Annotated in this window: 51 protein-coding genes (2 of these 51 cut by a window edge); 22 read left to right on the top strand and 29 right to left on the bottom strand. The window is 58.6% G+C overall.

All coding sequences use genetic code 11. The features are described from left to right. Positions 1 to 146, top strand: partial view of a hypothetical protein gene (locus tag ATO10_RS06875; RefSeq protein WP_035249720.1) — the end only. 337 nt of this gene lie to the left of the window's left edge; 146 of the gene's 483 nt are visible here — the last part of the coding sequence; its start codon lies beyond the left edge, outside the window; its stop codon occupies positions 144 to 146. Here ATO10_RS06875 and ATO10_RS06870 read toward each other — a convergent pair. The 4 genes from ATO10_RS06870 to dapE form a co-directional block, all read right to left on the bottom strand. After that, entirely contained in the window at positions 143 to 1,453 is a 1,311-nt protein-coding gene (locus tag ATO10_RS06870; protein ID WP_035249718.1) for a lytic murein transglycosylase, read from the bottom strand. The genes ATO10_RS06875 and ATO10_RS06870 overlap by 4 nt on opposite strands. 88 nt (positions 1,454 to 1,541) lie before the next feature. Then, entirely contained in the window at positions 1,542 to 3,797 is a 2,256-nt protein-coding gene (gene rnr / locus ATO10_RS06865; protein ID WP_035249716.1) for a ribonuclease R, read from the bottom strand. Positions 3,798 to 3,833: 36 nt separating this feature from the next. After that, a complete protein-coding gene (locus ATO10_RS06860; protein WP_035249714.1) occupies positions 3,834 to 4,256 on the bottom strand; it encodes a GNAT family N-acetyltransferase in 423 nt (140 codons plus the stop codon). Continuing rightward, a complete protein-coding gene (dapE, locus tag ATO10_RS06855; protein ID WP_202898648.1) occupies positions 4,253 to 5,404 on the bottom strand; it encodes a succinyl-diaminopimelate desuccinylase in 1,152 nt (383 codons plus the stop codon). The genes ATO10_RS06860 and dapE overlap by 4 nt, the downstream gene beginning before the upstream one ends. 226 nt (positions 5,405 to 5,630) lie before the next feature. Here dapE and ATO10_RS06850 point away from each other — a divergent pair, with 226 nt between their 5' ends. Genes ATO10_RS06850 through ATO10_RS06840 form a run of 3 tightly spaced genes read left to right on the top strand, consistent with a single transcriptional unit; the run spans position 5,631 to position 8,164 of the window. Continuing rightward, a complete protein-coding gene (locus ATO10_RS06850) occupies positions 5,631 to 5,963 on the top strand; it encodes a hypothetical protein (protein ID WP_035249710.1) in 333 nt (110 codons plus the stop codon). Next, a complete protein-coding gene (locus ATO10_RS15930) occupies positions 5,963 to 7,069 on the top strand; it encodes a Hint domain-containing protein (protein ID WP_051597991.1) in 1,107 nt (368 codons plus the stop codon). The genes ATO10_RS06850 and ATO10_RS15930 overlap by 1 nt, the downstream gene beginning before the upstream one ends. A gap of 36 nt (positions 7,070 to 7,105) precedes the next feature. Next, entirely contained in the window at positions 7,106 to 8,164 is a 1,059-nt protein-coding gene (locus ATO10_RS06840; protein ID WP_035249708.1) for a transporter substrate-binding domain-containing protein, read from the top strand. A gap of 1 nt (position 8,165) precedes the next feature. Here the strand turns inward: ATO10_RS06840 and ATO10_RS06835 are convergent, their stop codons facing one another. Together ATO10_RS06835 and ATO10_RS06830 are read right to left on the bottom strand one after the other, a co-directional pair. Then, on the bottom strand, positions 8,166 to 8,798 hold the full coding sequence (locus ATO10_RS06835) for an HAD hydrolase-like protein (protein WP_162174084.1): 633 nt from the start codon (positions 8,796 to 8,798) through the stop codon (positions 8,166 to 8,168). Then, a complete protein-coding gene (locus ATO10_RS06830; protein WP_035249704.1) occupies positions 8,785 to 9,141 on the bottom strand; it encodes a hypothetical protein in 357 nt (118 codons plus the stop codon). The genes ATO10_RS06835 and ATO10_RS06830 overlap by 14 nt, the downstream gene beginning before the upstream one ends. A gap of 214 nt (positions 9,142 to 9,355) precedes the next feature. Here ATO10_RS06830 and ATO10_RS06825 point away from each other — a divergent pair, with 214 nt between their 5' ends. Next, positions 9,356 to 10,927, top strand: coding sequence for a choice-of-anchor L domain-containing protein (locus ATO10_RS06825; protein ID WP_035249894.1), 1,572 nt, complete (start codon positions 9,356 to 9,358; stop codon positions 10,925 to 10,927). Here ATO10_RS06825 and ATO10_RS16385 read toward each other — a convergent pair. Both ATO10_RS16385 and dapD read right to left on the bottom strand, forming a co-directional pair. Continuing rightward, positions 10,916 to 11,515, bottom strand: coding sequence for an AbiU2 domain-containing protein (locus ATO10_RS16385; RefSeq protein WP_155886707.1), 600 nt, complete (start codon positions 11,513 to 11,515; stop codon positions 10,916 to 10,918). The genes ATO10_RS06825 and ATO10_RS16385 overlap by 12 nt on opposite strands. After that, a complete protein-coding gene (gene dapD / locus ATO10_RS06815; protein ID WP_035249700.1) occupies positions 11,508 to 12,335 on the bottom strand; it encodes a 2,3,4,5-tetrahydropyridine-2,6-dicarboxylate N-succinyltransferase in 828 nt (275 codons plus the stop codon). The genes ATO10_RS16385 and dapD overlap by 8 nt, the downstream gene beginning before the upstream one ends. A gap of 99 nt (positions 12,336 to 12,434) precedes the next feature. Between dapD and ATO10_RS06810 the strand changes: the two genes are divergently transcribed. Further along, complete coding sequence (locus tag ATO10_RS06810; RefSeq protein WP_035249698.1) at positions 12,435 to 13,247, top strand: LOG family protein; 813 nt, start codon at positions 12,435 to 12,437, stop codon at positions 13,245 to 13,247. Here the strand turns inward: ATO10_RS06810 and ATO10_RS06805 are convergent. The 3 genes from ATO10_RS06805 to ATO10_RS06795 all read right to left on the bottom strand — a co-directional run bounded on the left by ATO10_RS06805 (position 13,244) and on the right by ATO10_RS06795 (position 15,647). Further along, positions 13,244 to 13,843, bottom strand: a complete 600-nt coding sequence (locus ATO10_RS06805) for a GntR family transcriptional regulator (protein WP_035249697.1) — start codon at positions 13,841 to 13,843, stop codon at positions 13,244 to 13,246. The genes ATO10_RS06810 and ATO10_RS06805 overlap by 4 nt on opposite strands. A 40-nt stretch (positions 13,844 to 13,883) precedes the next feature. Next, positions 13,884 to 15,047, bottom strand: a complete 1,164-nt coding sequence (rlmN, locus tag ATO10_RS06800) for a dual-specificity RNA methyltransferase RlmN (protein ID WP_035249696.1) — start codon at positions 15,045 to 15,047, stop codon at positions 13,884 to 13,886. Between the two features lie 63 nt (positions 15,048 to 15,110). Continuing rightward, positions 15,111 to 15,647 carry an invasion associated locus B family protein gene (locus ATO10_RS06795; RefSeq protein WP_035249695.1) on the bottom strand — a complete coding sequence of 179 codons (537 nt, stop codon included), beginning with the start codon at positions 15,645 to 15,647 and terminating at the stop codon, positions 15,111 to 15,113. A 172-nt stretch (positions 15,648 to 15,819) separates the two neighbouring features. Between ATO10_RS06795 and ATO10_RS06790 the strand changes: the two genes are divergently transcribed. Then, positions 15,820 to 16,806 carry an asparaginase gene (locus ATO10_RS06790; RefSeq protein WP_035249694.1) on the top strand — a complete coding sequence of 329 codons (987 nt, stop codon included), beginning with the start codon at positions 15,820 to 15,822 and terminating at the stop codon, positions 16,804 to 16,806. On the opposite strand, the gene ATO10_RS06785 is transcribed toward ATO10_RS06790, so the two are convergent. The 6 genes from ATO10_RS06785 to ATO10_RS06760 all read right to left on the bottom strand — a co-directional run bounded on the left by ATO10_RS06785 (position 16,807) and on the right by ATO10_RS06760 (position 20,002). Next, on the bottom strand, positions 16,807 to 17,121 hold the full coding sequence (locus ATO10_RS06785; RefSeq protein ID WP_035249693.1) for a YciI family protein: 315 nt from the start codon (positions 17,119 to 17,121) through the stop codon (positions 16,807 to 16,809). A gap of 24 nt (positions 17,122 to 17,145) precedes the next feature. Continuing rightward, entirely contained in the window at positions 17,146 to 17,577 is a 432-nt protein-coding gene (locus ATO10_RS06780) for an SRPBCC family protein (RefSeq protein WP_035249692.1), read from the bottom strand. Further along, complete coding sequence (locus ATO10_RS06775; RefSeq protein ID WP_035249690.1) at positions 17,570 to 17,899, bottom strand: ArsR/SmtB family transcription factor; 330 nt, start codon at positions 17,897 to 17,899, stop codon at positions 17,570 to 17,572. The genes ATO10_RS06780 and ATO10_RS06775 overlap by 8 nt, the downstream gene beginning before the upstream one ends. Positions 17,900 to 17,957: 58 nt before the next feature. Then, positions 17,958 to 18,833, bottom strand: a complete 876-nt coding sequence (serB, locus tag ATO10_RS06770; protein ID WP_035249687.1) for a phosphoserine phosphatase SerB — start codon at positions 18,831 to 18,833, stop codon at positions 17,958 to 17,960. A gap of 102 nt (positions 18,834 to 18,935) precedes the next feature. Beyond that, entirely contained in the window at positions 18,936 to 19,409 is a 474-nt protein-coding gene (locus ATO10_RS06765; protein WP_035249684.1) for a phosphoribosyl-AMP cyclohydrolase, read from the bottom strand. A 137-nt stretch (positions 19,410 to 19,546) separates the two neighbouring features. Continuing rightward, on the bottom strand, positions 19,547 to 20,002 hold the full coding sequence (locus ATO10_RS06760) for an Lrp/AsnC ligand binding domain-containing protein (protein WP_035249682.1): 456 nt from the start codon (positions 20,000 to 20,002) through the stop codon (positions 19,547 to 19,549). 179 nt (positions 20,003 to 20,181) lie between these two features. Here ATO10_RS06760 and ATO10_RS06755 point away from each other — a divergent pair, with 179 nt between their 5' ends. Both ATO10_RS06755 and ATO10_RS06750 read left to right on the top strand, forming a co-directional pair. Continuing rightward, on the top strand, positions 20,182 to 21,786 hold the full coding sequence (locus tag ATO10_RS06755; RefSeq protein ID WP_035249680.1) for an FMN-binding glutamate synthase family protein: 1,605 nt from the start codon (positions 20,182 to 20,184) through the stop codon (positions 21,784 to 21,786). A 40-nt stretch (positions 21,787 to 21,826) separates the two neighbouring features. After that, complete coding sequence (locus ATO10_RS06750) at positions 21,827 to 22,078, top strand: DUF6552 family protein (RefSeq protein ID WP_035249678.1); 252 nt, start codon at positions 21,827 to 21,829, stop codon at positions 22,076 to 22,078. A 666-nt stretch (positions 22,079 to 22,744) separates the two neighbouring features. Here ATO10_RS06750 and ATO10_RS06745 read toward each other — a convergent pair. From ATO10_RS06745 to putA, 4 genes are all read right to left on the bottom strand, one after another. Continuing rightward, positions 22,745 to 24,034 (bottom strand): TRAP transporter large permease, encoded by a 1,290-nt coding sequence (locus ATO10_RS06745; RefSeq protein WP_035249675.1) that lies wholly within the window; start codon positions 24,032 to 24,034, stop codon positions 22,745 to 22,747. Then, positions 24,031 to 24,603, bottom strand: coding sequence for a TRAP transporter small permease (locus ATO10_RS06740; protein ID WP_035249673.1), 573 nt, complete (start codon positions 24,601 to 24,603; stop codon positions 24,031 to 24,033). The genes ATO10_RS06745 and ATO10_RS06740 overlap by 4 nt, the downstream gene beginning before the upstream one ends. A gap of 76 nt (positions 24,604 to 24,679) precedes the next feature. Next, positions 24,680 to 25,684: a TRAP transporter substrate-binding protein DctP gene (gene dctP, locus ATO10_RS06735; RefSeq protein ID WP_051597990.1), complete on the bottom strand. Its 1,005-nt coding sequence runs from the start codon at positions 25,682 to 25,684 to the stop codon at positions 24,680 to 24,682. Positions 25,685 to 26,111: 427 nt separating this feature from the next. Then, a complete protein-coding gene (putA, locus tag ATO10_RS06730; RefSeq protein ID WP_035249671.1) occupies positions 26,112 to 29,588 on the bottom strand; it encodes a bifunctional proline dehydrogenase/L-glutamate gamma-semialdehyde dehydrogenase PutA in 3,477 nt (1,158 codons plus the stop codon). A 125-nt stretch (positions 29,589 to 29,713) separates the two neighbouring features. Here putA and ATO10_RS06725 point away from each other — a divergent pair, with 125 nt between their 5' ends. The 6 genes from ATO10_RS06725 to ATO10_RS06700 all read left to right on the top strand — a co-directional run bounded on the left by ATO10_RS06725 (position 29,714) and on the right by ATO10_RS06700 (position 35,999). Next, entirely contained in the window at positions 29,714 to 30,178 is a 465-nt protein-coding gene (locus ATO10_RS06725) for an Lrp/AsnC family transcriptional regulator (protein WP_035249669.1), read from the top strand. A 103-nt stretch (positions 30,179 to 30,281) separates the two neighbouring features. Beyond that, positions 30,282 to 30,968 (top strand): D-lyxose/D-mannose family sugar isomerase, encoded by a 687-nt coding sequence (locus tag ATO10_RS06720; protein WP_035249667.1) that lies wholly within the window; start codon positions 30,282 to 30,284, stop codon positions 30,966 to 30,968. A 165-nt stretch (positions 30,969 to 31,133) separates the two neighbouring features. Then, positions 31,134 to 32,279: a phosphoserine transaminase gene (locus tag ATO10_RS06715; protein WP_035249664.1), complete on the top strand. Its 1,146-nt coding sequence runs from the start codon at positions 31,134 to 31,136 to the stop codon at positions 32,277 to 32,279. Positions 32,280 to 32,363: 84 nt separating this feature from the next. Further along, positions 32,364 to 33,956, top strand: coding sequence for a phosphoglycerate dehydrogenase (gene serA / locus ATO10_RS06710; protein WP_035249662.1), 1,593 nt, complete (start codon positions 32,364 to 32,366; stop codon positions 33,954 to 33,956). A 74-nt stretch (positions 33,957 to 34,030) separates the two neighbouring features. Next, the gene (locus ATO10_RS06705; protein ID WP_035249661.1) at positions 34,031 to 34,756 is read left to right on the top strand and encodes a metallophosphoesterase family protein; all 726 of its coding nucleotides are present in this window, start codon (positions 34,031 to 34,033) and stop codon (positions 34,754 to 34,756) included. A gap of 67 nt (positions 34,757 to 34,823) precedes the next feature. Then, entirely contained in the window at positions 34,824 to 35,999 is a 1,176-nt protein-coding gene (locus tag ATO10_RS06700; RefSeq protein WP_035249659.1) for an acetyl-CoA C-acyltransferase family protein, read from the top strand. Between the two features lie 46 nt (positions 36,000 to 36,045). Here ATO10_RS06700 and pbpC read toward each other — a convergent pair whose 3' ends face one another. After that, on the bottom strand, positions 36,046 to 38,070 hold the full coding sequence (pbpC, locus tag ATO10_RS06695) for a penicillin-binding protein 1C (protein WP_035249657.1): 2,025 nt from the start codon (positions 38,068 to 38,070) through the stop codon (positions 36,046 to 36,048). Beyond that, positions 38,067 to 43,496: an alpha-2-macroglobulin family protein gene (locus tag ATO10_RS06690; protein ID WP_051597989.1), complete on the bottom strand. Its 5,430-nt coding sequence runs from the start codon at positions 43,494 to 43,496 to the stop codon at positions 38,067 to 38,069. Before ATO10_RS06690 ends, pbpC begins: the two co-directional genes overlap by 4 nt. 140 nt (positions 43,497 to 43,636) lie before the next feature. On the opposite strand from ATO10_RS06690, the gene ATO10_RS06685 reads away from it, so the two are divergent. After that, positions 43,637 to 46,018: a response regulator gene (locus ATO10_RS06685; protein ID WP_051597988.1), complete on the top strand. Its 2,382-nt coding sequence runs from the start codon at positions 43,637 to 43,639 to the stop codon at positions 46,016 to 46,018. Here the strand turns inward: ATO10_RS06685 and yaaA are convergent. From yaaA to ATO10_RS06670, 3 genes are all read right to left on the bottom strand, one after another. Next, positions 46,015 to 46,785, bottom strand: a complete 771-nt coding sequence (yaaA, locus tag ATO10_RS06680; RefSeq protein WP_035249655.1) for a peroxide stress protein YaaA — start codon at positions 46,783 to 46,785, stop codon at positions 46,015 to 46,017. The two genes, ATO10_RS06685 and yaaA, sit on opposite strands and share 4 nt — an antisense overlap. Before the next feature lies 1 nt (position 46,786). After that, entirely contained in the window at positions 46,787 to 48,826 is a 2,040-nt protein-coding gene (gene recQ / locus ATO10_RS06675) for a DNA helicase RecQ (protein WP_035249653.1), read from the bottom strand. Between the two features lie 64 nt (positions 48,827 to 48,890). Then, complete coding sequence (locus ATO10_RS06670; RefSeq protein WP_035249650.1) at positions 48,891 to 49,178, bottom strand: YggT family protein; 288 nt, start codon at positions 49,176 to 49,178, stop codon at positions 48,891 to 48,893. A 130-nt stretch (positions 49,179 to 49,308) separates the two neighbouring features. On the opposite strand from ATO10_RS06670, the gene ATO10_RS06665 reads away from it, so the two are divergent. The 6 genes from ATO10_RS06665 to arfB all read left to right on the top strand — a co-directional run bounded on the left by ATO10_RS06665 (position 49,309) and on the right by arfB (position 54,445). Further along, positions 49,309 to 49,839, top strand: a complete 531-nt coding sequence (locus ATO10_RS06665; protein ID WP_035249648.1) for an acyl-CoA thioesterase — start codon at positions 49,309 to 49,311, stop codon at positions 49,837 to 49,839. Between the two features lie 70 nt (positions 49,840 to 49,909). Then, entirely contained in the window at positions 49,910 to 51,280 is a 1,371-nt protein-coding gene (locus tag ATO10_RS06660; RefSeq protein ID WP_035249645.1) for an MFS transporter, read from the top strand. Further along, positions 51,244 to 52,149: a penicillin-insensitive murein endopeptidase gene (gene mepA / locus ATO10_RS06655; RefSeq protein ID WP_155886706.1), complete on the top strand. Its 906-nt coding sequence runs from the start codon at positions 51,244 to 51,246 to the stop codon at positions 52,147 to 52,149. The genes ATO10_RS06660 and mepA overlap by 37 nt, the downstream gene beginning before the upstream one ends. After that, positions 52,122 to 53,045: an esterase-like activity of phytase family protein gene (locus ATO10_RS06650; RefSeq protein ID WP_035249643.1), complete on the top strand. Its 924-nt coding sequence runs from the start codon at positions 52,122 to 52,124 to the stop codon at positions 53,043 to 53,045. The genes mepA and ATO10_RS06650 overlap by 28 nt, the downstream gene beginning before the upstream one ends. Before the next feature lie 63 nt (positions 53,046 to 53,108). After that, entirely contained in the window at positions 53,109 to 53,732 is a 624-nt protein-coding gene (locus ATO10_RS06645; RefSeq protein ID WP_035249641.1) for a queuosine precursor transporter, read from the top strand. A gap of 293 nt (positions 53,733 to 54,025) precedes the next feature. Then, positions 54,026 to 54,445, top strand: a complete 420-nt coding sequence (gene arfB, locus ATO10_RS06640) for an alternative ribosome rescue aminoacyl-tRNA hydrolase ArfB (RefSeq protein ID WP_035249639.1) — start codon at positions 54,026 to 54,028, stop codon at positions 54,443 to 54,445. 33 nt (positions 54,446 to 54,478) lie between these two features. Here the strand turns inward: arfB and ATO10_RS06635 are convergent, their stop codons facing one another. The 3 genes in view from ATO10_RS06635 to pncA are tightly spaced (at most 24 nt apart) and all read right to left on the bottom strand, a layout consistent with a single transcriptional unit that may run on beyond the window. Next, on the bottom strand, positions 54,479 to 55,810 hold the full coding sequence (locus ATO10_RS06635; RefSeq protein ID WP_035249636.1) for a HEPN domain-containing protein: 1,332 nt from the start codon (positions 55,808 to 55,810) through the stop codon (positions 54,479 to 54,481). Continuing rightward, entirely contained in the window at positions 55,807 to 57,099 is a 1,293-nt protein-coding gene (gene pncB, locus ATO10_RS06630; RefSeq protein ID WP_035249628.1) for a nicotinate phosphoribosyltransferase, read from the bottom strand. The genes ATO10_RS06635 and pncB overlap by 4 nt, the downstream gene beginning before the upstream one ends. Before the next feature lie 24 nt (positions 57,100 to 57,123). Beyond that, positions 57,124 to 57,530: the 3' portion of a bifunctional nicotinamidase/pyrazinamidase gene (gene pncA, locus ATO10_RS06625; protein WP_035249626.1), read on the bottom strand. 202 nt of this gene lie beyond the right edge of the window; 407 of the gene's 609 nt are visible here — the last part of the coding sequence; its start codon lies off the right edge, out of view; its stop codon occupies positions 57,124 to 57,126.

Here is a 57,530-nt window from a genome sequence, read left to right as displayed (position 1 = left end):
TGCGTCAGACAGAAACGCCGGCAGGGTGGGCGCTGATCGAAGGCCCCTGTGGTGGAAACGTGTTTTCAAACCCCTCGGATGAGATGATCAAAGACCTGACCCGCTGTGCCCGGGGCGGGCCTTGCGAGCCGGAATTCCGTCGCTAACTTTTCAGCAGTTTCAACAGCTCTTGCGAGGGGTAGCCATCGGGCGTTACGCCCTTGGATTTCTGAAACTCGCGAATTGCGCTGATCGTATTGGGGCCAATGATGCCGTCGATCTTGTCATCCAGAAATCCGGCGCGGGTCAGTCGACGCTGCATCTCTTTTTTCTGTTTGAACGACAGGGGCGCATAGCCGCGTGGCCAACTGGCCTGAATCTCAGGCCCGCCGCCAATGCGATCCGCCAGATGCCCGACGCCAATCACATAGGCATCGGCAACATTATAGCGTTCAATCACCGCGAAGTTCTTGAAGATCATGAAGGCCGCGCCTTGCGATCCGGCGGGCAGCAGGATCGAGGCCGCGCCGTAATTGCGCACCGTACGCCCGTTCATATCGCGCACGCCCAGCGCGCCCCAATCCGAGGGCATCTTTTGAATCTTGCGGCTGGCCAAACCATAGTTGAAGCCCTTGGGTAGTTTAACCTCAACCCCCCAAGGTTGCCCCGTAACCCAACCGTGACGGGCCAGATAAGCGGCAGTCGAGGCCAGTGCATCAGTGGGATTGTTGCTCCAGATATCGCGCTTACCGTCACCGGTGAAATCAACGGCATAGGCCAGATAGCTGGAGGGGATGAACTGCGTATGCCCCATCGCCCCTGCCCAGCTGCCCTTCATCTTGCGCACGGGCACGTCGCCCGCCTGAAGGATTTTCAAAGCGTCAATCAGCTGTGCTTCAAAGAACTTGCCGCGCCGCCCATCAAAAGCCAGCGTCGCCAGGGCCTCGATGGTGGGGATGTCACCCTTGAACTCTCCATAGGCGCTCTCAAGCCCCCAAACGGCCGCAACGACTTCTTTGTCTACCCCGTATTTGGCTTCGATCTTTTCAAGCGTTCGGCCATGGTCGCGCAGGGCTTTTTGGCCGTTTTTCACCCGCGTCGGCGAGGCGGCAGAATCCAGATAATCCCAAATTTGCTTGGTGTATTCAGATTGATGCCGGTCTTTGGCGATGACATCTGTGTTGTACCTGATGTTGGCAAAAGCAGTGTCGAACACACGCGGGGAAATACCCTTGGCCAGCGCACGACCCCGAAAGCCATCAATCCAACGCTGAAAGGCACTGTTTGAGGTGCTGGTTTCAACCACTGCGGCGCCTCCGGTGGTGGGGCGCGGCGGTGGAACGGCACTTGCCAGACGCGCGACCTGCACGCCTTCGGGGCGCGGTTTCGGTATCGGAGAACTATCCATCCCCGCCAAGGCCACGCCCGGTATCATCAATGTAACAAGGCCCAAGGCCTTTACCCACTTCACCATGAAATCGACCTGTTTGCCCGTTTATTGTTGGGGTGATTGTAGCGCGGTGCGAAACAATCTCAAAGCCGATCCTTTGAATTTGAGCGATTCAGCGCCGGGTGCGTTTGACCTTGCGCTTGGTCTTGGCCGCTTTGGCCTTGCCACGGGCCACCTTGCGGCGGGGTGCGGTGCCCGGGCGGCGGCGGTTGCCGCGCGGCGGCGCTTTGCCATCAATCTCAAGCAGTTCCAGCAGCAGACCACCCGTTACCGGCACCGCTTCGGACAGGCGCACTTTGGCCCGTTGCCCGATGCTGATTTCAAACCCGGTGTCGGCCCCCCGAAGGCTTTGGCTCTCCTGATCGTAATGGAAATATTCATTGCCCAGCTCGCGGATCGGCACCAAGCCATCCGCGCCGGTTTCGTCCAGTTTCACGAACACCCCGAACCGCGCGATACCGGCGATCCGACCGGCAAATTCATTGCCGACCCGATCCGCCATATAGGACGCCAGATAGCGGTCGGTCGTGTCGCGCTCGGCGGTCATGGAGCGGCGCTCCGTATCAGAAATATGGGTGGCGGTTTCTTCCAACTGCTCCACTTCTTCGTGGCTCAGCCCGTCTTTGCCCCAATCATGGCCTGAAATAAGCGCGCGGTGCACAACCAGATCAGAGTAGCGTCGGATGGGCGAGGTGAAATGCGCGTAAGAACGCAGCGCCAACCCAAAGTGGCCATAGTTTTCCGGCGTGTAATAGGCCTGCGTCATCGAGCGCAGGGTGCTGATGTTAATCAGCTCGGAAAACTCGGACCCCATCGCCGCGTCCAGCAGCTGGTTCAGATGCTGGGTTTTCAGCACCTGCCCTTTGGCCAGATTAAAGCCGCTGGCCTGCGCGACCTCGCGCAGCGCGTCCAGCTTTTCGGGGCTGGGTTCTTCGTGCACGCGGAACAGCAGCGGGCGGCGCAGTTTGGTCAGCTCTTCGGCGGCGGCGACATTGGCCAGAATCATGAACTCTTCGATCAGCCGGTGCGCATCCAGCCGGTCCTTGAACGCGACCGAGGCCACCTGCCCGTCATCATCCAGAATGATGCGGCGTTCAGGCAGGTCCAGATCCAGCGGCTGACGCGCAGCGCGGGCTTTCTTGGTGGCCTCGTAGGCGCCATAGAGCGGCTTAAGAACATCGTTCAGGAAAGGTTCGGTTTTTTCGTTAGGCTTGCCGTCAACCGCCGCCTGAACTTCTTCGTAATTCAACGAGGCCGCAGATTGCATCAAGCCGCGCACAAAGCGGTGGCGCAGCTTCTGGCCTTTGCTGTCCAGCACCATGCGCACAGCGATACAGGCGCGTGGCACACCTTCGTGTAGCGAACACAGATCGCCCGACAAACGGTCGGGCAGCATCGGCACAACGCGATCGGGGAAATAGGTCGAATTGCCCCGCTTGCGTGCCTCGCGGTCCAGCGCCGAGCCGGGGGTGACGTAATGGGCCACATCGGCGATGGCGACCCAAACGACCCAGCCACCCTCGTTCTTGGGGTCGTCGTCGGCATGGGCGTAACAGGCATCATCGTGGTCGCGCGCATCGGACGGATCAATCGTGATCAATGGCATGTCGCGCAGGTCTTCGCGGCCTTTCATGCCTGCCGGTTTGGCGGCGTCCGCTTCGGCGATCACCGCATCGGGGAAGGCATCGGGGATGCCATGCTGATGAATGGCGATCAGCGACACCGCCTTTGGCGCTGAGGGGTCGCCCAGCCGTTCGACAATCCGCGCCTTTTGCAGGCCCAGACGATTGCGCGGCCCGGCCTGTTCGGCCTCGACCAGCTCGCCATCTTTGGCGTCCAGCGTCGCACCGGGGGCGACCTGCCATTCCTTGTCCGAGCCTTTGTCGACAGGCACGATCCGCCCGCCTTCGGCCCCTTTGCGAAAGACGCCAAGAATGCGCTGCGGGTTGGTGCCGATGCGACGGATCAGGCGGGCCTCGTATTGATGATCCTCGCCCTTCACCTCGGTCAGGCGGCCAAGGATACGGTCGCCCTTGCCCAGCGCCGGATCGCTGGCTTTGGCGACGAACAACACGCGGGGGCGTTCGCCCTCGCCATGCCATTCCAGCGGCCGCGCCATGATATCGCCGTCGCCATCCGGCCCTTCGATCTGCAGCACCGACACGGGCGGCAGTTTATCGGGGTCACGATAGGTCTTGCGACGCTTTTGCAGATGCCCCTCGGCCTCCAGCTCTTTGAGCACGCGCTTTAGGTCAATCCGCGCCGCCCCCTTGATGCCAAAGGCTTTGGCGATATCGCGTTTCGAAGTCAGGGTGGGATTGTCCGAGATCCATTCAAGGATCTGGTCTTTGGTCGGGATCTGGCTCATGCGTTTTGGGTAACACGCGACGGCGGCGGCGTCTTGCTAAAACCGCAGCTCCATATCGCGGTGGGGGATGCCAGCGTCGGGGTATTCTTCGCCGTAAGCCAAAAAGCCCAGGCTTTCGTAAAATCCCAGCGCGTGGGTCTGCGCTGAAAGATACGCGCGGGTGATACCCGGCGTGGCGCGGAAATGATCAACAGAGGCCTGCATCAACCGCGCGCCCAACCCGGTGCCGCGCGCCGATTTCACCACGCAGACGCGGCCGATCTTGCCGGTCTCTCCCTTACGGATCAGCCGCGCGGTGCCCACAGGCACACCATCAACCGTGGCCAAAAGATGGATCGCCTGATCATCCAGATCGTCCATCTCGTCGGCCTCGGACACGCCCTGTTCTTCAATGAACACAAGGCGCCGCAGGGCGTGGCAGGCCGCCAGATCATCGGTTATGCCGATCCATTCGCTCATGCGAAATAGTCCTGCAGAATGCGGGTATAGATCGCCTTGAGCTGTTCGATCTGCGCGACTTCAACACGTTCATCGACTTGGTGCATGGTTTTGCCAACAAGGCCGAATTCAACAACCGGGCAATGGTTTTTCATGAAGCGCGCATCCGAGGTCCCGCCCGAGGTGGACAGTTCCGGCACGCGCCCGGTTTCAGCCTGCACGGCGTTGGCGACCAGATCGACAAAAGCCCCCGGTGGGGTAACAAAACTGTCGCCTGAAACGCTGATTTCTGTCGTGATCTGTACGCCCATTTCGGCGCTGATCTGATCCACCTGCTGCTGCAACCACGCGGTCAGGCTGTCTGGCGTATGCGCATCGTTGAAGCGGATGTTCACCGTAGCGCGGCAATCTGCCGGGATCACGTTAGTGGCAGGGTTGCCGGTGTCAAAGGTGGTCACCGCCAAGGTCGACGGGTCAAAGTGATCGGTGCCTTCGTCCAGTACATGGCTGGACAGGCGATCCATCAGCCGAGCCAACGCCGGAACCGGGTTCAGGGCGCGGTGCGGATAGGCCACATGCCCCTGCACCCCTGTCGCGGTAAAGTAAGCTGTCAAAGAGCCACGCCGACCGATCTTCATCATCTCGCCCATTTCATTGGGGCAGGTGGGTTCGCCGACAAGGCAAACGCTCATGGCTTCTTGCTGGTCGGCCATCCAATCCAGCAAGGCAACGGTGCCGTCGGTGGCGGGGCCTTCTTCGTCACCGGTGATGGCCAGAATGATCGCGCCCTCTGGTGGGGTGTCACGTACGAAATCCACCGCGGCAGCAGCAAAGGCCGCAACGCCTGATTTCATGTCGGTGGTGCCGCGCCCATACATGACGCCATCAACCACATTGGCACTGAAGGGCGGTTGGCTCCATGCGGCGGCGTCGCCGACAGGCACTACATCGGTGTGACCGTTGAACCCAAAACTGCGCGCCTCTCCCTTGGCCCCCCAGCGGGCATACAGGTTGGCCGTTTCGCCGCGATCGACGCGGGTGCAGTCAAACCCAGCCTGCGTCAGCACATCCTGCAACAACACCAACGCCCCGCCCTCATCAGGCGTGACCGAAGGGCAGCGGATCAATTCGGCGGTCAGTTGGACAGGGTCGGTCAAGTTTGGCTCCATTCGCTTACTACGTCAGCGTTATCCCCACCTCCCCGCGGGTGCAACGTTGCCAAGGGGTAACATTTCAGGGGCGGCTTCGAAATCACCAGTTAACAGATCGGGGTTTTTCGTGCATTTTCAGGAACAAATATAAAAAAGTCCCGAGGCAGGGCACCGAGCAGTATAAAACAGGACCTCCGCACAAATGCGGAGAGCTGCGCGTTGCTTCCCCGGGCTGGGGCAAACGATGGCGGAAGCATACAAACTCCAGATTGATACCAAGGCCTCGACTGAGGATACGGCAGACGTCACCTTTGGTGGCGGTGTTGAGGGCATTGATGCACCCCATACCGGGCCGTGTACAGCGTCGGGCATCTATCGTGATGGGGATTACATTGCGGCGGACCTGACCCCGGCGGGTGATGGCGTGATTCTGTCCACGGGCAAGGCCAAGGATGCCGCCAACATGAACCGTGCTCCTTATCGGGGCACCGATACCGCAGACGGCGATGGCCCCGCCGCACATGGCCCCCCGCGCCGGCTCGAAACCCAGGCGCTTATGGGCAGGGTGGTGGGCTGATGGCCTGGATCACGCTCACCGATGTCCCGACCATGGGCGACGACACAGCGCCCATCGTGGCGCGGTTGCTGGCCCCGTTTGACAAAGGTTTGGCGGCAGATCAGCTGTTGATGTCAGGCAGCCTGTATCTGGAGGCCGAGATCGGGCGCTCTGACGATACGGAACACACGTTGTTCGTGCTGCATCGCAAAGCCGATGTGACCAGCCATATTTCGGTTCAGATGTGCGAGGACGGCACCTTGGTCTTTGCACGGCGTCTGGGGGAACAACATCAGCAGGTCAGCCTGCGCCCCACCGCGGGGCGCCCGCAGGATGGCTGCATGCGGTTTACCATTTCATGGGATTGCGCTGCGCGTATCGGGGTTTTCTCGGTAGAGTTCAGCAGCTGCGGGACCATCCATCAAAAAGAGTTTTCCGATCCGCTGCCATGGTTGCACGCGGATATCGAGGCGTTGAACCGGCGCAGCGCTCAGGTTGCGTTTGGCCCTGCCCTGCGCTGTCTGGGCCTGTCAGATCAACAAGAGCCCGTCGCGATCATGCCCAGTTTCGCCGCTGGAACGCCCGTGCTTACGCCTGACGGGTTCAAACCTGTTGAATCACTGGCGCCGGGCGACACGGTTCTTACCGGCGATGATCTGGACCCCATGACCATCGGGTCCGTCTGCACACGCGACGTTCCGGCGCGCGGTCGCTTTCAGCCAATTCGACTGAACGCCCCTTATCTTGGGCTGTGGCAGGATGTGCTGGTTGCCCCGGAACAGCGCATCTTGATCACCGGCGCAGAAGTCGAGTTCCTGTTCGGTCAGGAGGCCGTTCTGGTGCAGGCCTATGACCTGCTGCACACCGGGTTCGCGATCACGGCCCCGGTCGGCTCGACGTTCCGGTATCATCAGATCATTCTGGACCAACATGCTATGTTGCATGTCGCGGGCGCGCAGATGGAAAGCCTGTTTATTGGCCACTTGCGCGATTCACCCGAGCTTTTGGCGACGACAGTGCTGAAATCTATCCCGCCTGACGTGCTGCCAAGCCATAACAAACTGGCTTTTCCGTCGCTGCGCGATTATGAGGCTATAATGCTGCGCGCGGCTTTGCTGAGCCGATAAGCTTCTTAACAGACGGACCCACACTCTGGTCACGCCATGAAAAAACTGCTGCCCGCGCTCTGTGCGCTCTTTTTCTCGCTGATGCCGCAGGTTTCCTCGGCCGAAGAACTTACCGTTGTTACGGTTGAGCGGCCGCCGTTCTCGACCATCGAAAGCGGCCTCCAGTCCGGCTTTAGCATCGAGCTGTGGGAGGCCGTCGCGAAAGAGCTGGACCACACAACGACCTATCAGGTGATGGACAGTTTCTCGGGCATGCTGAACGCGGTTCAGGCTGAGGATGGCGCCGATTTGGCCGTGGCCAACATCTCGATCACCGCACAACGTGAACAGGTCATGGATTTCAGCCACGCCATCTTTGAAAGTGGCCTTCAGATCATGGTGCCACGCGGCGGCGAAGACGTGGTGATCTGGGATGCCCTGTTTTCACGTGATCTGCTGTTGGCGATCGCCATCGCTTTCCTGTTGCTGTTTGGCGGCGGTATGCTGATGTGGCAATTCGAGCGCGACAAGCAGCCTTACTTTGAACTGCCGGCGCGTCAGGCCTTGTTTCCATCGTTCTGGTGGGCACTGAACCTTGTGGTGAATGGCGGCTTCGAAGAACGCCAACCGCGCAGTTTCTTTGGCCGCATCTTCGGCGTGATCCTAGTGGTGTCGTCCTTGTTTGTCGTGTCGGTCTTCGTTGCGAAAATTACCGCTGTAATGACCGTGGATGCGATTCAGGGGTCGGTGAATTCCGTCAACGACCTGTATGGCAAACGGGTCGGAACCATCGGAGGGTCGACCAGCGCGGCCTATCTGGAAGATCGCGATCTGGATTTCGCCAGCTTTGAAGACCTTGATGCCCTTGTCATCGCCTTTGAAGAGGGCAAAATGGACGCCGCCGTTTTTGATGCGCCGGTTCTGGCGTTCTATGCCTCGCATGAAGGGCGCGACGTGGCGCAGATGGTCGGCGCACCATTCCGGCGTGAAAGCTATGGCTTTGCGTTGCCATCAGGCAGCCCGCTGGTCGAGCCCATCAACCGGGTGCTGTTGCGGTTGCGCGAAGACGGTACCTATGACCGTTTGCATCGCAAGTATTTCGGACGGGCGATGTAAGTTATCCCTTGAGGACCGACTGGATGGCCATCAGCAGTTCGCTTGGCTGCGTACAGGTCACATCAGCGCGCGCATATTCGGCTTCCGTCCCATATCCCCAGGTCACGGCCACTGAGGGCAGGCCCAGCTCTTTTGCGGCGTCAAAATCGTGGTGCCGGTCGCCGACCATCACCGAAGTTTCAGCTGTCGCACCGGTCAGGTTCAGGGCGTGTCGCAGAACCGCGGTTTTGGAGTTCCGGCTGCGATCCAGCGACGCGCCGCACGTTTCATTCAGATAGGTATCCAGCCCGAAATGCGCCGTGATCCGGCGCGCGAAAACCTCGGGCTTAGAAGTCGCAAGGCACATGCCATGCCCGGCGTTCTGCATCTGATCGAGCGCCGCAGGGATGCCGGCATAAACGGTATTTTCGAACAGGCCCACGGTTGCGAACCTTTCGCGGTAGTAAGTCACCGCCTGATCGGGGTCGGCAACGCCCAGTTGGCTAAAGCTGTCCACCAAGGGGGGGCCAATCATCCATGTCATCCCGGTCGGGTCGGGTACAGGAAGGCCCAGCTTTTGCAACGCATAGATCGCTGATTGAATGATCCCTTCCTGCGGGTCAGTCAGCGTACCATCCAGATCAAGGAAGATCATTTCCAGCGCTTTCTTCCCCATCAAAGAACGGCGTGAACTGCGCCACGATCACGGCGTTTTCTTCCAAGGCGCGTTGCATCAGCGCGTCTTCTTCGGGGTCGATTTCATGACCTTGTTCAATACGGTCCTGACGTGTGCCGTAACCGGTTACATCCAGCGGCGAAAGATCGGCCTGCTTTAACACGGCGACGGTTTCGCGCACGGCTTCGGCCTCGTCTACACCGGTGGCGAAACACATCAGCGCGCCGCCCGTGGCATCATCTGGCAGGCCATCGTCCTTGTGGCGACCAACCTGAACAACCAAGGTGAACACCTGTTGCGGTTTTTTCTTCTTCTTTTCCATAACCCGGGCCTTATCGCGCCCGGTTGGCGAAGGTCAAGTCAGCCGGTCAGACCGACAGGCAATTCCCTCAGAAATAATTTGATTCAAATGCCATTCATCCGTGCATTTCACGGCAAGGAATTGGAAGGAACTTCCGAGCTAAAAAATCGGTGTCCCGTTGGCTTTCGCCAGTCTTGCGCGGGGCGCTCTGGTTATCGGTATTCGGGATTGTGGCATGGCAACTGCTTCGGAACTAGCAATCAACACTTCTGCCAACGCGGATCAGATGGCCGAGGCCATATTTGGCAACGGCGTCACCGTTGTCAGCGCGACCTATTCCGGGGATGACAGCTCCTCTGGTATTTATACTGGCGCTGAGACCACCATGCCGGGCGTCGCACCTTCGGACGACGGGGTTATTCTGTCGACCGGTCATGCCAGTTCGGTCACCAACGCGTCGGGGGATGTAAACACCTCTTCTGGGACCAGCACCAATACCACCGGTGCGAACAATGACGCCGATCTGAACAGCGTTGCAGGGTTCACCACCTATGATGCCTCGATACTTGAGGCGACCTTCGTCCCCGATGGGGACGTTCTGACCATGCAGATTGTGTTTTCTTCGGAAGAGTATCTGGAATACGTCGGTTCGGGCTTCAACGATGCTGTTGGCATCTGGGTCAATGGCGTGCAGGCCGAACTGATTGTGGGGGACGGGTCGGTCTCGATCAACAATATCAACGACGCCAGCAATTCCGATCTTTATGTCGACAACGCCTCAAGCGATGACAACTACAACACCGAAATGGATGGGTTCACCGTCACCTTGTCGCTAAAAGCGCCGGTCACCCCCGGTGCCGAGAATACCATCAAGATTGGCATCGCCGATGCAGGGGATTCGTCTTATGACAGCAACCTCTTCATCGCCGGGAACAGCCTTCAAACCGTCGTCATCGCCGAGGATGACGAATACGACATTTGGGCCAACGGCCAAATGACCATCGACGTGCTTGAGAATGACAATCATGACACGGGCGGTACGCTTAGCATTACCCATATCAACGGTCAGGCGGTCGCTGCGGGCGATACGGTGGTTTTGTCGACCGGGGTCGAGCTGACGCTGACAGCAGATGGTGAAATCCAAGTGCTGGGCGATGATCAGGCCTCGGAGTCGATCTTCACCTATACCGTCACCGACGGGCTTGGAAATTCGGACGTGGGCTATACCACAATCAACACTGTGCCGTGTTTCCTGGCTGGAACAGTCATCGACACGGCGCGCGGCCCCTTGCGGATTGATGATATTGCGCCCGGGGATCTGGTGCTGACCCGCGACCATGGCTATCAGCCGGTGCGCTGGGCAGGCCGAAAAAGTCACGAATGCTCTGATCGCACCGCACCGGTTCAGATTGAATCCGGCACTTTCGGGCTGCACGGCAAGCTGGTGGTTTCACCCCAGCACCGAATCCTGATCGAAGGCCCAAAAACCGAACTTTTGTTCGCCACCCCCGAGGTTCTAGTCAGCGCCATTCATTTGATCGGGCACGCTGGTGTGCGCCGATGGCCAAAGGACCGCACGGTAACCTATGTGCATCTGCTGTTTGACCAGCATGAGGTACTGCGCTCCAACGGTATCTGGAGCGAAAGCTACCTGCCGGGCCCGCAAACCATGCCCGGGTTTTCATCCGAGGTGCAGTCGGAACTCTGCGAAATCTTTCCGCAGCTCGATCCGTTGACGGGTGAAGGCTATGGCAAGGCAGCCCGAATGTGCCTGAAACGGTTCGAAGCAATGGCTTTAGTCGCTTGAATTTGAGCCGATTTCTGAAGCTCTCTTGCTTCGGAGTAGCTTTATTAAATCCAGCGCATCGCCTTTCGCCGGTGTTGCGGAGAAGTCGAGAGGCTCCATCCCAATCTGATTTGCAACCGCATCACAGAATGCGTTTAAATCTGAGAAAAAATTGTACACTTCTGCACTCGGCCACGTCCTTGGCTGCCGGGGTTTTCGAAGCGTTGGAACATCGCGGTGCGCAACAAGCTTGTTCCTAGAATGATCAATCCGGCCTCTATATTTGACCAATCTTCTAGCGAGTTCAGAAACTTCGTCGCTAGATTTTTCCAGAGATTCAAGGCTGTTCTCTATATGCTCCACGGTAAGATTGCGATTGCGCCCATTGTCAGCACGTTCGGTCAAGCGCCCTACCTGAACCACATGATATTCCTGAGAAATCACACTGTAGTCGTGGAAAAACCATGCTGCGCTTTCCCGGAGAACCTGATCAACTTCATCTCCTTGATCGAATAGTGCCTGATGCGTGTTGAAAACGACACGGCACCAGACACATTCATCTCTGAAGGCACTGAAGTCCCCCCGGAGCACTTCAAGTTCGTCAGTCACGCAGCAGCTCGTTGATGCCGGTTTTGCTGCGGGTGCGTGCATCCACCCGCTTCACGATCACTGCGCAATACAGGTTGATGCCATTCTTCGAGGGCATCGAACCGGCAACGACCACCGAATAGGGCGGCACTTCGCCGTACATCACTTCGCCGGTTTCGCGATCAACGATCTTGGTCGACTGGCCGATGAACACGCCCATGCCGAGAACCGAGCCTTCGCGTACGATGCAGCCTTCGACCACCTCGGACCGGGCACCGATAAAGCAGTTGTCTTCGATGATGGTGGGGCCTGCCTGCATCGGCTCAAGCACGCCGCCAATGCCCACACCGCCCGACAGGTGCACGTTCTTGCCGATCTGGGCACAGCTGCCAACGGTGGCCCAAGTGTCAACCATGGTGCCTTCGTCAACATAGGCGCCTAGGTTCACGAAGGACGGCATCAACACCACACCGGGCGCGATATAGGCGGATTTACGAACCACGCAGTTCGGCACGGCGCGGAAACCGGCCTCTTTCCACTCGGGCGCGGCCCAGCCTTTGAACTTGCTGTCGACCTTGTCCCACCAGCCCGAGCCTTGCGGGCCACCGGATTGTTCTTCCATGTCCTTGATGCGGAAGCCCAGCAGAACGGCCTTTTTGGCCCACTGGTTCACATGCCAATCACCGCTTTCCAGTTTCTCGGCCACACGCAGGGTGCCGCCATCCAGCGCGGCCAGCGTGCTTTCGATGGCGTCGCGGGTTTCGCCAGTGGTGGCGGGGGTGATGGTATCGCGGGCCTCCCAGGCGGCCTCGATCGCGGCTTCAAGCTGTGCGTTGGACATGAGCGTTTCCTCAATTCATGACTGGCGTCGTTGGGGGTGAGCCTATAGCGTTTGCCGCGCACCAGCGCAACGATTGCTAACAGGTTAAAAGGACGCGTCATGAACGATCTAGGTCGCCGTATCTTCCCAAATGCTCAGCAGGACATCGAAACCTGCCGCGAAACCCCGGATACGCCGCAAACGCGCTCGCCCGCGTATAAGCTGGCATTTGCCGATGACGCGTTTCTGTGCCGCGATGAAATGCGCGCCGTGCGTTTGCAATTGGAGCTGATGAAGCCCGACCTGCTGATGAATGAAGCCGGGATTGAAAGCACCGTGGTGCTGTTTGGCGGCGCCCGCATCCCCGAGGCCGCAAAACGTGACACCGCCCGCACCCAGACACTGGCCGATCTGTCGAAATACTACGAAGAGGCGCGCGAATTTGCCCGGCTGATGACCGAACGCTCGATGGCTGACGGCGGGCTGAAGAACGTGATCGTCACCGGCGGCGGCCCCGGCGTGATGGAGGCCGGCAACCGCGGCGCGGCGGATGCGGGCGGCAAGTCCATTGGCTTGAACATCGTTCTGCCGCACGAACAGGCCCCCAATGCCTTTGTCACGCCCGAGCTGTGCTTCAACTTCCACTATTTCGGCATCCGCAAAATGCATTTCCTGCTGCGGGCCAATGCCATCACCGTCTTCCCCGGCGGGTTCGGCACGATGGACGAGCTGTTCGAGGCCCTGACCCTGATCCAAACCGACCGCATGAAACCCGTGCCCTTCCTGCTGTTTGGCCGCGAATTCTGGGAGAAAATCATCAACTGGGAGGCCCTGGCCGACGCCGGTACGATCTCGCCAGACGACCTGGACCTGTTCCACTTCGTCGAAACAGCCGCTGAGGCGATGGAGATTATCGACAACTGGCCCGGTTAACTCATCCGGCGCAGATGGCGGCGCAGGATATCGCAGGCGGTGCCTGTGTCGCCGCGTTTCAGCGCGGACAGGATCGCGCGGTGGTCGTGGTCGGTGCGTTGCTCCCAATCGTTGCTCCAATGGGCAAACAACTGGCGGGCGGCGGCAATATGCAAGTCGTCGATCGCGGCCATCAGACGGGGCATTTTGCAGGGTTCCAGAATTGTGCGGTGAAAGGCGCGGTTTTCGACCTCCCACGTGTTGATGTCCTGAGCGGCGTCGCAGGCGACGCGCGCAGCCTCGGCGCGGCGCAGCACATCCGGGCTGAGGCGCGGCCCGGCGTTTTGCAGCGCGATGACCTCTAGCGCGACGCGCATTTCAACGATTTCGCGGTGTTCAGATGGGTCAAATTCGGCCACGCGCACGCCCCGGCGCGGTTGGCTGTTGGCCAAGCCATGAGCGACCAGCATCAGCAGAGCTTCGCGGACGGGCACATGGCTGGTGTCAAATTCCTGCGCGATATGATCCTGACGCAGCTTTTCGCCTGCGGCCAGTTCACCGGTCACGATCCGGCGGCTCAGCGCCTCGTAGATGCGGTCAGAAATCGTCTGCGTCATAGATTATAGATAAAATGACGCGCAGGCGTCACGCAAGCGGTTACTCAGCGGCGGGGCGCGGCGCACGTACTTTGCGCTGACGTTCCGAGGCCGATTTCAGCTGCCCACAGGCGGCCATGATGTCTTCGCCGCGCGGGGTGCGGATGGGGCTGGCATAGCCGGCGCGATAGACGATTTCGGCAAAGGCTTCGATGCGGTCCCAATCAGAACGTTCATAGGGCGAGCCGGGCCACTCGTTGAACGGAATCAGGTTGATCTTGGCGGGAATCCCACGGATCAGCTTTACCAGACGACGCGCATCTTCGTCGGAATCGTTCACGCCTTTCAGCATGACATATTCAAACGTGATCCGTTCCGAATTGCTGGCCTTGGGATAGGCGCGCAAGGCATCCAGAAGCGTTTCGATGTTCCATTTCTTGTTGATCGGCACCAGCTTGTCGCGGGTTTCATCCTGCGTTGCGTGGAAGCTGACAGCCAGCAAGCAGCCGATTTCCTGCGCGGTGCGGGCGATCTCGGGGACCACGCCACTGGTCGACAGGGTGATACGGCGGCGGCTCAGGCAGATGCCTTCGGGATCCATGGCGATCTGCATCGCGTCGCGCACGGATTCAAAATTATACAGCGGCTCGCCCATTCCCATCAAAACGATGTTGCTGACCAGACGCGGGCGGTCAGCGGGGCCTTCGCCTGGTTCGGGCCATTCGTCCAGATCGTCGCGCGCCATCATCACCTGACCGATGATTTCAGCGGCGGTCAGGTTGCGCACCAGACGTTGGGTGCCGGTGTGGCAAAAAGAACAGGTCAGTGTGCAACCGACCTGCGAAGAAATGCACAGGGTGCCCCGATCCGTTTCGGGGATATAGACCACTTCGACCTCATGCCCGCCGGCGATCCGCACCAGATATTTGCGCGTCCCATCCGCCGAAACGGTTTTGGTGACCACTTCGGGGATTTCGATAACGAATTTCTGCTCAAGCATGGCGCGATAGGCTTTGGACAGATTGGTCATCGACGCAAAGTCACGCACACCTTTTTGGTAGATCCACTGCCAAATTTGCCCGACCCGCATTTTGGCCTGCTTTTCCGGCGTTCCCGCAGCGATCAGCGCGTCGCTCAATTGCACGCGAGTCAGGCCGACAAGATTGATCTTGTCGGACTCGGGCATTTTACGTGGGATGGTCACAACATCCTGCGTGATGGTCATCTGACGCGCCTCCGGGTGGGGTTAAGCCGCGTTCTCTATAGGATTCGGAGGCTCAAATAAAGCTTAACCGTTGCAAAACTTGGCCGCCTGTTCGCTTGCGGCGGTGAAACCCAAAAGCGAAAACTTATCCTTGGTGATGGTGCCGCGCGCGGAACGCCCGGTCAGAACGGCATCCTTGCCACGTTTCATGGCTGCGATGATTTTGGCGTCATCTGTCGCAGAAGCCGCCCAAGCATATTCACCATCGGTGAACATATCGAACTTGGAATCACCGATTTGCAGGGATACCGAGGAATCAGGTGCGAAAGGATAGCCCCCTGTGAAAGAAACCTCTCCTTTGACACCGCTATTCGGTCGATAGCTGATGAACAACAGGATATCCCCGCGTCGCACCGCCTTGATCCGCCCATTTGAATCCGTGTTGACCGTTTCACTAGGAACCGCCACGCCCCAGCATTCAGTCGGTGCGGCGGGTGGATCGGCAAACACGTTCCAGTCGGTCTCAACAGCAACGCGGTTGGTGGACTCCTGCGCAAAAGCGCCAGTCGTCATCACAGCCAGCATCCCGGCCACAAAACCGGTTTTCACAGTAAACGTCATATCTTTTACAGCCTCCAGCTGCGTTTTGCCTCTTGCCTGCGCTCGGGTTCTGTTTTCCCGGTTTTTTCTAGTGGCGCGGCAGTTTTCAACTCGATAGGTGGAGATTAACGTAAAACAGCCGATTTGTGGAAGCCCTGTTGGCATAAAATCGCCCAATGTGAAGGAGTGCCCAATGCTGAGCCCCGTTGAAATGGTTGAATTGTGGCGCGGCCCATTCCGGGAATCGGTCCACAGCGGTCATGCTGTGATCTGCGGCCCGGGTGGGCAGATCGTTCAGGCTTGGGGCAACCCTGATCAGGTGATCCTGCCGCGTTCATCGACCAAGATGATTCAGGCCCTGCCGTTGATCGAAAGTGGCGCGGCCAAAGCATTTGGCCTGACACAGCAGCAACTGGCCTTCGCCTGCGCCTCGCACGAAGGGGCGGCGCTGCACAGTCAGATGGCGACGGATTGGCTGACGTCGCTGGGTTTGGGCGACAAAGACCTTCTGTGCGGGCCAGAAGCCCCGCGCGACCGCGAAGCCAAGTTCGCGATGATCCGCGCCTATGAAAAGCCCTGCCATATCCACCATAATTGTTCCGGCAAACACTGTGGGTTTCTGACGCTTGGCCAGCATCTGAACGTCGGGCCGGAATATGTGGAGCCGGACCATCCGGTGCAACAGGCCGTGCGCGACGCGTTTGAGCATGTCACCGGGATGGAGTCCCCCGGATTTGGCGTGGATGGTTGCTCGGCCCCGAATTTCGCGACAACCGTGCACGGATTGGCGCGCGCGATGGCGTATTTCGCATCGGCCGGTGCGGGGGACGGGCGGTCGCGTGCAGCAGCGGCGTTGCGCGACGCGATCATCGCACATCCCGTCCATGTGGCAGGCGAGGGCCGGGCTTGTACCCGCCTGATGCGCGCCTGCGCAGGGCGTGCAGCAGTAAAAACCGGGGCTGAGGGCGTGTTCACCGCCATCGTGCCGGAAAAAGGCTTGGGAATCGCGGTAAAGATCGTTGATGGCACCACCCGCGCATCGGAAAGCGCGATTGCGGGCCTGTTGGTGCAGGCCGGGGTGTTGGACCCGACCCACCCGGATGCGCGCCGCTATTTGGACACCCCGCTTAAGAATGCGCGGGGCACCGAGATTGGACGGATGCGCAGTTTGCTGGGCTGATTACATCTCGTGCACTTGGGCGACTTCGACGTTGCCAGTGCCATCCTTGACCATCGGGCAGTTCTTGGCTTGCGCGCAGGCGGCCTCGATGCTGTCAGCCTTGATGACGGAATAGCCCGATACCGGGTTGACGCCGCCATTGTCGACCACACCGTCGACAGACACCGTATAGGACTGCCCCACCGGGGCGCCGGGGACCTCTACATCGTCGCCCATGCCGGCAAACCATGCGGTCCATTCGGCCATGATCTTTTCGCCCTCTTCCGGGGTCTCGGGTGATTTGCCACCGTGATAGATGAAGACATAGCTGGGCATCGTATTTCTCCGTGTTGGTTGAGGTTACTTTGCAAGACGTTCCAGGCCAGCAAGGGTCGAGGCCCAGCCTGCCAGATGCCGTTCCGCGGCTTCTCTGTTGCTCAGATCAAGGTGTTTCACTTCCAAGCGCGCGCCGGTGGGTGTGCCCGAGACGGTAAACACAACATGGCTTTCGTCGCCACGCTGGTCCTGTTCATCATGCCACGCCCAGGTAAAACCAACGCTCTTTGGCGCGTCCACATGAGTCACCTGCCCAGAGAGCTTGAACCTATCGCCGCTGTCGCGTCCGATCATGTGGCAAATCCATGGGCCGGTTTTGGTCAGGTCCATTTCGATCTTCTGGATAAGCACGGCTTCGGTTCCAAACCACTGCGACAGATGTTCGGGCATCGTGACCAGATCGAACAGCTTTTTGGCGGAAATCGGGTATTCGCGTTCAAGACGCAGGTCAGTCATTGTCGGGCTCCAAATTGGCAACAAGAGCGTCCAGCCGATCAAGGCTGGCCTCCCAGAATTTCCGTCGGTTGGTGATCCAGTCGTCGATGGCCATCATCGACTCGGGCCGCAGTGCATAAATGCGGCGCTGGCGGTCGACCGTTTGCGTCACTATTCCGGCCTCACGCAGCACTTTCAGGTGCCGCGACAAGGCCGGGGCCGAGATCGGCGCAACATCCGACAGGTCCCCCGCGGCCTGCGCGCCGTCCCGCATCAGGCGTTCGACAATGGCAAATCGAGTCGCGTCGGACAAAGCGGCAAACGTGGTGGTCAAATCGGTCATGGGGAGACCATGCACCGATTCTTTATTTCCACAAAGCGTTAATTAACCTTTGTGCTAATTAATTGATGAACTCATCTGCGCCATAGCCTTGAACGTACAAAAGCGCCGTCAGATCGCCGTGGTTGATGCGAATGTCACATTCCGCCGCGACCGAGGGTTTCGCGTGCAATGCCACGCCAAACCCAGCCAACCCAAGCATGCCCAGATCGTTGGCGCCATCTCCGACGGCAACGACGTCTTCCCGGGAAAGGCCAAGACGCGCCGTGATGTCATGCAGCGCTTCGACCTTGGCTTCACGGCCAAGGATCGGGTCAGCCGCCTTGCCAGTCAGCTTGCCGTCTTCGATCAACAGGGTGTTGGCGCGGTTTTCGTCAAACCCCAGCATCGCGGCGACTTTGGCGGTAAACGCTGTGAAACCACCCGACACCAACGCCGCGTAAGCGCCATTGGCTTTCATCGTGGCAAGCAAGGTCTTGCCTCCGGGCATCAGCTGAATGCGGGTATCCAGAACCTGTTGGATCACGCTTTCGTCCAGCCCTTTCAGCAGACCAACGCGTTCACGCAAAGCACCGTCAAAACCCAGCTCGCCATTCATTGCACGGGCGGTGATCTCTTTGACATAGGCGCCCACACCGGCCTCCTCGGCCAGTTCGTCGATGCATTCTTGTTGGATCATGGTGCTGTCCATATCGGCCAGCAGCATCTTCTTGCGGCGCCCCTTGGCCGGAACAACAACCAGATCAACTCCGCGAAGCTGCAGGTCTTCCCAGACGTCCCACTTGTTTGAGGGCTCGGCGTCCAGATCAAACTCTGCCGCAATACCCTGCGCCAGCCAGCGTGCCTCGCCGCCACCCCAAGCGTTGCGCAACGCCTCAACCGAGGGCGCATCCAGCACCGGATTGCCGGGATTGGTCAGCATGACAGCAACAAACATGTGGGGCCTCCGAATTGGTCGCACGCCCCTTAACGCAGTCCGCGCATCATGGCCAGACATGACACAAGTTTACTGCCATGTCGGGCGCTGGTTTACCGCGGTTCAGGGCTGGTAGGGCAATGACGAATGGTGCAGCACAACACGTGCCACGCCCTCAGCGTCTTTCTTGTAGCCAAAGCTCTTGTCCACTGTGGTGACGCTGCCGTCCTTGTTGGTCAGCTTGACCCAGCCCATCCACATGCCGACATCGCCTTCGGTGAACTCGGCCGAGGTCACAGTTTCCATAGAGCGCCAGCCCATGATCGCAAATCCGGCGTCCAGCGGATATTCGTCGCTATGTCCGACAAAATAGGCCAGAGCGCCGTCCTTGGTCGGACGAAAGGTTTGGTCGCCGCTGGCCATGGTCGGTTTAAACAGGACCGGCCCCATGTTGTAGCCGTATACCGCGTCTATATGTGCTTCGGCAGTTTTGCGTGCCGCCTCAATCCCACCGTCTTCGAACGCTTTGGAGATCGCGACTTTCCCTGCGCCCCAAGCTTCCAGAGCCGCCTTCATATCTTCGCTGGTAATCGGCATAAAATGTCCCCTATCTGTTTGCAGCGTCTTGACGCTTTAATAGAACGCAAGATCGCCGGAAAACAAGTGGTGCTCATGGCCCAAAGGTCAAGCCAGGGCAACGCCCCTGCCCCGGGCCTGATTCACGCGATGCTGGACTAGCTTTCTTTCACGATCTCCATCGCCATGAATGTGGTTGTCTGTGCCACATGCGGCAGTCTGGCGATCGTTTCACTGAGTGCCCTGCGATAGCTGCTCATGTCCTTGGTGCGGATCTTTAGCAGATAGTCAAATCCACCGGCGATCATGTGGCACTCTTCGATCTCAGGGTGCTCTTGCACGGCCGCGTTGAAGGCGTCCAATGCTTCGGTGGTCGTTACATCCAGCCTGATCTGAACATAAGAAATCTGGGCAAGGCCAAGCTTCGACATGTCCAACTGCGCCGTGTATCCTTTGATAAAGCCTTCTTGTTCCAGCCGACGCACCCGCGACAGGACCGGTGACTTGGACAAGCCGACCTTTTCACCCAGCGAAGCCATTGAAATACGTGAAGATTTTTGCAGCTCGGCAAGAATCTTCATGTCGATACGATCCAAATGTTCTGCCTTTTCCATTTTTCCGATCCTTCTGATCCGCACGGTGACTGAATTTCAAACCAAATAGCACTTATCTGACCATACTACAGTCCACATGATCACTTTTATTTAAGGTATTCTACCCCAATCGAATGATCCGACCCTGAGCAGTTGAATGCACCACCACATCCGCAACGACGATCCGGGGGACCCGGTTTATGCATGAAATCACACGCTTCATGGCGTTGGCGACGGTGGTGGTTTTGGCCGCCAGCTTTGCCGCGCTCAGTGCCTGGAACCTCTGGTTCTTAGTCGGAGCCGCCGTTTTTGGGGCGCTTTGCCTGTTGGGGGTGCACGATCTGATGCAGACCCGCCACGCGATCACCCGAAACTACCCCGTTGTCGGGCATCTACGATTTCTGATCGAGGCCCTGCGTCCCGAAATTCGGCAGTACCTGCTGGAAAGTGAACACGAAGAGGTGCCGTTCAGCCGCGACAAACGCACCATCGTTTACCAGCGCGCCAAAGATGTCGAAGACAGCCGCCCCTTTGGCACCAAGCTGCACGTCTATGAGCCGGGGTTTGCCTGGGTAAACCATTCCTTCCAGCCCCGTCATATCGAAGACTTCGATTTTCGCGTGCAAATCGGCGGGCCGGATTGCCGCCAACCCTATGATGCGTCGGTCTATAATATCTCAGCCATGAGTTTTGGCGCCTTGTCGGCCAATGCGATTCTTGCGCTGAACTCTGGCGCTAAAACCGGCCGGTTCGCACATGACACCGGCGAGGGCGGGATCAGCCGCTATCACAAACAAGGTGGCGGCGATCTGATCTATCAAATCGGATCGGGCTACTTTGGTTGCCGTGGCGAAGACGGGCGGTTTGACCCCGACAAGTTCGCCGCACAGGCTGCGTTGCCGCAGGTCAAGATGATCGAGATAAAACTAAGCCAAGGCGCGAAACCCGGCCATGGTGGTGTCTTGCCCGCCGCCAAGATCAGCCCCGAAATCGCCGAAGCGCGTGGCATTCCGATGGATCGAGACTGTATCTCGCCCCCGTCGCACAGCGCTTTTTCGACACCGATTGAACTGTGCCATTTCATCGCCCAGTTACGAGAGCTGTCGGGCGGAAAACCGGTCGGGTTCAAGCTGTGTATCGGGCACCGGCGTGAATTTATGTGTGCGGTAAAGGCGATGTTAGAAACCGGGATCACCCCCGATTTCATCGTCATCGACGGGGCCGAGGGCGGCACCGGCGCCGCGCCGCAAGAGTTTGCCAACCACGTCGGCATGCCGCTGCGCGACGGGCTGTATTTCGTTCACAATGTGCTGCGCGGCGCGGGCCTGCGTGACCAGGTCAAGCTGGGCGCCAGCGCCAAGCTAATCACCGCTTTTGATCTGGCTCACGCCTACTCGCTTGGGGCGGATTGGTGCAACTCGGCCCGCGGGTTCATGTTTGCTGTTGGCTGTATTCAGGCGCAGGCCTGTCATACCAATGCCTGTCCGGTCGGTGTTGCCACCCAGGACAAGCTGCGTCAGCGCGCCCTGCATGTCGAAACCAAGGCCGAGCGCGTGGCGCATTTCCATCGCAACACCTTGCGCGCCCTGTCTGAAATCGTCGGCACCGCAGGGCTTGGTCATCCCAATGAGCTGCTTCCGCGTCACTTCATGCTGCGCAACCGGCGCGGAGACATGCGTTCGGGCGACAGCATCCATCCTTGGCTGCCCGAAGGATTCCTGCTGCGCAATGAAGACGTCGGGCGCGGCTATTTACGCCGCTGGAACCGTGCAACATCGGACCATTTTGAACCGATGGACGACTGATACCACCCGCCCTTTGCACTCCTATGTTGAAAGTAACATCATGCTTATCACGCAAATGAAGTTTTGGTCGGTCAAGGAACGCTGGACCTTTGCCGTCAAATGGGGCGCGTCGATCATTCAGATCATGGGCTACACGGCGACCAGCTTTGGCTGGCAGCCCTGGAACCTCTATCTGTTTCTGGTGGGAATCGTCGGCTGGTTTGCTGTCGGCGTTCTGTGGAATGACCGCGCGATGATCTTGCTGCACGTGGTGGCTTTGGTCGCGATGATTGCCGGAATGACCAGCGATTGAGCGCGCTTGGGCCATTGCTGCTATATATAGTTTTCTTCGGCCCGAAATCACTCAGGTTTACTGGCGTAAACGTTTGGATTTATTCATTTTATGTAGCATTTGACCTATGTGATTTATGCATGCCAGAAATGTTCAAACTCTGCTTCTAAATTGGGCGATTCAGGCATAGATGGGGTTTAGCGCACAAGGCGCTGCTCTACTGCCGAATGCACACCGAAACGCGGCAATGCCAACGGGTGCTCAGGTTGACCAACATACAATTTCAACGCGGCACGGCTTGGGAAACAGACGTGCGTATATGGAGTACTGAAATGAGCAAAGAGATCAGACAGTCCGTCGAATTCACCCTTTCGGTGATCGCGGGTACCGCTGTGATTTTCGCTTTGGCAGTTGGGCAAACCCTCTGAAGCTACTCAGAGGTCCACGCCAAACACCGCGAAAATCGCGTCTATGACTTGGTGAATTGGAGAATTCAAATGAACAAAGATATTCAGACATCGCTAGAGCTGCTGCTGCCCGTCGTGGCAGGCTATGTTGCGATCGTTGCTCTGGCGGTTGGGCACACGCTCTAAGCCAGCAGGTTGCCCAGACGGGGCACAATAGAAAAAGGCCGGATCCTTGCGGGTCCGGCCTTCGTCGTTTTTGGCACCCTTTGGCGCGGTTTGATTAGCCCAACAACAGCTCGGGCAGCCACAACGCGATCTGGGGCACAAAGGTCGTCAGCACCAGTGTCGGCAGCCAGGCAAAGGTGATGAAGGCCAGCGTAGGCATCAACATGCTGGACACCGGCGTCTTGGTAATCTTCGACCCAAGGTACAGCAGCGGGGCGGTTGGCGGGGTGATGTTTGCCATGCCCAGATTGACACCCAGCACGGCGGCGAAATGGATCGGGTCCATGCCGACGCCGGTCACAATCGGCAGCAGGATCGGGGTCGACAGCAGCAAGCCGCTGATATCGTCCATCAGCATGCCGATCAGGATCATCACCACGTTGACCATCAACAAGATGACGATCGGGTTGTCCGAGACTGAATAGACAAGGTCTTTGGCAATGTTCGGGATGTCTTCGAAGATCAGGAACTTGCTGACGATCAGCACCATGAAAATCATGATCATCACCACGCCGATGATTACACCGGCGTCGGTCATGGCCTCGACCATCGTGCGCCATGTCAGCCCACGGTAGACATAGATCGCCACCGGGATGGCATAGACCACGGCAACGCCTGCTGCCTCGGTCGGGGTCATGATGCCACCATAGATGCCCCCCAGAATGATCAGCGGCATCAACAGCGCCGGAAAGGCCAGCGTGGCTTTCTGACGAAAGGCCATTCGGAATTCTTTGGGGCGTTCCAACAGTATGATGTCGTCGTGCTTGCGCAGCATGAACTGGTTTACGACGATCAACAGGGTGATCAGGATCAGCGCCGGGATCACGGTAGACAAGAAACACTTCAGCACCGACTGCTGCGCCACCCAGCCATATAGGATGTGGTTTGCGCTGGGCGGGATCAAAAGGCCCAGCGGGCTGGCACAAACGATCAGCGCCGCAGACTGGCCAGACGGGTAATTTGCCCGCCGCAGATGCGGCATCATGATACTGCCGATGCAGGTCAGCGTGGCGTTGGCCGCGCCCGAGATCGAGCCGAAAATACCACAAGCCAAAACCGTTGCCGCGCTGAGCCCGCCTTTCAGGTGACCAACGAAAAGCTCGGCCAGCCCCACCAGCGGAGCGGCAATTTTACCGCGCTCCATGATGGTGCCTGCGATCATGAACAGCGGAATCGCCAACAGCACCAGAGAACGCAGTTTGGTAGAACCAGATGGCAAATACCCCGTAACGTCATGGCCGCCCATAACGGCCAGAAACAGAAGCACCGCACCAAAGGCGACATAGACGCTTACACCCAGCAGCAGCATGCCGCAGATGATGATCAGACTGCCTGCAATAATCATTTGTCTGCCCCTTTGTTTGTTTCTTCGGTTTCAAAGTCATCGCCAAATTCGACGTCGTAGCCGCGGATGTGGGCGTACAGGTATGCCGCCGCGAAAATCGTCATGAAAAAGAAGCCCAGGAAAATAGACAGGCGCCAGGCGAAGTAAGGGATCTTGAGCGCAGGCGTGGTTTTCCAGATCGGATACTTTCCGATTTCCTCGGCCAGCATCAGATAGCCCCAGTACAGGATGGCGGCAGTCACCAGAAACTCGATGGTCAAGACAATCAGCCGTCGCCACCAGCGCAGGCGGGGATTCTTGATAACGATCCCCAGGATGTCAGCGTTAATGTGGTGGCCCCGCTCCGAGGCCAGAACCGCCCCGGCAAAGAACCCCCAGAAACACACGGCCAAAAGCCATTCTTCATAGGCGAACAGGTCACCGCCGAATCCGTATCGAATAATCACCACGGCGAAAAAGGTGAACGACATCAGGAAACCGCTAAAGATCACGATCCAACGCATGACGCGTAAAGAGCCAAGCAGCGGAACCCCGACCGCTTTGGGTATTACTTCGGTAATATTTGCCATCTTCCCTTTTCTCCTACGCGCTTAAGATAAAGGGGCCGGATTATTCCGGCCCCTCAAAGCTTTTGCAGTTTGCGGCTTAGTTCAAGCTGGCCAGCAAACGATCAATCAGATCTTTGCCAACGGCGTCTTCCAGCAGCGGCCAGATTTCGGTACGCACTTTTTGCGCCATGGCGGTCTGCTCTTCGGGCGACAGCTTCAGGATGGTGTAGCCCTTTTCAACCAGCTTTTGCTCGAACACGGTGTCGTTTTCACGGTTGTAAGCAAAGAAGTCATCCGACGCTTTGGTGAAGGCAGCCTGCACAACAGCACGCTGTTCGTCGCTCATTTCACCCCAGGTTTTCTCGGAAGCATAGTAAGTGGTGTTCTCGGGGATCGAGTTGTACTGCACGAAGTGGGTGCCAACATCGCTTTGCGCGAAGATGGTATAGGTGGCCTGCTTGGTGCAGCAGATCGCGCCATCTACGATACCCGACTGGATCGCCGGAAAGATGTCGCCCCAGGACATGGTGGTTGCTTTATAGCCCAGCGATTCAACCATCGACTTCACGACATTCGACGACCAGACGCGGATGTTCATCTCTTTGTCGCCAAAGTTGTTCCAGTTGGCCGGCTCTTCGGTGGCCACGATACCAACCAGACCTTCGGGGTTCTGACCCAGCAGGCGCACGCCATGTTCAGACAGGATTTCCTGCAGGATAACGTTGTACTCGGAATCGACGTTGCGGATGATCGAATCCATTTCATCCCAGTTGTTCACCAGGAAGGGCATGGAAAGATACTCAAGACGCTGGTCAACGTCCGAATAGATGAAGGCCGATGCGAAATCGATGTTGCCGCGGGCTACGTCTTCGAACAGGGCTTCACCCGAGCCCAGCTGGTTGGCCGGGAAGACCGAAACCTTCAGGCCCACGTCTGCGGCTTCGATGTCAGCTTTGATCTGCTCCATCATCTTGGTGCCTTCGTGATCGGCCGGGGAAACACCGGCGAACTTCAGACGCATGTCTGCGGCGCTTGCCGGCAGAGCCAGCATCGATGCGACGGCACCGATTTGCAGGCCTTTAATGAGTGTCGAGATTTTCATTTTGATATTCCCTTTGAGATGCAGAAAGTTTGGGTTTCGGGTGTTGAATGATGAAGCCACCGCAGCCAGATGAACCTTGTTTTTCAGAGTTCCGGTTCTTCCTGTTTTGTTGACGTTACACTTGGATGGACAGCAGACTAACACCTGCTCTTTTCCCCAAACAACAGGCGCATCGCCCTAAGATTAAGTATTGCTAGTTTTATTGCCCAAATTATTTTGCTTATTTAGCCCTTTTGACTTTTGCCGGACAGTGCCTAAAAACACGTCGGTTTATGTAGTTTACGGGTCGCCGAGGCTGGTTCACTGTGGCAGCCGCTGGCGGGGTAAAGTTGTCTTGTTGGAAGACATCGTTGGCGATGATTTATGTGATTGGCCCTGGGTGAATCGGGCGCTGTCTGACGCCCGATTCAAGCCCGCGCCGCGCAACCTAACTTGCCTCTGCCAACAGCGACGCGTTGCCACCTGCGGCGGTTGTATCAATGCAAATATGGCGCTCAAGGCGGCAGCGCTCGGCAAGGTCGGCCTCTGCCAAAAGGGGCACAAGACGACCATCCCGACCGGCCAGCGCCACACGTGCCTGGCGCAACACGTCTTCTGTTCCCCAATATGCGACACTGTGAAACCCGGTTAGTTCCGCTAGGTCCCGCACATCCAGACAACCATCCAGCGCGTGTTCCCCCTGTGCACCCGGTGCGATCTGAACCGCGATACAGCCGTTCGCTGTCGCAATTTCCGCCTGCTTGCGGGCCAGATCTGCGGTTGGCCCAAGACACAGGATCACGCCCCGCCCATAGATCGACAGGATGTTGGATTCGCCGGTCGGACCGGGCAAAACACTGCTGCCCAGTTCGATACGTTCAGCCGCTGGGACACGATCCAACAGCGCCTGCGCGTCGGCCAGTGCGACGGTCGCAGCCTGAGGCGTTTTTGCAGACTCGGCTTGGGGCTTGGTGAACCGCCTGACATAGGCCGGTCCGCCTGCTTTGGGTCCCGTGCCCGACAGCCCCTCACCCCCAAAGGGTTGGGAGCCAACAATGGCACCGATCTGGTTGCGATTGATGTACATGTTGCCGACATTCAGGCGTTCGGTAACTTGCTGAACCCGATCATCAATGCGCGAATGCATCCCAAAGGTCAGGCCGAAACCGGTCGCGTTTATCGTATCGACCACCTTGTCCAGATCGCGCGCCTTGAATGTCGCGAAATGCAGCACCGGCCCGAACACCTCGCGCGACATGTCCTGAATCCCAGCGACGCGAAGGACGGTCGGCGCAACAAATGTGCCGTGGTTGGGCACTTTCAGCTCTTTCATGACACGGCCCTCGCGGCGCGCGGCTTCGATATAGTCCTGAATATCCGTGCGGGCTTTCTGGTCGATGACAGGGCCGACATCGGTGGACATATCCCATGGATTGCCCAGCGCCTGTTCATCCATCGCACCATAGAGCATCTCCAGATAGGTCTCGGCGACGTCTTCTTGCACGTACAGACAGCGCAGCGCCGAACATCGCTGCCCCGCTGACTGAAAGGCCGATGCGACGATGTCTTTGATCGCCTGCTCGGGCAGCGCCGTCGAATCCACGATCATCGCGTTCAGCCCCCCGGTTTCAGCAATCAAGGGCGCAGTCGGGTCAACATGCGCCGCCATGGCGCGATTGATACGTTGGGCGGTTGCAGTGGAACCCGTGAAACAGACCCCCGAAATACGCGCATCCGAGGTCAGCGCAGTGCCAACCACAGCGCCGTGGCCCGGCAACAGTTGCAACACTTCAGCAGGAACGCCCGCCTCAAGCATCAACCGCACACCGATCGCCGCGTTGATCGCGGTCGTTTCCGCCGGTTTGGCCAGCACACCATTCCCCGCCGCCAGAGCCGCAGCGATCTGACCGGTGAAAATGGCCAGTGGGAAGTTCCACGGGCTGATACAGGTGAAAATACCCCGTGCCGGGTGCTCTAGCTCCAGCGCCCGGGCGCCGTAATAGCGTAGGAAATCCACCGCTTCGCGCAGTTCTGCGATAGCGTCCATCGGGGTTTTTCCGGCCTCACGTGTGAGGGCGGCGAAGATTTCACCGAAATTCTGCTCGTACAAATCTGCCGCGCGAAACAGCACATCGCGGCGTTCTTGCGCCGGCGCGTTCCAAGGCTTTGCCGCCGTCAGCGCAGCCGCAACGTCTTGGGGCGATGCCAAAGTCACGCTCCCGACTTGATCGGAAGGATCAGCGGGGTTGTGAACCGGCTCGACCGCGCCATTCTTGGCATCCACCGCAGTGATCGGGCTAACCTGCCACTGATGAGTCTTGAATGGTGCGCGCGCCTGTTCAATCTCGGCCAAATCGTCCGCATCATGCAAATCCCATCCTTTGGAATTGGCACGCTCGGCACCATAGAGGTCGACCGGGCGCAATACGGCACTGTTGGCGGCGTCAGGGTCGTAGGCCTCAAACGGGTCCGCCGCGACAACCTCTGCCGGCACGTTTTCATCGACGATCTGGTTCACGAAAGACGAGTTTGCGCCATTCTCCAGCAAACGCCGCACCAGATAGGCCAGCAGGTCACGATGCGCCCCGACCGGGGCGTAAATCCGGCACCGGGTTCCATGCTTCTGGCGTGTGATCTCGTGCAGTGCCTCCCCCATGCCGTGCAGACGTTGGAACTCGAAGGTTGCGTGATCATCGGCCAGCGCCATCACCGCCGCCACGGTCTGTGCGTTGTGGGTCGCAAATTGCGGATAGATACGATCCGTATAGCCCAGAAGCTTTTTGGCATTGGCGATATAAGAGATGTCCGTCGCGACCTTCTGCGTGAACAGCGGGAAATCCTTCAGGCCTTCAACCTGCGCACGTTTGATCTCGGTATCCCAATAGGCGCCCTTGACCAGACGCACCATGATCTTGCGATCCAATTCGGTGGCCAGCTGGTAGAGCCAGTCCAGAACGGGCGCAGCGCGGCGGCCATAAGCCTGCACGACAACGCCAAAACCGTCCCAACCCTGCAGCGAAGGATCGCGCAGCACGGCTTCAATCACATCCAACGAGATATCCAGCCGGTCGGCCTCTTCGGCATCGATGTTCAAACCCATCCCAGCGGTTTTTGCCGCCCTCGCCAGTTCCAGCGTCCGCGTCACCAGCTCGTTCATGACACGCGCTTTTTGCCCGACTTCATAGCGCGGGTGCAGCGCCGAAAGCTTGATCGAGATACCGGGATTGTCCCGAATGTCCTCGGCTGTGCATTGCCCGGCCAATTTCTGTATCGCGTCGAAATAAGCGTGGAAGAAACTGTCTGCATCCGCCTGTGTCAGCGCTGCCTCGCCCAGCATATCGTAGGAATAGGTATAGCCATCCGCTTCGTTCTTCTGGCCTCGGCGCAGAGCTTCTTCAATGGTCTGACCCAGAACGAACTGCGCGCCCATCTCTTTCATGGCCCGACCGACGGCAGTTCGGATCACCGGCTCACCCAAACGTTTGACGGCGCTTTTCAGGATGCCCGCGACGCCGGGCTGATCATCGCTCAAGACCTTGCCGGTCAGCATCAACGCCCAAGTCGAGGCGTTCACCAGTGACGAACTGGATTGCCCCAGATGCTTGCCCCACTCTGATGGTGCGATCTTGTCTTCGATCAGCGCATCAATCGTGTCGGCATCGGGCACCCGCAGCAGGGCCTCGGCCAGACACATCAGCGCCACGCCTTCATCTGTCGATAGGCCATATTCGGCAAGAAAAACGTCCATCAAACCGGGCTTCGCATCATTGCGAATACCGTTGATCAGCTCTACCGCGTCGCGTTTGATCTGCGCCCGCTGCGCACTGGAAATACCCGCACTTTTGACCAACCCGTCTATGACCAACTTTTCGTCACGAAGGTGATGAGCGCGGATCAAAGCGCGGATTTCCTGCAAATTGGACATAGAGAGCCTCCGATGTGTGGGTTTAAGTGAATTTACCACAACCGGTTTGGTCGGTTTCTCTATAGTTGCCCCAAACGTAGACGTTTGATACTTTATTATGGCGGAACATAGTTGAATTGTGAATCATGGCAGAAAATTCTAGAGATTTAGACCCAATTGATCTTTCAATTCTAAAGATCCTAAGCACCGATGGGCGGATAACCGTGACCGAGCTGGCAAAAACTGTCGGCCTGTCAAAAACCCCTTGCCAAGTTCGGTTGAAGCGATTGATAGAGGACGACTTTATTCAGGGCTTCAAGGCCAAGTTGAACCCAGCGAAAATGCGGCTTGAGCACGTGACCTTTGTCGAGGTTAAGCTTTCCAACACCAGTGAGGGCGCTCTTTTGGCCTTCAACAGCGCGGTAGCTGACATCGCCGAGATAGAACAATGCCATATGATCGCAGGCGCTTTTGACTATCTTATCAAGGTGCGTACCTCTGACATTCAGTCCTATCGCAAAGTGCTGGCCGAATCGATTTCAGGCCTGCCTCATGTCTCAAGCACCTCGACTCATGTGTCGATGGAGTCTGTGGTCGACGAAATCACCTAGCCCTTCCGGGCGGGCGGGCAGGTCAACAACGTGATCCAGCGGGGCATGCTGTGCAGACAGCTGATATGCCTGTCTGCATTCACAACCAACCGGGAGGCGCCGCATGAAACGTTCGCGCATCAATCAGATCATGGCCGAGGCCGATGACATGATCCGTCAGCACGGTTTTACGCTGCCCGCCTTTGCCTATTGGACGCCCGATCAGTTCAAAGCCCGCGTTGCCACCGCCAACCACCTGATAAACGCGCGCTGCGGCTGGGATATCACAGACTATGGGGATGGCGACTTTGATAAGATGGGCCTGTTTCTGTTCACGCTGCGCAATGGTCGGCTTGCAGATCTGCAGCGCGGTGGCGGCATGTGCTATGCCGAGAAACTGTTGATTTCGCGTCAGGATCAGCTGTCACCGATGCACACCCATGTGATCAAAGCCGAAGACATCATCAACCGCGGCGGCGCGACCTTGGTGATCGAGCTGTTTGGCTCGGACGAGGAAGGCAATTTCGCCGAAGACCGGGGTGGCACAGTCTGGTGTGATGGCATCCGTCATGAGTTTGCCCCGGGCGAGAAGCTGAAACTCGCACCCGGTGAAAGCGTCACACTGCAACCCGGCGATTGGCACGCGTTTTGGGGTGAAGGGGGCGATGTGTTGATTGGCGAGGTCTCGACCGTAAACGACGATGAGACCGACAATATCTTTCGCGCACCAATCGGCAGGTTTGCCAATGTGCAAGAGGATGAACCGCCGATGCATCTGCTTGTCAGCGATTACCCCCATTGGCTGGGGTAAGCCGATCGCGCGAAGTTTCCGATCATAAACAGCGCCTGTCACCAAATCGCGATGGTGGCAAATATCCGACCATTTAGCCCCTTGCGCCGACTCGTTGTTGGCCATATGTCCGGCGGCGGGACACCCTTCCCCAACGAAGGGCATATATCTGAGAGGATACCAGCAATGGCTACTCAAGCTCCGGCCGCGCGCCCGGCTAATCCGCGTTTTTCTTCTGGCCCCTGTGCCAAGAACCCCGAATTTTCCCTCGAACAGCTCGCTGATGCGCCCTTGGGCCGCTCGCACCGTGCCGCCGTTGGCAAGGCAAAGCTGAAAGAGGCGATTGAAACCACCCGCGAAGTGCTGGGCATCCCGGCCGATTACAAGATCGGCATCGTGCCCGCCTCGGACACCGGCGCCATGGAAATGGCCATGTGGTCGATGCTGGGTGCCCGCAAAGTTGAAATGCTGGCTTGGGAAAGCTTTGGCGCGGGCTGGGTCACCGACGTGATCAAGCAGCTCAAGATCGACGCCGAAGCCAAGACCGCTGATTACGGCGAGATCGTTGATCTGGCCGGTGTCGATACCAAGAACAACGACGTTGTCTTTACCTGGAACGGCACCACCTCGGGCGTGCGCGTCCCCAACGGCGACTGGATCGCCGATGACCGCGAAGGCATCACCATCTGCGACGCCACCTCGGCCGCATTCGCGATGGACCTGCCCTGGGACAAGCTGGATGTGACCACCTTCAGCTGGCAGAAAGTTCTGGGTGGCGAAGCCGCGCACGGCATGATCGTTCTGTCGCCCAAGGCTGTCGCGCGTCTGGAAAGCTACACCCCCGCATGGCCGCTGCCGAAAATCTTCCGCCTGACCAAAGGCGGCAAGCTGATCGACGGTATCTTTACCGGCGCCACCATCAACACGCCCTCGATGCTGGCGGTTGAGGATTATCTGGTTGCCCTGAACTGGGCCAAATCGGTTGGTGGTCTGAAAGGCATGATTGCCCGTGCCGATGCCAACACCAAAGCCATTGCCGATTTCGTCGATGCCAAAGACTGGATCGCCAACCTGGCCGTTGATCCGGCAACCGCCTCGAACACTTCGGTCTGCCTGAAGTTCACCGATGACCGCATTCAGGACGGTGCCGCCTTTGCCAAGGCCGTTGCCAAACGTCTGGAAGCCGAAGGTGTTGCATTGGACATCGGCGCGTACCGCGATGCCCCGGCGGGCCTGCGCATCTGGTGCGGCGGCACGGTGGAAACCGCCGACGTCGCAGCTCTGATGCCCTGGCTGGAATACGCCTTTGAGGCGGAAATCGCAGCTCAGTAACACCCACAGATCATATGCATGGGATGTGCATGCAATGTGCATGTCCTGTGCATCCCCAAAATTCTCTGATGAATGGAGCTTATCATGGCCCCCAAAGTACTCGTATCCGACAAGCTGTCTGAAACCGCAGTTCAGATTTTCCGCGACCGTGGCATCGAAGTAGATTTCGAACCCGGCCTGGGCAAAGACAAAGACAAACTGGCCGAGGTGATCGGCAAGTATGACGGTCTGGCGATCCGCTCGGCCACCAAAGTGACCGAAAAGCTGCTGGAATCTGCTGACAACCTAAAGGTCGTTGGCCGCGCCGGTATCGGCACCGACAACGTTGACAAAGTCGCCGCGTCGAAAAAGGGCGTGATCGTCATGAACACCCCGTTCGGCAACATGATCACAACCGCCGAACACGCCATCGCGATGATGTTCGCCGTGGCCCGTCAGATCCCCGAAGCTTCGGCCAGCACCCACGCAGGCAAATGGGAAAAGTCCAAGTTCATGGGCACCGAGCTGACCGCCAAAACCCTTGGTGTCATCGGCGCGGGTAACATCGGTGGCATCGTGTGCAACCGTGCGCTGGGCCTGAAGATGAAAGTGGTCGCTTATGATCCCTTCCTGTCGGAAGAGCGCGCAGATGAAATGGGCGTTGAAAAGGTTGAGCTGGAAGAGCTGCTGGCCCGCGCTGACTTCATCACCCTGCACGTGCCGCTGACCGATGGCACCCGCAACATCCTGTCGGCAGAGAACCTGGCCAAGACCAAAAAAGGCGTGCGTATCATCAACTGTGCCCGCGGTGGTCTGGTAGACGAAGCCGCTTTGGCAGAACTGCTGAAATCGGGCCACGTGGCTGGCGCCGCTTTCGACGTGTTCGCCGAAGAGCCCGCCACCGAGAACCCGCTGTTTGGTCTGCCCAACGTGGTCTGCACCCCGCACCTTGGCGCTTCGACCACCGAAGCTCAGGAAAACGTGGCGCTGCAGGTTGCCGAGCAGATGTCGAACTATCTGCTGGACGGCGCCGTTGAAAACGCGCTGAACATGCCGTCGATGACTGCCGAAGAAGCAAAGGTCATGGGCCCGTGGGTCAAGATCGCCGAGGCTCTGGGGTCGTTCATCGGTCAGGTCACCGATGAGGCTATCGAGACCGTCAACATCACCTTCGATGGTGTCGCCGCGGATATGAACCTGAACGCGCTTGAGGCCGCCGTAATTGCGGGCATCATGCAGGCCGTGAACCCTGATGTGAACATGGTCTCGGCCCCGGTGATCGCCAAGGATCGTGGCATCAAGATCTCGCGCACCACGCAGGACGCAACCGGCGTGTTTGATGGCTATATCAAGCTGGATATCCAGACCGTTGAAAAGTACCGCACCATCGCCGGTACTGTTTTCTCGGACGGCAAGCCGCGCTTCATCCAGATCAAAGGCATCACCATTGATTCGGAAGTGGGCGAGCACATGCTCTATACCACCAACAAAGACGTGCCGGGCATCATCGGTAAGCTGGGCACCCTGCTGGCCGAACATGAAGAAAACATCGCGAACTTCACCCTTGGCCGCGCCGACGCCGGTGGGGATGCAATCGCAATGACCTTCCTGGATACGCCGATCAAGCCGACCACCGTGACCGCGCTGAAAGACAGCGGTTTGTTCCAGCAGGTGCGTCCGCTGAAGTTCGACGTGTAAGCGTCATGAACTTCCCCTAAACACAAGGCCCGGCGCAGCAACGCGCCGGGCTTTTTCATTTTAAGGACGCTGTTATGACCCTCTATGCGGTTGGTGACATCCACGGCCAGATCGGCATGCTTCACGCTGCGCTTGAGCTGATAGAACGCGATGGCGGGGCCGATGCACAGGTGGTGTTTCTGGGCGATCTGGTGGATCGCGGGCCGGATAGTAAGGGCGTGATCCAACTGTTGATCGACGCCGTCGCCGCAGGCCGCAACTGGACTGTCTTGAAGGGCAATCACGACCGCATGTTCGAGTGGTTCATGTCTGATCCTCCGCGCATGGAGACCCGTTTGCCCGTGGGGCTGGACTGGCTGCACGATCGCGTCGGAGGTGCCGCGACCCTGGCGTCATACGGCGTAAAGGTCAGTTCTGAGCGACGCATGTGGCAAGTTCTGGAAGACGCGCATAACGCTGTGCCCCAGACCCATCTGGACTTCATCACCGGCCTGCCGCTGACCATGATCCATGGCCGCAAACTATTCGTACATGCCGGTATCCTGCCCGGTGTACAGCTCTCGGTTCAGTCCAAAGACGACCTTGTCTGGATCCGAGAGCCTTTCCTGAGCGATAAACGCGACCATGGATATCTGGTGGTCCATGGCCATTCCCCGGTGGACCTGCCTGAACACCATGGGAACCGGATCGCTCTGGATACCGGTGCGGGATATGGGCGCGCGCTGACCGCAGTCGTATTCGAAAATGACGTTGTGTATATGTTGACCGACACGGGGCGCATACCTATCGTTCAACTATAGGCAACGCCCGGCTTCCGTCCTCCCTTGGCCAGGCCATGCTTCATTTTGAGCAAGGGAGAGAGATTCCGTGACTGATATCGTATTGATTGACGGTGCCCGCACCGCCATTGGCACTTTTGGTGGCTCGCTTTCAGGCGTCACCCCTATTCACACCGCCACAACGGTCGCCAAGGCCGCAATGGAACGCTCGGGCGTCGAGCCGGGACAGATTGGCAACGTGGTCTTCGGCCATGTCATCAACACCGAACCGCGTGACATGTACCTATCGCGTGCCGCGATGGTCGACGCAGGCATACCCAACGAAACTCCCGCGATGAACGTAAACCGGCTGTGTGGCTCGGGTGCGCAGGCAATTGCGTCAGTCGTGCAATCGCTGATGCTGGGGGATGCTGATTTCGGTCTGGCGGGCGGCGCTGAAAGCATGAGCCGCGCGCCCTATGCGCTGAACGCCGCCCGGTTTGGCCAGAAGATGGGTGACGCATCTGCGGTGGATATGATGGTCGGCGCGCTGACCTGCCCGTTTGGCACCGGCCATATGGGCATCACCGCCGAAAACGTCGCCGCCGAACATGACGTGACCCGCGAACAGCAGGACGCTTTTGCTGCTGAAAGTCAGGCCCGCGCCGCCAAAGCGATTGAGGAAGGTCGTTTTGCCAGCCAGATCGTTCCGGTCGAAGTGAAAGTCCGCCGCAAGCTGGTTGAGTTCGCCACTGACGAGCACCCCAAAGCCACCACCGCCGAGGCGCTGGGCGGGCTGCGTCCTGCCTTCAAGAAAGACGGCACTGTGACCGCTGGCAACGCCTCGGGCATCAACGATGGTGCCGCCGCTGTCGTGCTGGCCCGCGCCGATGCCGCCGAAAAGGCCGGCCTGAAGCCCAAGGCCCGTGTGCTGGGCTATGCCTTGGCGGGTGTACGGCCCGAGGTCATGGGCATCGGCCCTGTCCCGGCAGTTGAAAACCTTCTGGCCAAAACCGGGTTGTCGATTTCCGATTTCGACGTCATCGAAAGCAACGAGGCCTTCGCCGCACAGGCCCTGGCCGTGAACAAAGGTCTGGGTCTGGACCCGGCCAAGGTCAACCCGAACGGCGGCGCGATAGCATTGGGTCACCCCATCGGTGCGACCGGCGCAATCATCACCATCAAAGCGCTTTACGAGCTGGAGCGTATCGGTGGCAAGCGCGCGCTGGTCACCATGTGCATCGGTGGTGGTCAGGGCATCGCTCTGGCCCTCGAAGCGCTCTGATCTGGACGGTCCCGGGAAACCCCCGCTTGGCGGGGGTTTTTCGTCTCTAACGCAGCTCAATCGCGGCTTTTGCCGCGCGCCCTTGGGCATCTATCACCGACAGGTTCACGAACCCCGGCATCGTCAGCGGCAGGATCGTATGGTGCTCTCGCAACCCGGTCAGGATTGGTGCGCCATTGGCAAGAACGGTGAACGGCGGCTGACCCTCGCGCAGCTTTAAAAGCACCCCGAAATCTGAACGCTCCAACGCGGCGCCATCGGGTGGGAAAGCGAGCTTCGGCCCGGAGGGCGCCGCGAAGAGCGCCTCCCGTGGGACAAAGCGCTTCAGCGGCTGAGGCAGCTGTGCATGGGTGACCGTAAGGGCGTTTTTAGGCGGATTAGGCAAGGATGCAGGTTCTAACATGGCGAACGCCTGAAACATCACCGGTGCGGCCAGATCTCCGCCAAAGGCACCGGGCACCGGGGTGCCATCTGCCCGCCCCATCCACACGGCGACAACATGAGCACCATCGAACCCCACGGCCCATGCATCGCGGTGGCCATAGGAAGTTCCGGTTTTAAACGCGACGCGCCCGCCTTGGACAGACTCCGGTGTGGGCGTGTCATTCAGAATGTCGGCCAAATACCACGCCGCCACCGGCCCCATGACCGGGGCGCCAAGGGGGGCGGGTACTTGTCCCATGCGCCAATGCAGCGGTACGGAACGCCCGCCATTGCCAATGGCGGCGTAAAGGCGCGTCAGACCCTCTAGCGTGACGCCCAAACCACCCAACGAGATCGCCAACCCCGCGGGCGCATCCCCCGGAAGTTGCGGCTCTATCCCTGCGCGGCGCATGTGGCTTATCAGCCGCGCCGGACCCAATTCCTGCGTCAAGGCGACGACAGGGATATTGAGCGACAGCTGCAATGCCCGCTGCGCGGTGATATCCCCACGATATTGGCCATCGAAGTTGCTGGGGGTATACGTGCCAAACGTGCTGGGCCGGTCGCTTAGAATGGTTTCCGGATGCGCCAGACCATCATCGAAAGCCAAACCATAAACCAACGGTTTCAGAGTCGAGCCAGGCGAGCGTAGCGCGGTGGTCATATCAACGAACCCCAACCGCGACGCATCGGAAAACCCGGCGGATCCTACCGACGCCAGAACCTCGCCGCTGCGGTGATCGGCCACGATGATCGCGGCAGAAAGGTGATCGTGGTCTTGTACCGCTTGGGCCGCGACGCGTTGCAGGGCGCGTTGCAGATCTGCATCCAGTGTCAGGTGATGCACATCGGTCAGCGGGGCTTGCAAAACGGCGCGGTCGGCAAGGTGAGGCGCGTCAGAAGGAAAGGCACGTCGGATAGGGGTCACAGGTTCAAGACGCGCCAAATCAGTCTCTAACACACCTGATTTAGCCAGTCTTTTCAGCACACGATCGCGCGCAGTGTTGGCGGCTTGTGGGTGCCGATCGGGGCGGCGACGCTCGGGCGACTGCGGCAGGGCGACCAAAAGCGCCGCCTGCGCCGAGGTCAGGCGTTTCGGGGGTTTGCCCAGCCAAGCATATGACGCCGCCCGCACCCCTTCGATGTTTCCGCCAAACGGGGCGCGGTTTAGATAGAGCGTAAGGATTTGCGCTTTGGAAAGTCTCTGTTCCAGCGCAAAAGCGACCCTAAGCTGCCTGACCTTGCCCCGCCATTGGCCGGTTGGACCGTCCTCCAGAAGTCGGGCAACCTGCATCGTCAGGGTCGACCCGCCCGACACAACCCGCCCATGGCGCAGGGCCTGCCAGACGGCGCGGGCCACGGCGCGTGGATCAACGCCGGCATGGCTGTAAAACCGCTTATCCTCATAGGCTATCAACATATCCAGATAAGCCGGATCGACCCCATCCAGCCCCACATTCAATCGCCAACGCCCATCAGCAACGGTATAGGCACGCAGCAGCTTTCCGTGACGGTCCAGCACTTCAATCGAAGTTTCAGCCACCAGCGGCGGAAGCGCCGTCCGCGCCACCCAGCGGTCAAACTGATCCCGCCCTGCCGCCGTAACCAGCAGCAGCGCAACCAGTGCTATGAGGCCATAGCGCCTCATTCCACCACGCTGGCCCGGCTCGAGGCACTCCACGCCCGACGGTCAGGGCGATACATGTCTTCGACGCTGGCGGCCGGGTGGTGGTACTCTCCCGGCGTGGTCGCGCGCAGGATATAGGCAAGCCGGAAGGGGTCAGTCGAATACCAATCAACCGCCGCCAGAAAGCGCTCTTGCCGGAACTCGGTGTTTTGCGTCTCGGATACGGGTGAAATCCAATCAAGGGCTGCGATGTCTCCGCCTCGTAACAGGTTCGGATTGTCGATCTCAAATCCGGCGGGCAGCGGGTCATTTATCATCAACCGTGCCTCAGAGGATTCAAATGGTTGCACCTCTAGCACCGCGACCAAACGGGTGCCTACAGGCACCTGATCCAGCGCCGCTGGTTGGCCTTCTAAGGTGTAATAGGCTCTGTTTATCGCGTATCCCGTGCCCCCCTGAGCCTGTGCAACCTCGGGCACACCGAAAGTTGTCAACGTCACCTGAGCGTCTTTGCCCGAACCATTGGTCAATACATGCCCCGCCTGACCATCGCGCAGCACCTGCACCAGCGGGCCGTCCATCGGCGCACCATCCAACAGAAACCCTGCTTGGCCTGCGCGGTCGATCAGGGCATTGGCGGCCAGCAAGGTCCAGACGGCCTCTTGCGTGGACCGCCCAGCGCTGCCTTGCATAACGAACCGCGCCATAGTGGCCGTGTCGATGGCGGTGGAACCGGATTCAGCGGCCAGGGCAAGCACCCCGGCGGCATCCCGGCGATGGGTGCCGTAATCTGAGCGCCATTCCAGCGATTCACCCCGGGCAACCTTGGTTCCCATTTGCCGGGCAGCAAGCGCAAACAAACGATCCGCCCGGGTTTGCTCTCCGTACATCGCCAGCGCCGCAGCAAGCTGCGCGGTGGCCAGAGGCGTGGCGAAATCCGCACCCTTTACATCGGCGTAGTAACGCAGATCACCAATGGCTGCGGCGCCCTCGCGTGCCAGAACCATCAGGGCATAGGCCAGATCCTCGCCGCCCTTGTCAAAGTCAGCAGCGTAGTTCACCTGATTTCGCAGATTGTCCATCGCGCTGGCAAAGGCCCGTTGCGGCACATCGAACCCGCGCGTTTTAGCCCGGCTCAGAAAATCTGAAACATAGGCATCCAGCCACAAATCCCCGCTGCCAGCGCGCCACAGGCCAAACCCGCCATTCGAGGCCTGATTTGCCAGCACCGCGTCGATGGATTGCGAGATCCGCGTGGCTGTTTCATCACGGGTCCCCAAGCCCATCGCCTGTGCGACCTGATCCAGATAAAGCAGCGGCAACGCGCGCGAGGTGACCTGTTCCGTGCAGCCATAAGGATAGCGATCCAAGGCCTGCAACAGGCCAGCGGTGTCAAACCGCGCAAGTGGCCCAAGCGTCAGCGTAGCGGAGCCAGTACCGTGCAAGAAATCTGCAAAAACGTCACTATTCAGGCTGAAATCATCCTTATTCGCCAATGTCAGGCGGTAGGTCTGCATGACCTCTGGATCGTTGACTTGAACCGGCAGGGTCAGTGTTTTGACCAGTTGCTTGCCATCAGGTGTGGTCAGGGCAACCGAGATATTGGCCAGCCCAGTTGCGCCTGCGGTTACCGGAACCGAAACTCGTGCCGATCCCAACTCGGCCAGATCAAGGCCCGAGGGCACCGCGCCCAATGCCACGCCTTCTGCGGTGACATCCAGTCCGATCCGGCCAGAGGGGCCCGTGGCATGGGTGATCTCTAGCAGCATACGCGCGGTGTCACCGGGTGCCATGAAACGCGGCAGGGAGGCTGTGACCACCACGGGATCGCGCACCAAAACATCAGCTTCGGCTTGCCCAACCCCCTTCTCGGACCAGGCAATCGCCATAAGTCGCACCGTACCGTTGAACGAGGGCAAGTCGAACGTGGCCTGCGCCAAACCATCGGCATCCACCTCTATGGGACCCGTGAAATAGGCAACCAAGTCCTCGGTTGGTGGCGGTGCTTGCATCTGCATCTGCTTGGCCGCATCCCCGCCTGAGCGCACCTGCCCCATCGCGCCGTTCATGCCATCAATCAGGCGGCCATAAACGTCTCGCAGGCCCATCCCCAGTTTGCGCTGGCCAAAGTAGTGGCCGCTAGGGTCGGGTGCGTCAAATCCGGTCAGGTTCAGAATGCCCAGATCAACGGCCGCTATGGTGGCATAGGCCGTATCGCCCGGCTGCACCCCGTCGACCCGCAGCGCCACTGTCAGCGGTTCCCGCGGTGCGGCCTCGGGGGCCACTTCGAAGCTTGCAGTCAATTGACGTGCGCCAGGATCGACCGGCGCATAGGCCAGCCCCAAGGCACGGGTCGGGTTGCGGCCTGCGGGCACGTCCATCGGTTGGATCAGAGTGGCCGTGACATAGGCGCCCGCGCCCCATTCATCCGTCACCGGCAGGTCGATCAGGTTTTCACCCGCCACCAAGTCCACCGGCATCATGTCGATCAAACGGTTCGACATCACCGTGACCAAGGCTTTGCCCGGGCTGCGCGGCACCACACGCAGGGTGGCAGTGTCCCCGGGGGCATAGTTGGGCTGGTTTAGTGACACTTCGAGCATGTCCGGCGTGCTGGAAGCATCCGCCGCCGCGTACCAACCAGCATAGAAGGTTGAGGTTGCCACGGCCATGCCGCCATCGGCCTGTTCCACCCGCAGTTCATACTGCCCCCAGTCCACCGGCAGCGACAATTTCAGGCGCCCCTGCGTCATGTCTGCTGTGCCGCTGTCGATGCGGGTGCGAGTGGTGACCGGCTCCCAATTCCAGCTGCCGTAAAGCTGATACCACTGGTAACGCGTTTCTATCCGGCTCAGTTGCCATTTGATCTGCGTTGGCATCGGCTGCGCCGTGGCATCCAGTGCCAGCAGATCAAACCGGGCTTCGGCCCCCTCGCCCACCACCCCGTCAAAGCCGGGCTTGATGCCAATCATCGGCGCGTTGGGGGAAAGAATCTGACGTATCCGTCGTTCAACCGGGCGGCCCGACCCTTCGCGAACACGGGCCGTGAACGTCGCCTCAAGTGGCACGCCAAAGGGTGAAACCTGAGGCAAGGCCGCCGCAATGCGGGCATTACCTTCAGCATCGGTACGATCCCCGGCGAAATATTCGGTGCGCGCGGCAAAAGGCGTGTCATGACGGCCAAACTGAAATCCCGGAAAGTCAGGCAGTTCGCGCTTGGCACGCAGGGTGACTTCGCCCTCGATCGGCAAATCCCCCGCTGGCGCCCCGAACAGGTACCGCGCTGCGACCCCCAGCATCGGCACATCGCCAAGCCGGATCGGGGTGTCGGGGAGGGTCAGGTCAAAATCAATGCGTTCGGGCAGGAAATCCTCGACCAGTACGCTCTGAGTGGCCAAGGGCGGCGCATCCGGGTCAGCGAGAACCGCCAAAGACCACGTCCCGCGCGGCACATTCCCGCCCAATGGAAGGTGAAACACACCGCCCCCCGCCACGGGAGCTGCTGTCTGGCGGCTATATTCCACCCCGTCGGGGCGGCGTAGGATCACCGTAAGCGGCACATCGGGGATCGCTTCGGCCTTTGCATCGCGGGCCAACGCTGTGACATGAATAACCTCGCCTGCGCGATAGGCGCCGCGATCAGTGCTGGCGAACACGTCAATCGGACCGGCGGGCGGGCGCCCCTCCACGCCTCGGTCAGACAGGTCAAATTCGGGGTCGGTCAGCGACAGAAACGCCGTGTCGTCCCCTTGTTCGACCATCACCAACGCCGGCGCAGCGCCCTTGCGACCCTGTGTCAGGGCGGTTTCAAACATGGCGTATCCGGCAGAGTTCGTCTCTGTTTCAGCCAAAACCCGGTTGGCGCGCGACAATAGCGAAACTTTCACCTGCGACGCAGGTTCCGCATTGGACAAGGCCCGCACGAACACATGCAGGCCGTCGGCGCCGCTCATTGTGGCAAGGCCCAGATTGGATATGACAAACCATTGTGTGGCAGCAGGCAGATCATAGGGATCGGCGCCCGGCACAGAGGCCTGCAGCGCATAGATTCCGGCGGGCAAGCCTTTGATCGCGTCATCCATCGGCAAGCGGGTTGTGACCTCTTGGTTCAGGTCCATCTGCACCGCGCCAGTGCCGCTCCACAGCTCTTCGGCGATGGTATCCCCGAAATTGGCCTGATCCCAGGCCGACAAGGGGCGGCCAAAGTATCCGTCCTGCATGGCGCGCAGCAGATTGCGGTCTGACACGCGGCGCAAGGTCAAGTCGACCGTCTCAAGATTGACCGTGACAATCGGCAGCGCCGCCTGCCCGGTTTTGGGCAGCACATAAGCCCGCCCGGGAAACCGCACAACGGGATCACGATCACCCACATATTGGGTCAGCTGCATATCGCGGATCAAAGTTTCGCCACTTTGCGCGGGCAGCCCCTGACGCAGAGTAAAACTATATCGTTGGCCGTGTTTCAGACCTTCCACACAGAGTTGGCGGCCTTCAGCTGATACGCTCAGTCCCGGTTCGGTCAGTTTCACAAAAGGGGTGTAATCAACACCGGCCGGGGCCAGTGCTTCGTTGAACTGGGCGCAAATACGCGGCTGGGCGGCGTTGTTATCAACATTGGTTTCGACCACGCGAAAACCATATTTTTCAATGGCTCGCTCCAGCGCCTCCTGAACATCAGTGCGTGGGGCAAGGCTTTGCGACAAACGCAGCGCCGGGATCATATCGCGCCCCCGCCCGCGTATTTCGAAAGCCCGTGACATCAGCTCTAGGGCGTTCGCGCGCACCTGCGCCGAGCTGCCGCGCAAATACCCGTTGATCGCAGCCCACAGCGCGCGGTTCTGATAGTCGCGCCGCTTGGAGCCATCGTTGGTTTTGATCGCCAACGCCAGATCGCCATAGCTGACCCATTGATCCGCGGCGTCTGTGAAGGTCAAAGCCGAGCCGGTAAACCGCATCGCGTTCACAAGATTGCCCTGCCCCTGCGCGGTTCCGGCAGCGTTCAACAAAGCGTCCAGATCCCAATCGTTCACGTAGTGGCGATTGGCCAAACCTACCGCGAAGTCACGGGCCGAAACGATATCGCGATCTGATAGGAATCCCAGCTCTGCGCGGCGCTCTGCCGCTTGTACCAAAACATCCGCAGGTGTGTTGATGACGATGGCCGAAAGCGCCCCTTCATAGGGGCTGCGGTCCTGAGCGTCTGACTTAGGAAAACAGCTGTTTGAGCGCCCGTTAAAAGTGAACGCGTTGCAACGATCATCCGACAAACACGCCCGCGCACAGGCCTGAAAGCTGGTGTCGAACAAAGATCGTAAATCTCCGCCCGGAAAGTCCACATCCCGAGAGATCGCGATGCGCCGTTCGGGTATTGGGTTTTGCTCTTGTGAGTGCACCGGAAGAAATGATCCGGCAAACAGGGCTAGGGCGGCTAGAGCAGATCTGAACATCAGAACACCTCAAACAATTCGATTTTAGGAAAGATGCTGACACATGCCCGGCATGATTTCCAACTTTTCCGGTGAATATTAACGGTGTCTTCACCGGCGCAGGAAAAGGATGGCCCGGCGTACAGGTGAGCAGGTAGATTATGAAAATTGAGAAAAGCGTTCCAAACACTCCTCAAAACACCGGGAGTGCGCTGTCACAAGCTGATCATCCTGTGATCTCGGAACGCCGCCTTTGGCATTCTCTGGACACGATCCGAGACGGGTTTGCCATTTTCGACTCTCGCGATCGTCTGGTGGTGGCGAATAAAGCCTACCTTTCAATTTTCGGCGGTGACCCCTCTGTCAAACCGGGCGTCAGCTACACAGAAATCGTCCGGCTGATCGCCAACGCCGGAATCATGGACCGTGAGGGGCGCACGGCCGAAGATTGGGTGGAACAGGCTCTATATCGCCGTGAACTGGACCCGATCCCCGATCTGGTGATCCGCCTGTTCAATGGCCAATACGTAAAGCTGATCGACAGGCGCACCGCATCGGGGGATATCGCCTGCCTGAACATCAATATCACTGAAAACATGCGCATGTGGGCTGGGGTGGAGGCCATTCCAGACGGGTTTGTGCTGTATGACAGCGATGACCGCATGGTGTTTTGCAATGACCGCTATCGCGAAATCTATACCGAAAGCGCCGAGGTCATGCAGGTTGGAAACACCTTCGAACAGATCCTGCGCGCGGGTTTGGAAAAGGGCCAATACAAAGCGGCAATCGGGCGCGAGGAAGAATGGCTGGCGAACCGCATGGCCGAACATGACCGCGCCGATGCGACGATTGAACAGCAACTCAATGATGGTCGCTGGCTGCGCATTCTTGAAAAACGTACCCCGGATGGCGGCCTTGTCGGGCTGCGGGTCGACATCACCGAACAAAAGAAACAGCAAGAGGCACTGGACAAAGCCCGGGTCGCGGCCGAGGCAGCCAATCGCGCCAAATCCGCGTTCCTGGCCAACATGAGCCACGAGCTGCGCACACCGATGAATGGTGTTGTCGGCATGGCAGAGCTGCTGTGTGAAACGGAATTAACGGATGAACAGCGCCTATACGCTGAAACCATCCGCAGTTCGGGCGAAGCACTGCTGTCTCTGGTCAATGACGTGCTCGATTTCTCGAAAATCGAAGCCGAAAAGCTGAAGCTCCACAACGAAACCTTCGATCTGGAACGTACGATCCATGAAATCGTTACGCTGCTCCATGCGACAGCACAGGACAAAACGCTGGACCTGTTTATCGACTATGACATGTTCCTGCCGACGCGCCTGATCGGGGATCGTGGGCGTATTCGTCAGGTGTTGACCAATCTAATCGGCAACGCGGTAAAGTTTACCGAAAAGGGCCATGTTCTGGTGCGTGTCGTCGGCTTTGAGGCCGGCGAAACAGGCAAGCAGCAAATCCATATTACCGTCGAAGACACAGGAATCGGCATCGCGCCAGAAATGCAGGGCCACATTTTTGGAGAGTTCAATCAGGTTGACGATCTGCAAAACCGCAAGTTCGAAGGAACAGGGCTGGGCTTGGCAATTTGCAAGCAATTGATCGAGATGATGGGCGGCGAGGTCTGGATCGAATCCGAGGTAGGGAAAGGATCCTGTTTTGGTATTCGCCTGCAGCTGCCTTTGGCCGTGGACGAGGTCGAACTTGATATGCGGCTGCCCAAGAAGCCAAGGCGCGCATTGGTGGTGGATGATCACCGCGTGAACAGAACCATTCTGGATCGCCAGTTGAGCCAACTTGGTTTTGAGGTTGTGAAACGCAGCACTGGCCAGAAGGTGCTGCAAAACATGCTACGCGACGGGCCGTTTGATTTGATCGTCACCGACTATCGCATGCCGGAAATGGATGGTTTTCAGCTGGCACAACAGATGCGTGAACGTGGGGTGAAAAGCCCCATCCTTATGCTATCGTCCAGCCCGACGGCCTTGCGCCGCGCCGCGCAAGAGCCTGCTGTCGACCTGGTGCTGACCAAACCCACGCTTCGACGCACATTGTTTGATGCCGTCGGCAACCTGATCAACGGCACCTTGCCCACGGGCGCCGCAAGCCTGGTAGAACCTGAACGCCCCATGCGGATTCTGGCGGCCGAGGACAACAAAACCAACACGCTGGTTCTGCAAAAAATGCTGCAAGGCACCGAACTGGAGCTGCAATTCGCCACCAACGGGTTCGAGGCGATCGACGCCTTTCAGGAAAAGCGTCCTGATCTGATCCTGATGGACATCTCGATGCCTCAGATGGATGGCAAGGAAGCAACCCGTTCCATCCGCGCCATCGAAGAGCGAAACCACCTAAACGCTGTGCCTATCGTAGCGCTGACAGCCCACGCAGTTGATGGCGAGGACTTCGAAGTTTTGTCAGCCGGCATGAACAACTATCTGACCAAACCCCTGCGCAAAGACAAACTGCTTGAGGTGATCCGCGACTATCACCCGGAACAATGTCTTCCATTAGAGCGCGATGAAACGGACTAAGCCGCGCCATCACGCAGGAATACTGGCTTGTCTGGCTTGGACAGCTCAGCGTCAAAACGATAGCCCCCGGCATCAAACTCGGTAAGGCTTTCCGGGTCCTTCAGCCGGTTTTCCATCATGAATCTGGCCATCGCACCGCGCGCCTTTTTGGCGAAGAAACTGATGATCTTGGGGGTGCCGTCTCGCAGCTCCATGAACACCGGCGTGATCACCCGCAGGTTCAGCGCCTTGGTATCTGCGGCGCGAAAATACTCAACCGACGCGCAATTCACCAAGACATCGGTCTGTGCCGCCTGCGCGGTCTGGGTCAGCCCCTGCGCCAACTGATCCCCCCAATAATCGTACAAAGACTTGCCACGTTCATTCGCCAGTTTTGTGCCCATTTCCAACCGATAGGGCTGAATTGCATCCAACGGCCGCAACAACCCATACAGGCCAGACAAAATGCGCAGATGATCCTGCGCCCAGCGCCGCGCGTCTTCGTCCAGGGTTTCAGCTTCGAGGCCCGCATAGGTATCCCCCGAAAACAGCAACGCTGCGGGTTTTTCGCCCGCGACACCGCTGCGATCAAAGGCCGCGAACCGGGCTTCATTCAACTGCGCCAGGGTGTCGCTAATTCCCATCAGCTTTTTCAAACCCGCCGCGCCCTGCTGTCCGGCCATATCAGCCAGATATGCAGCGTCATTTTGAAATTCAGGCTGTGTTAGAGCCTTATATTCCCCCGGTTCTTCATCCAGCCGCTTGGCCGGAGAAATCACTGCTAGCATCTTACCCCTCCTGCAACACGTTCAGGAACGCTGCGCCAAACCGTTCGGCCTTGCGATCCCCAAGCAGTCGTTTCATCGCTCCCATGTCGCCGGGCCGGGTGTCCGCCACCCGCGCCAGCAAAGACGCCGAACAGCTGAGCGGTTTATCCACCCCGCTTTCGCCCTGCGACAGGTCACGTTGCACTGCGTTCAATCGATCATAGATATCGCCGCTGGCGCGCCCGGCAAGTTTGCGGCGTTTGGGATGCATGTCTTCACCTGCGGCCCCTGTGATCACCTGCAAGAAACCATCGCCATAGCGTTCCAGCTTTTTCTGCCCCACGCCGTTGACCCGCGCCATATCATCCAGCGTCTGAGGCCGCGTTTCGGCCATTTCGATCAACGTGCGATCGTTGAACACCATATAGGCGGGCAGGCTGGCGGCTTCGGCATAGGCGCGGCGCTTGGCTTTCAGCGCTGACAAAAGCGGCGCGTCTTCCTCTGATACCAGCGCCTTGGCAGCAGGGCGTTTCAGGCCCTTGCGGATCGTATCGCGGCGCAGGGTGATGCTGTCTTCGCCCTTCAGGATCGGACGCGCGGTCTGGGTCATGCGCAGCGCACCGTGGCGCTCTGGGTCGGGGCGAACCAAATCATGCCCCATCATCTGCCGAAACACCGCTTGCCAACCGCGTTTGTCAAATTCTCGCCCAACGCCATAGGTGGGCAGCTGATCATGACCGCGCGCCCGGATTTTATCGGTGTCATTGCCCAACAGAATGTCGATCAGGTGCCCGGCGCCGAAATACTCCCCCGTGCGCAAAATGGCCGAGAGCGCTTTGCGTACGGCCTCGGTTCCGTCAAACAATTCTGGCGGGGTCTCGCACAGATCACAATTGCCGCAGGGGTCTGCCACCTCGCCGAAATAGCCCAGAAGGACCTGACGACGGCAGCCCAGCGCCTCGGCCAAGCCCAACAACGCGTTCAGGCGCCCATGATCGGCCATGCGCCGTTCCGCCGGGGCAAGGCTTTCGTCGATCTGGCTGCGACGCAAACGGATGTCGTCAGGGCCAAACAGCGTAAGGGTTTCGGCAGGGGCCCCGTCACGGCCTGCGCGGCCGATTTCCTGATAATAGGACTCGATGGATTTGGGCAGATCGGCGTGGGCGACCCAGCGGATATCTGGCTTGTCGACCCCCATGCCAAAGGCGACCGTCGCCACTACAATCAGTCCCTCTTCCTGCTGAAAACGGGCCTCAACCGAGCGGCGCAGGTCTGGCTCCATCCCGCCATGATAGGCGCAAGCCGTATGCCCGGCGTCGTTCAAAGCCGCCGCCAAGCTTTCGGTCTTTTTACGTGTTCCGCAGTAGACGATCCCGGGTTGGCCCTTGCGCGCGGCGGCAAAGTTCAGGATTTGACTGCGCGGAGAATCTTTGACCTCAAACGCCAGACTGATGTTGGGCCGGTCAAACCCATGTAGAAAAACATCAGGCGCGGCACCATCAAACAAGCGGTTGATGATCTCGGCCCGGGTTTCTTCATCGGCAGTGGCCGTGAACGCGGCCAAGGGCACGTTCAGCGCGTTGCGTAACTCTCCAATGCGCAGATAGTCAGGGCGGAAATCATGGCCCCACTGGCTGACGCAATGGGCTTCGTCCACGGCGATCAGGCTGACGCCCGCGCGGCGCAGTAAGTTAAATGTCCCACCCGAGGCCAGACGTTCCGGCGCCATATACAAAAGCTTAAGCTCACCCGTATCAATGGCACGGTAAACAGCGTCTGTCTCTTCTTCGGTATTGCCCGAGGTCAGAGCCCCTGCCGCCACGCCCGCTTGTTGAAGCGCGCGAACCTGATCACGCATCAGCGCAATCAGAGGCGAGATCACCACAGTGACCCCTTCGCGGCACAGCGCAGGCAGCTGAAAACACAAGGATTTGCCGCCGCCCGTGGGCATGATGGCCAGCGTATTGCGCCCTTCAGTCACCGCGGCGACGATTTCAGCCTGTCCGGGGCGGAAGGCTTCGAATCCGAAAACGGATTCCAGTTGGTGTTGGGCGTTTTGCATTTGGTCGTGGGATCTCACTGCTCTGGGTGAGTTGTCCCACGATCAGAATCGACGGGCAAGGCCCTTAGGCAAAGGCGTAGAGGTTGTTCCCGATTACAATGCGCAGGGCGTAGATGCCGATCAGCACGATCAAAGGTGCCAAATCCAGACCACCGGTATCGGGCAGGATACGACGGATCGGGCCGTAGATTGGCTCGAGCAATCGATTTACCCCATGGTAAATCTGCGCGACCAGCGGCTGGTGCAGGTTCAGTACCTGAAAACTGATCAGCCAACTCATGATGATATGCACGATGATGACGAACCAGACGATATCAAGGATCAAAAGCAAAATCTGAAGCAGGGACAGCATTGGGCACTCTTCTTGGTGGCAAAGGTTCTCTTTCAACTAAGCGTGCGTGGGCGCGGTGACAACCTCTTTACGCGGCGTAGCGCTTGACGGCCCTTGCGGCGGCGGCAGTCTGTCGCGAAAGGAGGCGCCAATGTACCCGTTTTTCCGAATGGCCAAAGAGCTGATCAAATACCGCAACGCGCCTGATCTGGGCCTGTTGGACACACATGTGTCGCATCACATCTGCTGGCCCTGGGATCTGGATTTCTGGCTGGAACTGAACAACGGGCGCACCCTGATGATTTACGATCTTGGGCGCATTCCGATGGCACGACGGGTGGGCATGTTTGAGCCGTTGCGCAAGAACCGCTGGGGGCTGACCGTTGCCGGCAGTTCAGTGCGGTATCGCCGCCGCGTGCGGATGTTTCAAAAGGTCGAGATGCATTCGAAATGTATAGGTTGGGACGACCGGTTCATTTATCTGGTGCAAAGCATGTGGCGGGCGGGCGAATGTACCAGCCAGGCGCTATATCGCACCGCGGTAACTGACAAGAACGGCATCGTTGCACCCGCGCGCCTGCTTCAGTCGTTGAATCAGCATCAAGACCCACCAGAACTGCCCGAGTGGGTGCGAAACTGGATCACCGCCGAAGACAGCCGGCCCTGGCCACCCGCGCGTTAACATTCACTTGCGGTTTCCCTGCATTCCGGGTCTTATCGCCCCGTATTTCATGGGGATGAGAGGCGCACAGATGTCAATTAGACGGCGCATTTGGGGTTGGTTTTTCTTTGATTGGGCGTCGCAGCCCTATAACACCCTGTTGATCACCTTCATATTTGCCCCCTATGTCAAAGAAATCCTTGGCGACGGCTCTGCGGCACAGTCCGCTTGGGGCTTTGGCGTGGGCTCCGCTGGGCTGATGATTGCCTTGATGGCACCCATCCTTGGCGCAATCGCGGACCGTGCCGGGGGGCGCATGCGCTTCATCTGGCTGTTCTCGCTGCTGTATGTGATCGGTGCCAGCGGCCTTTGGCTGGCGGCACCCGATGATTTCAACCTGATCTTCATCCTGTTTCTGTTTGGCCTTGGCCTGATTGGGATGGAGTTCGCCACGATCTTCACTAATGCCATGCTGCCCGGCCTTGGCAGCCGCGAAGAAATCGGTCGTATCTCGGGCAGCGGTTGGGCCTTTGGCTATGTCGGCGGGGTGCTGGCTCTGGCGATCATGCTGCTGTTCTTTGCTGAATCCGCAAGCACCGGCAAAACCTTCATCGGGCTCGACCCTGTTCTGGGCCTTGACCCGAACACGCGCGAGGGCACCCGTGCCGTCGGCCCCTTTGTGGCGGTGTGGTTTGCGGTGTTCATGATCCCCTTCTTTCTTTGGGTGCGCGAGCCGCGCGACCCCAACGCCCTGTCGATCCGTCAGGCGGTCAGCTCGGCCCTGCCTGAACTGCGCACATCCCTGCGCCACCTGCCGCAAGATCGCAGCCTGTTCGCCTTTTTAGGCTCTTCCATGTTCTATCGCGACGCTTTGAACGGCATCTATGCCTTTGGCGGCATCTATGCGGCGGGCGTGTTAAACTGGAGCGTCATCGACGTTGGTATCTTCGGTATCCTCGCGGTGATCACCGGGGCGATCTTTGCATGGATCGGCGGCATCGCAGACTCGCGGTTCGGCCCCAAGCCCGTCATCGTGACCAATGTGCTGGTTCTGACCGCTGTCGCGATCAGCTTTGTGTTCATTTCGCGTGAAAGCGTTCTGGGCATTGCGGTTGGGCCCGAGTCAAAACTGCCCGACATCGCATTCTATATCCTTGGCGCAGTGATCGGCGCCGCGGGTGGCGCATTGCAATCGGCCAGCCGCACCATGATGGTGTTCCAAACCCGCGTTGGGCATGAAACCGAAGCCTTCGGACTTTATGCGCTGGCAGGCAAGGCCACATCTTTCGTCGCCCCCTTCGCCATCGGATTGACCACGGCCCTCACCGGATCGCAGCAACTTGGCATTTCTCCGCTCATCATTCTTTTTCTTGTCGGGCTTTTCCTGCTACGCTGGGTGCGAACCGACGCGCATCGAGATCGGACATGGGCCACCGCATCCTCAGATACCTCACCCTCCTGACACTGGTTCTGGCCAGCCCCGCTCTGGCGGCGGGCCCAAAGGCGAACCAGCTGTTTGGGGCCGAAAAACAAGGCTCGCCGCACCCGGCCGAAGCCTTCGGTAGCTATGCCAAGGGCTGCGCTGCGGGGTTGATTGCATTGCCTGAAACCGGCCCGACGTGGCAGGCAATGCGGCTTAGCCGGAACCGGTATTGGGGTCATCCTGTAACCATCGACTTCATCCAAGACCTAAGCCGCACAGCCGTTCAGTATGGCTGGGCCGGGCTTTACGTTGGCGACATCAGCCAGCCACGCGGCGGGCCGATGACCTCAGGCCATCGGTCACATCAGATTGGCTTGGATGCCGATATCTGGATGCTGCCACCCAAGCGTCTGAACCTGACCCGTTCTGAACGCGAAAACCTGTCTTCGATCAGCGTGCGCAGCGCAGATCAGCGCAGCGTCAACGGCAACTGGACCCAGGCCCACTATCTTATCCTGAAAGCCGCGGCGTTGGATGCGCGTGTGGATCGGGTCTTTGTGACCCCTCCGGTTAAGATTGAGATGTGCAAAACCGCGCGTAAATCTGACAAGAAATGGCTGCAGAAAATTCGTCCGATTTCTGGCCACCATTATCATTTCCACGTGCGCCTGAAATGTCCGAAGGGTTCAAAAGACTGTATCAAGCAAACCCCAACCGTTCGAAAATTGTCGAAAGGTGGTGATGGGTGTGACGAAACATTGGAATGGTGGGTCACCGATTACCTGAACCCGCCCAAGCCCAAACCCGGAGCAAAACCCGCCAAACCAGCCCCTAAAAAGCGCCACCCACGCGAATACATAATGGCGGACCTGCCCAAGCAATGCGCAAACGTTTTATCCTCTCGCTGATCGGGGCGTCGGTCGTTGTGGCCGGGATGCTTTCCGCGCGCACCGAGCAAGAAAGCTCTGCCAAGCTGACGTCCACTTTTACCTGGGCCTATGACCATGCCGACTTTGGCGGTTTGTCCGGTTTGGAACTGTCCCAAGACGGGCGCAGCTTTATCGCCCTGTCCGATCGCGGCGCGTTTGTAACCGGCAAGATCACCCGTAAAAACGGTAAGATCGCCAATATCTCGGACATCGTGCTTTCGCCGGTCAAGAACACCAAGAACACCCAAATTCGCGGAAAAGAGGCAGATTCCGAAGGGCTTGCCCTGCGCGAAGATGGTCGGTTGTTTGTCTCGTTTGAAAACTACCATCGTGTTTGGACCTACCGCGATACCGATTCCGAAGCGGCGTGGTTGCCGCGCCATGATGCGTTCAAGACGCTGCAACGCAACTCTGCGATGGAAGCCTTGGCGATTGCACCGGATGGTGCGCTCTATGCTTTGCCCGAACGTTCTGGTCGCAAGGCACGCCCCTTTCCGGTTTATCGCTATGCAGATGGCACATGGAGCCAACCGTTCACCTTGCCTCGGCGTGACGACTTTCTGGCAGTCGGGGCCGATTTTGGCCCGGATGGAAAACTCTATCTGCTGGAACGGGATTTTCGCGGAGTTCTGGGGTTTCGCAGCCGGGTGCGCCGGTTCGATGTGGATACCAACGGCGTCAGCAACGAAGAGACGCTCTTAACAACCCGCACCCCGATCCATGACAACCTTGAAGGGCTGGCGGTTTGGCAGGATGACACCGGTGCGATCCGCCTGACCATGGTGTCTGACGACAACTTCCGCTTCTTCCAACGCACAGAGCTGGTTGAATACACGCTGAACGAAACGCTTGATTTCGCCCAAACCAAGCGTTAAGCGGGCGCGTCCGCCATGAGGGCGGGCCAAGTCGCCGCTACCTTGTAAAAACGGATCAAAACCATGAACCGCTCTATTCTTCCTGGCGTTATCGCCATGGCCGCCATTGTCGTGGCCTCAAATATCCTCGTGCAATTCCTGCTGGGCAACTGGCTGACCTACGGGGCCTTTACCTATCCGCTGGCCTTCCTTGTGACCGACGTGATGAACCGCGTGTACGGCGTTGGCCCGGCACGCAAAGTCGTGTTCGTCGGCTTTGTCGTGGGCATCATCTGTTCGTTCATCGGCACCCAGATCATGGGTGAGTTCGGACCGCTGGTCACCCTGCGTATCGCGATTGGCTCGGGCCTGGCGTTCCTGACGGCACAGCTGTTGGACGTGGCCATCTTCAACCGCCTGCGCGAAGGCCTGTGGTGGAAAGCGCCGCTGGCCTCGACCCTGATTGGCTCGTCGGTCGATACCGCGATTTTCTTTACAATCGCTTTCTCGGGCGCACTGACCTTTATCGAACCCGCCAACGACGTTTCGTGGGCCGGTGAAATGCTGCCCCTGTTGGGCGCGGGACCCGTTGCACCCCTGTGGGTTTCGCTGGGTTTTGCTGACTGGCTTGTCAAACTCTCCCTTGCGTTGATCGCTTTGGTGCCATTCCGCCTAATTGTTGGGCGTATGATGGCACGGGTTGCGTAATTTGTTTTGACAAATACTAGATATGTGGCACCCTTTCTGTAACGGCAACAGCAGAAAGGAGGTGGTCCAGTGTCTAGAGTGATGTTGGAGAGAGGGATCAGAACAGTCAGGGGGGCCGTGGTCTTAGAGCAGTCTTGAAGACCGAACACCTCTGATTGGGCATGGCTCTAACTGGACCATCTCCCAAAGATCTCGAAGGGCTGTCTGATCTGGACAGCCCTTTTTCTTTGCAAGACTCCTTTAAAGAACGCGGTGGCTTTCGGGGCATGTTTTAAAGGTTTAAAGTGCCCAGAATGCTGCAGATCAACGATCAAATCACCCTCGCCGACTGGGAACTGACCGAGCAATTCGTGCGCGCCTCCGGCCCCGGCGGGCAGAATGTGAACAAGGTGTCCTCGGCCGTGGAACTGCGGTTTGAGGCCGCCCGTTCCCCCAACCTGACCGACCCGGTGAAACGCCGCCTGCAACGACTGGCCGGACGACGCTGGACCAAGGACGGCGCCATCGTGATCTTCTGCGACGAAACCCGCCATCAGGCGCGGAACCGGGATATCGCGCGGGAACGCCTGGCCGAACTGATCCGCAAAGCGCTGGTCACGCCGAAACGGCGGATCAAAACGAAACCGACGAAGGGGTCTGTGCGACGGCGGCTGGAGGCGAAGAAACAGCGTGGGGAGGTGAAGGCGTTGCGGGGGAAGGTTTCGCGCGACTAATGTCCTTCGAAAGGTCGCGAGATAGAAGCTAGTTTAGTCGTTGTTTTTAGGCCAAGGCCCGCCATGACTAGCACTTTTTAACTCGTTTATGAAATCTTGTCGCGGACGAGATAGATCAACCTCAGAGAAAACCACTGATAGTGTGCTCTCACAAATGTGTTGAATGTTGTTTGCATTTAGCCAATGTGCTGCTCGGCGGCCTTGGTGAACAACCGAAGACCTTAGCGCATACAATTTCTTAATCTCTTTATATGTTCTTTCTCTATCGGTTGCCGTTTCCGAAAGTACAACGCTCGTCAGTCTTGCGATGGTCTCTGCAACGGGCGAAAAAGCGTCCTTCTCGGATAATAGAGATTCCAGAGCGGTGAAGAAATTTAGCAGGCGTTCTGAGTGGTCAACACATTGACGCCCCCTCGAGCACCAACCAAATGCATTTGCCAAGTGTTCGCCTACAGAATTAGGCTTTGCCTCAAACAACGAATTTAGGCGGTTTTGAAACTGTTGGTCGTGAAAGCGGTCAGCAAAACTTGCGTCCACTTTGTACTGACTTGCCCACGACTGTCCGCCGGGCTTCAAGATTTTTTCGTGATGTATGATGCCTCGTTTAGAGTTTTTCGCATGTCCAAAAGGGGATAGCTCTGATTGACCCAACCTAGGACGAAGGCAATAATCCGGCCGTCGCAAACCAACTCGAATAGCCGTCATGAAAACATCAATCATCCATTTGGCCGATTGCTCAGTCAGGTCAGCCGGCGACTGCGATCTTACCCACCAAACTGTCCCGAAAACTGTGAACGCGCTTTCCATATCTACCGGCGATCGCGGCCAAGCCTCGGGAGAACTCTTGAGCTGCCAGCTTTTGCCGGTTCTTGGCAACTCCGCTTCGGCAAGAAAACTGTTTGCCGCCATCACCGATACATACTTTGATCTTAGTTCTAGCCCTTCATCTTCGAAACGGAACAATTCACACGGCCCCACAAAATCGTAATGTTCCGTGGCACTCTCGACTAGTTTTGTGAAGAATAGTTCTGCAGCGTCATCAGTATTGTCTTCGTCGATAGTTCCATCAAATTCTCTCAATACAGCGGATACTATGGAGTTAGTTGATTTCCTAATGGCTTCCACGCTGGCCCTTTCGGTTCCCGCCACATCGACAAACTTTTCTGCAAGTTCCAGAGCTTTGACCGACACTTCTCGGCTTTCTCTGAACACGAAACCGCCGTGAATGCCAAACGAAAGGTTTTTGAATGCTTCTTGGGCTTCTTCCTCTGTGTCACATAATGAGCCAAGCGCTGTCTTGAAGAACTCGTCGGACGTCGCTTTGCACCTCGAACGAAGCTTTTGTTGAAGCGCCGATGAGTTCATACGACAACCTCCTGCGCGGTTTGTTCCCCAACCCCAAACACCCGTTTATACCGTTCGACCTGGTCGGTGGGGCCCATGGCTTTGTTGGGGTTGTCGGAGAGTTTGACGGTGGGTTGGCCGCCCGCAGAAACCGCTTTGCAGACCAGGGAGAATGGCGCCAAAGCGTCATCGGGGACCAGTCCTCGGAAGTCGTTGGTCAGCAGGGTGCCCCAGCCGAAGCTGGGTTTTACGCGGCCTTGAAACTGCTGATAGAGGTCGATGATTTTGTCCTCGTTCAGCCCATCCGAGAAGATCACCAGTTTCTCGCGCGGGTCTTCGCCGCGGGATTTCCACCAGTCAATCGCCACTTCGGCGGCGGTGGCCGGATCACCGGAGTCAATCCGGATGCCTGTCCAGCCGCTCAGCCAGTCGGGGGCGTTTTCAAGGAAACCTTTGGTGCCGTAGGTGTCGGGCAGGATGATGCGCAGGTTGCCTTCGTGTTCTTGCTGCCAGTCGGCCAGCACCTGATAGGGGGACTGGGCCAGCGCGGTGTCATCCTTGGCCAGCGCAGCATAGACCATGGGCAGTTCGTGGGCGTTGGTGCCGATGGCCTCCAGATCGCGGTTCTTGGCGATCAGGCAGTTGGAGGTGCCGACAAAGGACTTGCCCAGCCCCTCGGTCATGGCCTGCACGCACCAGTCCTGCCACAGGAAGGAATGCCGTCGCCGGGTGCCGAAATCGGCGATGCGCAACCCGGGGTGTGCGCGCAGGTGTTCGACCTTTTCCCACAGTTTCGTCATGGCGCGGGCATAGAGCACCTGAAGTTCGAACTTGCCCATTGGCCCCATGACGGCGCGGGAGCGCAGCTCCATGATCACGGCGAGCGCGGGGATTTCCCACATCATGACCTCGGGCCAGCTGCCTTCGAACGTCAGCTCATACTGGCCGTCGCGCTTTTCAAGGTGATAGGGCGGCAGTTGCAGGGTTTCGAACCACTCCATGAAATCGGATTGGAACATCTGGCGTTTGCCGTAAAACGTGTTGCCGCGCAGCCATGTGCTTTCGCCGCGTGTCAGGCGCAGGGTGCGGATGTGGTCCAGCTGCTCGCGCAGCTCGCCCTCGTCAACCAGATCGGTCAGACGGATGGATTTGGTACGGTTGATCAGGCTGAAGGTGACTTGGGTGTCGGGCTTGTTGTGAAACACCGACTGGCACATCAACAGTTTGTAGAAATCGGTGTCGATCAGGGACCGGACGATCGGGTCGATCTTCCATTTATGGTTATAGACCCGCGTTGCGATATCAACCATCGCCCCTCCCCGACCGATGAACGGTTACTTCTCAAGCACCACGTTGGCGTCCAGCATGGCCTCGCGGGCTTCCTCCAGCGAACCATCCAGATTGATGCCGCGGCAGGCATGTTCCAGAACCGTCACTTTATAGCCCAGCTTGGCAGCATCAAGGGCCGTGTATTGCACGCAGAAATCCGTGGCCAGACCGACAAGGGTGACGGCGGTGATGCCTTTGGCGTTCAGGTAGTCATCAAGGCCGGTTTCGGTTTCGTGGTCGTTTTCGAAAAAAGCCGAATAACTGTCGACTTCTGGGTGGAAGCCCTTGCGGACGATGTGATCGGCCTTGGAGGTGTCGAGATCAGGATGGAAGGCGGCGCCATGTGTGTCTTGCACGCAGTGGTCGGGCCACAGAACCTGCGCCCCATAGGGCATGTCGATGACCGAATAAG

The organism is Actibacterium atlanticum (genome assembly GCF_000671395.1).
Classification (GTDB): domain Bacteria; phylum Pseudomonadota; class Alphaproteobacteria; order Rhodobacterales; family Rhodobacteraceae; genus Actibacterium_D; species Actibacterium_D atlanticum.
Note: the sequence above shows the minus strand (reverse complement) of the source record. Positions and strands in the feature narration are given on the sequence as shown.

Bases quoted from the DNA above. Each gene is read 5' to 3' on its own strand.
- ATO10_RS06635 (WP_035249636.1), bottom strand. From the start codon at position 55,810: ATGAACTCATCGGCGCTTCAACAAAAGCTTCGTTCGAGGTGCAAAGCG.
- dapE (WP_202898648.1), bottom strand. From the start codon at position 5,404: ATGGAGCCAAACTTGACCGACCCTGTCCAACTGACCGCCGAATTGATC.
- pbpC (WP_035249657.1), bottom strand. From the start codon at position 38,070: ATGAGGCGCTATGGCCTCATAGCACTGGTTGCGCTGCTGCTGGTTACG.
- ATO10_RS06870 (WP_035249718.1), bottom strand. From the start codon at position 1,453: ATGGTGAAGTGGGTAAAGGCCTTGGGCCTTGTTACATTGATGATACCG.
- ATO10_RS06860 (WP_035249714.1), bottom strand. From the start codon at position 4,256: ATGAGCGAATGGATCGGCATAACCGATGATCTGGCGGCCTGCCACGCC.
- ATO10_RS06825 (WP_035249894.1), top strand. From the start codon at position 9,356: ATGGCAACTGCTTCGGAACTAGCAATCAACACTTCTGCCAACGCGGAT.
- dapD (WP_035249700.1), bottom strand. From the start codon at position 12,335: ATGTCCAACGCACAGCTTGAAGCCGCGATCGAGGCCGCCTGGGAGGCC.
- putA (WP_035249671.1), bottom strand. From the start codon at position 29,588: ATGTCCAATTTGCAGGAAATCCGCGCTTTGATCCGCGCTCATCACCTT.
- rnr (WP_035249716.1), bottom strand. From the start codon at position 3,797: ATGAGCCAGATCCCGACCAAAGACCAGATCCTTGAATGGATCTCGGAC.
- pncB (WP_035249628.1), bottom strand. From the start codon at position 57,099: ATGGTTGATATCGCAACGCGGGTCTATAACCATAAATGGAAGATCGAC.
- ATO10_RS06765 (WP_035249684.1), bottom strand. From the start codon at position 19,409: ATGCCGATTACCAGCGAAGATATGAAGGCGGCTCTGGAAGCTTGGGGC.
- ATO10_RS06685 (WP_051597988.1), top strand. From the start codon at position 43,637: ATGAAAATTGAGAAAAGCGTTCCAAACACTCCTCAAAACACCGGGAGT.
- ATO10_RS06670 (WP_035249650.1), bottom strand. From the start codon at position 49,178: ATGCTGTCCCTGCTTCAGATTTTGCTTTTGATCCTTGATATCGTCTGG.
- ATO10_RS06755 (WP_035249680.1), top strand. From the start codon at position 20,182: ATGCATGAAATCACACGCTTCATGGCGTTGGCGACGGTGGTGGTTTTG.
- ATO10_RS06690 (WP_051597989.1), bottom strand. From the start codon at position 43,496: ATGTTCAGATCTGCTCTAGCCGCCCTAGCCCTGTTTGCCGGATCATTT.
- ATO10_RS06665 (WP_035249648.1), top strand. From the start codon at position 49,309: ATGTACCCGTTTTTCCGAATGGCCAAAGAGCTGATCAAATACCGCAAC.
- ATO10_RS06780 (WP_035249692.1), bottom strand. From the start codon at position 17,577: ATGACTGACCTGCGTCTTGAACGCGAATACCCGATTTCCGCCAAAAAG.
- dctP (WP_051597990.1), bottom strand. From the start codon at position 25,684: ATGAAAATCTCGACACTCATTAAAGGCCTGCAAATCGGTGCCGTCGCA.
- ATO10_RS06840 (WP_035249708.1), top strand. From the start codon at position 7,106: ATGAAAAAACTGCTGCCCGCGCTCTGTGCGCTCTTTTTCTCGCTGATG.
- ATO10_RS06650 (WP_035249643.1), top strand. From the start codon at position 52,122: ATGCGCAAACGTTTTATCCTCTCGCTGATCGGGGCGTCGGTCGTTGTG.
- ATO10_RS06740 (WP_035249673.1), bottom strand. From the start codon at position 24,603: ATGGCAAATATTACCGAAGTAATACCCAAAGCGGTCGGGGTTCCGCTG.
- ATO10_RS06705 (WP_035249661.1), top strand. From the start codon at position 34,031: ATGACCCTCTATGCGGTTGGTGACATCCACGGCCAGATCGGCATGCTT.
- ATO10_RS06830 (WP_035249704.1), bottom strand. From the start codon at position 9,141: ATGGAAAAGAAGAAGAAAAAACCGCAACAGGTGTTCACCTTGGTTGTT.
- ATO10_RS06750 (WP_035249678.1), top strand. From the start codon at position 21,827: ATGCTTATCACGCAAATGAAGTTTTGGTCGGTCAAGGAACGCTGGACC.
- arfB (WP_035249639.1), top strand. From the start codon at position 54,026: ATGCTGCAGATCAACGATCAAATCACCCTCGCCGACTGGGAACTGACC.
- ATO10_RS06745 (WP_035249675.1), bottom strand. From the start codon at position 24,034: ATGATTATTGCAGGCAGTCTGATCATCATCTGCGGCATGCTGCTGCTG.
- serA (WP_035249662.1), top strand. From the start codon at position 32,364: ATGGCCCCCAAAGTACTCGTATCCGACAAGCTGTCTGAAACCGCAGTT.
- recQ (WP_035249653.1), bottom strand. From the start codon at position 48,826: ATGCAAAACGCCCAACACCAACTGGAATCCGTTTTCGGATTCGAAGCC.
- ATO10_RS06785 (WP_035249693.1), bottom strand. From the start codon at position 17,121: ATGCCCAGCTATGTCTTCATCTATCACGGTGGCAAATCACCCGAGACC.
- ATO10_RS06850 (WP_035249710.1), top strand. From the start codon at position 5,631: ATGGCGGAAGCATACAAACTCCAGATTGATACCAAGGCCTCGACTGAG.
- ATO10_RS06835 (WP_162174084.1), bottom strand. From the start codon at position 8,798: ATGATCTTCCTTGATCTGGATGGTACGCTGACTGACCCGCAGGAAGGG.
- mepA (WP_155886706.1), top strand. From the start codon at position 51,244: ATGGGCCACCGCATCCTCAGATACCTCACCCTCCTGACACTGGTTCTG.
- ATO10_RS06720 (WP_035249667.1), top strand. From the start codon at position 30,282: ATGAAACGTTCGCGCATCAATCAGATCATGGCCGAGGCCGATGACATG.
- rlmN (WP_035249696.1), bottom strand. From the start codon at position 15,047: ATGACCATCACGCAGGATGTTGTGACCATCCCACGTAAAATGCCCGAG.
- ATO10_RS06760 (WP_035249682.1), bottom strand. From the start codon at position 20,002: ATGGAAAAGGCAGAACATTTGGATCGTATCGACATGAAGATTCTTGCC.
- serB (WP_035249687.1), bottom strand. From the start codon at position 18,833: ATGTTTGTTGCTGTCATGCTGACCAATCCCGGCAATCCGGTGCTGGAT.
- ATO10_RS15930 (WP_051597991.1), top strand. From the start codon at position 5,963: ATGGCCTGGATCACGCTCACCGATGTCCCGACCATGGGCGACGACACA.
- ATO10_RS06725 (WP_035249669.1), top strand. From the start codon at position 29,714: ATGGCAGAAAATTCTAGAGATTTAGACCCAATTGATCTTTCAATTCTA.
- ATO10_RS06805 (WP_035249697.1), bottom strand. From the start codon at position 13,843: ATGACGCAGACGATTTCTGACCGCATCTACGAGGCGCTGAGCCGCCGG.
- ATO10_RS06645 (WP_035249641.1), top strand. From the start codon at position 53,109: ATGAACCGCTCTATTCTTCCTGGCGTTATCGCCATGGCCGCCATTGTC.
- ATO10_RS06660 (WP_035249645.1), top strand. From the start codon at position 49,910: ATGTCAATTAGACGGCGCATTTGGGGTTGGTTTTTCTTTGATTGGGCG.
- ATO10_RS06810 (WP_035249698.1), top strand. From the start codon at position 12,435: ATGAACGATCTAGGTCGCCGTATCTTCCCAAATGCTCAGCAGGACATC.
- ATO10_RS06775 (WP_035249690.1), bottom strand. From the start codon at position 17,899: ATGACCGATTTGACCACCACGTTTGCCGCTTTGTCCGACGCGACTCGA.
- ATO10_RS06790 (WP_035249694.1), top strand. From the start codon at position 15,820: ATGCTGAGCCCCGTTGAAATGGTTGAATTGTGGCGCGGCCCATTCCGG.
- ATO10_RS06715 (WP_035249664.1), top strand. From the start codon at position 31,134: ATGGCTACTCAAGCTCCGGCCGCGCGCCCGGCTAATCCGCGTTTTTCT.
- ATO10_RS06795 (WP_035249695.1), bottom strand. From the start codon at position 15,647: ATGACGTTTACTGTGAAAACCGGTTTTGTGGCCGGGATGCTGGCTGTG.
- yaaA (WP_035249655.1), bottom strand. From the start codon at position 46,785: ATGCTAGCAGTGATTTCTCCGGCCAAGCGGCTGGATGAAGAACCGGGG.